Source organism: Roseivirga sp., assembly GCF_965216855.1.
GTDB lineage: Bacteria > Bacteroidota > Bacteroidia > Cytophagales > Cyclobacteriaceae > Roseivirga.
This window is the reverse complement of the sequence record NZ_OZ244204.1, coordinates 1,889,953-1,947,623: the sequence shown is the minus strand read 5'-3', so window position 1 is coordinate 1,947,623 and position 57,671 is coordinate 1,889,953. Positions and strand designations below refer to the sequence as shown.

Annotated in this window: 42 protein-coding genes, 1 tRNA gene and 1 riboswitch (1 of these 44 running past the window's edge); of the genes, 21 read left to right on the top strand and 22 right to left on the bottom strand. The window is 43.2% G+C overall.

Annotation, left to right across the window (positions count from 1 at the left end):
* The first annotated feature begins 22 nt into the window (after positions 1 to 22).
* Positions 23 to 523 (top strand): DinB family protein, encoded by a 501-nt coding sequence (locus ACOOEY_RS08720; RefSeq protein WP_420388284.1) that lies wholly within the window; start codon positions 23 to 25, stop codon positions 521 to 523.
* Between the two features lie 55 nt (positions 524 to 578).
* On the opposite strand, the gene ACOOEY_RS08715 is transcribed toward ACOOEY_RS08720, so the two are convergent.
* On the bottom strand, positions 579 to 1,769 hold the full coding sequence (locus ACOOEY_RS08715; RefSeq protein ID WP_420388283.1) for a histidinol-phosphatase: 1,191 nt from the start codon (positions 1,767 to 1,769) through the stop codon (positions 579 to 581).
* A 236-nt stretch (positions 1,770 to 2,005) separates the two neighbouring features.
* Here ACOOEY_RS08715 and ACOOEY_RS08710 point away from each other — a divergent pair, with 236 nt between their 5' ends.
* From ACOOEY_RS08710 to ACOOEY_RS08700, 3 genes are all read left to right on the top strand, one after another.
* Positions 2,006 to 4,030 (top strand): tetratricopeptide repeat protein, encoded by a 2,025-nt coding sequence (locus ACOOEY_RS08710; RefSeq protein WP_420388282.1) that lies wholly within the window; start codon positions 2,006 to 2,008, stop codon positions 4,028 to 4,030.
* A complete protein-coding gene (locus tag ACOOEY_RS08705; RefSeq protein ID WP_420388281.1) occupies positions 4,023 to 4,748 on the top strand; it encodes a LytR/AlgR family response regulator transcription factor in 726 nt (241 codons plus the stop codon). Before ACOOEY_RS08710 ends, ACOOEY_RS08705 begins: the two co-directional genes overlap by 8 nt.
* A gap of 117 nt (positions 4,749 to 4,865) precedes the next feature.
* Entirely contained in the window at positions 4,866 to 6,068 is a 1,203-nt protein-coding gene (locus ACOOEY_RS08700) for a hypothetical protein (RefSeq protein ID WP_420388280.1), read from the top strand.
* Between the two features lie 108 nt (positions 6,069 to 6,176).
* Here the strand turns inward: ACOOEY_RS08700 and ACOOEY_RS08695 are convergent, their stop codons facing one another.
* Positions 6,177 to 7,313, bottom strand: coding sequence for a formimidoylglutamase (locus tag ACOOEY_RS08695; RefSeq protein WP_420388279.1), 1,137 nt, complete (start codon positions 7,311 to 7,313; stop codon positions 6,177 to 6,179).
* A gap of 58 nt (positions 7,314 to 7,371) precedes the next feature.
* A complete protein-coding gene (locus ACOOEY_RS08690) occupies positions 7,372 to 8,706 on the bottom strand; it encodes a Gfo/Idh/MocA family protein (protein ID WP_420388278.1) in 1,335 nt (444 codons plus the stop codon).
* Between the two features lie 134 nt (positions 8,707 to 8,840).
* Between ACOOEY_RS08690 and ACOOEY_RS08685 the strand changes: the two genes are divergently transcribed.
* Positions 8,841 to 9,731 (top strand): DUF72 domain-containing protein, encoded by an 891-nt coding sequence (locus ACOOEY_RS08685; protein WP_420388277.1) that lies wholly within the window; start codon positions 8,841 to 8,843, stop codon positions 9,729 to 9,731.
* Between the two features lie 10 nt (positions 9,732 to 9,741).
* On the opposite strand, the gene acs is transcribed toward ACOOEY_RS08685, so the two are convergent.
* Together acs and ACOOEY_RS08675 are read right to left on the bottom strand one after the other, a co-directional pair.
* A complete protein-coding gene (gene acs / locus ACOOEY_RS08680; RefSeq protein WP_420388276.1) occupies positions 9,742 to 11,640 on the bottom strand; it encodes an acetate--CoA ligase in 1,899 nt (632 codons plus the stop codon).
* 178 nt (positions 11,641 to 11,818) lie between these two features.
* Complete coding sequence (locus tag ACOOEY_RS08675) at positions 11,819 to 14,176, bottom strand: ABC transporter permease (protein ID WP_420388275.1); 2,358 nt, start codon at positions 14,174 to 14,176, stop codon at positions 11,819 to 11,821.
* Between the two features lie 275 nt (positions 14,177 to 14,451).
* Between ACOOEY_RS08675 and ACOOEY_RS08670 the strand changes: the two genes are divergently transcribed.
* Positions 14,452 to 24,492 (top strand): PKD domain-containing protein, encoded by a 10,041-nt coding sequence (locus ACOOEY_RS08670; protein WP_420388274.1) that lies wholly within the window; start codon positions 14,452 to 14,454, stop codon positions 24,490 to 24,492.
* Positions 24,492 to 25,523: a type IX secretion system membrane protein PorP/SprF gene (locus ACOOEY_RS08665; protein ID WP_420388273.1), complete on the top strand. Its 1,032-nt coding sequence runs from the start codon at positions 24,492 to 24,494 to the stop codon at positions 25,521 to 25,523. Before ACOOEY_RS08670 ends, ACOOEY_RS08665 begins: the two co-directional genes overlap by 1 nt.
* Here the strand turns inward: ACOOEY_RS08665 and ACOOEY_RS08660 are convergent.
* The 3 genes from ACOOEY_RS08660 to era all read right to left on the bottom strand — a co-directional run bounded on the left by ACOOEY_RS08660 (position 25,520) and on the right by era (position 28,387).
* A complete protein-coding gene (locus tag ACOOEY_RS08660; protein ID WP_420388272.1) occupies positions 25,520 to 26,116 on the bottom strand; it encodes a transcription elongation protein SprT in 597 nt (198 codons plus the stop codon). The two genes, ACOOEY_RS08665 and ACOOEY_RS08660, sit on opposite strands and share 4 nt — an antisense overlap.
* 2 nt (positions 26,117 to 26,118) lie before the next feature.
* Complete coding sequence (gene der, locus ACOOEY_RS08655; protein WP_420388271.1) at positions 26,119 to 27,426, bottom strand: ribosome biogenesis GTPase Der; 1,308 nt, start codon at positions 27,424 to 27,426, stop codon at positions 26,119 to 26,121.
* A 73-nt stretch (positions 27,427 to 27,499) separates the two neighbouring features.
* Positions 27,500 to 28,387, bottom strand: a complete 888-nt coding sequence (gene era, locus ACOOEY_RS08650) for a GTPase Era (protein ID WP_420388270.1) — start codon at positions 28,385 to 28,387, stop codon at positions 27,500 to 27,502.
* A 92-nt stretch (positions 28,388 to 28,479) separates the two neighbouring features.
* Here era and ACOOEY_RS08645 point away from each other — a divergent pair.
* The 8 genes from ACOOEY_RS08645 to ACOOEY_RS08610 all read left to right on the top strand — a co-directional run bounded on the left by ACOOEY_RS08645 (position 28,480) and on the right by ACOOEY_RS08610 (position 38,000).
* Positions 28,480 to 28,552: transfer RNA gene (locus ACOOEY_RS08645), tRNA-Met, on the top strand.
* Between the two features lie 256 nt (positions 28,553 to 28,808).
* Positions 28,809 to 29,507, top strand: coding sequence for a hypothetical protein (locus ACOOEY_RS08640; RefSeq protein WP_420388269.1), 699 nt, complete (start codon positions 28,809 to 28,811; stop codon positions 29,505 to 29,507).
* Positions 29,508 to 29,593: 86 nt separating this feature from the next.
* A complete protein-coding gene (locus tag ACOOEY_RS08635; protein ID WP_420388268.1) occupies positions 29,594 to 30,436 on the top strand; it encodes a hypothetical protein in 843 nt (280 codons plus the stop codon).
* Positions 30,437 to 30,656: 220 nt separating this feature from the next.
* Complete coding sequence (locus ACOOEY_RS08630) at positions 30,657 to 31,250, top strand: Crp/Fnr family transcriptional regulator (protein WP_420388267.1); 594 nt, start codon at positions 30,657 to 30,659, stop codon at positions 31,248 to 31,250.
* Positions 31,251 to 31,301: 51 nt separating this feature from the next.
* On the top strand, positions 31,302 to 31,880 hold the full coding sequence (locus ACOOEY_RS08625) for an NAD(P)H-dependent oxidoreductase (RefSeq protein WP_420388266.1): 579 nt from the start codon (positions 31,302 to 31,304) through the stop codon (positions 31,878 to 31,880).
* A 235-nt stretch (positions 31,881 to 32,115) separates the two neighbouring features.
* A complete protein-coding gene (locus ACOOEY_RS08620; protein ID WP_420388265.1) occupies positions 32,116 to 34,488 on the top strand; it encodes an ABC transporter permease in 2,373 nt (790 codons plus the stop codon).
* Between the two features lie 143 nt (positions 34,489 to 34,631).
* Positions 34,632 to 36,110 carry an alpha-L-fucosidase gene (locus tag ACOOEY_RS08615; protein ID WP_420388264.1) on the top strand — a complete coding sequence of 493 codons (1,479 nt, stop codon included), beginning with the start codon at positions 34,632 to 34,634 and terminating at the stop codon, positions 36,108 to 36,110.
* Between the two features lie 357 nt (positions 36,111 to 36,467).
* Positions 36,468 to 38,000, top strand: coding sequence for a GH3 family domain-containing protein (locus ACOOEY_RS08610; RefSeq protein ID WP_420388263.1), 1,533 nt, complete (start codon positions 36,468 to 36,470; stop codon positions 37,998 to 38,000).
* Here the strand turns inward: ACOOEY_RS08610 and ACOOEY_RS08605 are convergent.
* Genes ACOOEY_RS08605 through ACOOEY_RS08595 form a run of 3 tightly spaced genes read right to left on the bottom strand, consistent with a single transcriptional unit; the run spans position 37,993 to position 40,468 of the window.
* Positions 37,993 to 38,580, bottom strand: a complete 588-nt coding sequence (locus ACOOEY_RS08605) for a hypothetical protein (RefSeq protein WP_420388262.1) — start codon at positions 38,578 to 38,580, stop codon at positions 37,993 to 37,995. The two genes, ACOOEY_RS08610 and ACOOEY_RS08605, sit on opposite strands and share 8 nt — an antisense overlap.
* Entirely contained in the window at positions 38,577 to 39,017 is a 441-nt protein-coding gene (locus tag ACOOEY_RS08600; protein ID WP_420388261.1) for a DUF4345 domain-containing protein, read from the bottom strand. Before ACOOEY_RS08600 ends, ACOOEY_RS08605 begins: the two co-directional genes overlap by 4 nt.
* On the bottom strand, positions 39,014 to 40,468 hold the full coding sequence (locus ACOOEY_RS08595; RefSeq protein WP_420388260.1) for an SDR family oxidoreductase: 1,455 nt from the start codon (positions 40,466 to 40,468) through the stop codon (positions 39,014 to 39,016). The genes ACOOEY_RS08600 and ACOOEY_RS08595 overlap by 4 nt, the downstream gene beginning before the upstream one ends.
* Positions 40,469 to 40,568: 100 nt before the next feature.
* Here ACOOEY_RS08595 and ACOOEY_RS08590 point away from each other — a divergent pair, with 100 nt between their 5' ends.
* Complete coding sequence (locus ACOOEY_RS08590) at positions 40,569 to 41,474, top strand: mechanosensitive ion channel family protein (RefSeq protein ID WP_420388259.1); 906 nt, start codon at positions 40,569 to 40,571, stop codon at positions 41,472 to 41,474.
* A gap of 53 nt (positions 41,475 to 41,527) precedes the next feature.
* Positions 41,528 to 41,875 carry a hypothetical protein gene (locus ACOOEY_RS08585; protein WP_420388258.1) on the top strand — a complete coding sequence of 116 codons (348 nt, stop codon included), beginning with the start codon at positions 41,528 to 41,530 and terminating at the stop codon, positions 41,873 to 41,875.
* Between the two features lie 69 nt (positions 41,876 to 41,944).
* On the opposite strand, the gene ACOOEY_RS08580 is transcribed toward ACOOEY_RS08585, so the two are convergent.
* Positions 41,945 to 42,106 carry a DUF1328 domain-containing protein gene (locus ACOOEY_RS08580; RefSeq protein ID WP_420388257.1) on the bottom strand — a complete coding sequence of 54 codons (162 nt, stop codon included), beginning with the start codon at positions 42,104 to 42,106 and terminating at the stop codon, positions 41,945 to 41,947.
* Positions 42,107 to 42,377: 271 nt separating this feature from the next.
* Between ACOOEY_RS08580 and ACOOEY_RS08575 the strand changes: the two genes are divergently transcribed.
* Entirely contained in the window at positions 42,378 to 43,202 is an 825-nt protein-coding gene (locus ACOOEY_RS08575) for a universal stress protein (RefSeq protein WP_420388256.1), read from the top strand.
* A 2-nt stretch (positions 43,203 to 43,204) separates the two neighbouring features.
* Here the strand turns inward: ACOOEY_RS08575 and ACOOEY_RS08570 are convergent, their stop codons facing one another.
* The 3 genes from ACOOEY_RS08570 to ACOOEY_RS08560 are packed head-to-tail and all read right to left on the bottom strand — an operon-like array spanning position 43,205 to position 45,848.
* Complete coding sequence (locus ACOOEY_RS08570; RefSeq protein WP_420388255.1) at positions 43,205 to 44,059, bottom strand: aldose 1-epimerase; 855 nt, start codon at positions 44,057 to 44,059, stop codon at positions 43,205 to 43,207.
* A gap of 56 nt (positions 44,060 to 44,115) precedes the next feature.
* Positions 44,116 to 44,889, bottom strand: a complete 774-nt coding sequence (locus tag ACOOEY_RS08565; protein WP_420388254.1) for an HAD-IIA family hydrolase — start codon at positions 44,887 to 44,889, stop codon at positions 44,116 to 44,118.
* 5 nt (positions 44,890 to 44,894) lie between these two features.
* Positions 44,895 to 45,848 carry a Gfo/Idh/MocA family protein gene (locus ACOOEY_RS08560; protein WP_420388253.1) on the bottom strand — a complete coding sequence of 318 codons (954 nt, stop codon included), beginning with the start codon at positions 45,846 to 45,848 and terminating at the stop codon, positions 44,895 to 44,897.
* 243 nt (positions 45,849 to 46,091) lie between these two features.
* Between ACOOEY_RS08560 and ACOOEY_RS08555 the strand changes: the two genes are divergently transcribed.
* The gene (locus ACOOEY_RS08555; RefSeq protein WP_420388252.1) at positions 46,092 to 49,160 is read left to right on the top strand and encodes a cadherin domain-containing protein; all 3,069 of its coding nucleotides are present in this window, start codon (positions 46,092 to 46,094) and stop codon (positions 49,158 to 49,160) included.
* Between the two features lie 126 nt (positions 49,161 to 49,286).
* Here ACOOEY_RS08555 and ACOOEY_RS08550 read toward each other — a convergent pair whose 3' ends face one another.
* The 5 genes from ACOOEY_RS08550 to accD form a co-directional block, all read right to left on the bottom strand.
* Positions 49,287 to 50,153: a sugar phosphate isomerase/epimerase family protein gene (locus ACOOEY_RS08550; protein ID WP_420388251.1), complete on the bottom strand. Its 867-nt coding sequence runs from the start codon at positions 50,151 to 50,153 to the stop codon at positions 49,287 to 49,289.
* A gap of 191 nt (positions 50,154 to 50,344) precedes the next feature.
* On the bottom strand, positions 50,345 to 51,649 hold the full coding sequence (nqrF, locus tag ACOOEY_RS08545) for an NADH:ubiquinone reductase (Na(+)-transporting) subunit F (RefSeq protein ID WP_420388250.1): 1,305 nt from the start codon (positions 51,647 to 51,649) through the stop codon (positions 50,345 to 50,347).
* Between the two features lie 126 nt (positions 51,650 to 51,775).
* A complete protein-coding gene (locus ACOOEY_RS08540; RefSeq protein WP_420388249.1) occupies positions 51,776 to 53,053 on the bottom strand; it encodes a homoserine dehydrogenase in 1,278 nt (425 codons plus the stop codon).
* Positions 53,050 to 54,117, bottom strand: coding sequence for a homoserine O-acetyltransferase family protein (locus tag ACOOEY_RS08535; protein WP_420388248.1), 1,068 nt, complete (start codon positions 54,115 to 54,117; stop codon positions 53,050 to 53,052). Before ACOOEY_RS08535 ends, ACOOEY_RS08540 begins: the two co-directional genes overlap by 4 nt.
* Before the next feature lie 149 nt (positions 54,118 to 54,266).
* A riboswitch (SAM riboswitch) is annotated at positions 54,267 to 54,391 on the bottom strand.
* A 188-nt stretch (positions 54,392 to 54,579) separates the two neighbouring features.
* Positions 54,580 to 55,422, bottom strand: coding sequence for an acetyl-CoA carboxylase, carboxyltransferase subunit beta (accD, locus tag ACOOEY_RS08530; protein ID WP_420388247.1), 843 nt, complete (start codon positions 55,420 to 55,422; stop codon positions 54,580 to 54,582).
* Positions 55,423 to 55,644: 222 nt separating this feature from the next.
* Here accD and ACOOEY_RS08525 point away from each other — a divergent pair, with 222 nt between their 5' ends.
* On the top strand, positions 55,645 to 56,232 hold the full coding sequence (locus ACOOEY_RS08525; RefSeq protein ID WP_420388246.1) for a TetR/AcrR family transcriptional regulator: 588 nt from the start codon (positions 55,645 to 55,647) through the stop codon (positions 56,230 to 56,232).
* Positions 56,233 to 56,235: 3 nt separating this feature from the next.
* Positions 56,236 to 57,312 carry a 3-oxoacyl-ACP synthase III family protein gene (locus tag ACOOEY_RS08520; protein ID WP_420388245.1) on the top strand — a complete coding sequence of 359 codons (1,077 nt, stop codon included), beginning with the start codon at positions 56,236 to 56,238 and terminating at the stop codon, positions 57,310 to 57,312.
* A gap of 55 nt (positions 57,313 to 57,367) precedes the next feature.
* Here the strand turns inward: ACOOEY_RS08520 and ACOOEY_RS08515 are convergent, their stop codons facing one another.
* Together ACOOEY_RS08515 and carB are read right to left on the bottom strand one after the other, a co-directional pair.
* A complete protein-coding gene (locus tag ACOOEY_RS08515; protein ID WP_420388244.1) occupies positions 57,368 to 57,637 on the bottom strand; it encodes a DUF4834 family protein in 270 nt (89 codons plus the stop codon).
* A protein-coding gene (carB, locus tag ACOOEY_RS08510) for a carbamoyl-phosphate synthase large subunit (RefSeq protein WP_420388243.1) crosses the window boundary here: on the bottom strand, positions 57,637 to 57,671 show its end. It continues 2,779 nt past the right edge of the window; 35 of the gene's 2,814 nt are visible here — the last part of the coding sequence; the start codon falls outside the window, past its right edge; its stop codon occupies positions 57,637 to 57,639. Before carB ends, ACOOEY_RS08515 begins: the two co-directional genes overlap by 1 nt.

The following is a 57,671-nucleotide window of genomic DNA, read 5'->3' as shown; positions in this document are numbered from 1 at the left end:
AAAACATCTTAAATCAATTCACATGGAAACCCCAACCACAACTCAACAAGAATTATTCATTTCAACCGAAGCCATGCTTGAGCACTGGCAAGGTCATCGAAATCTGACCAGAAGGGTTATCGAAGCCTTTCCTGAAGACAAACTTTTTAATCACTCTATTGGTGGCATGAGACCTTTTGCTCATATGGCCATGGAGCTCATTGATATCGCCCTGCCTGGAGTTAAAAGTCTGGTATCAGGTCAATGGGAAAATGTTTCGGAGTTTGATCATACCAAGGATATGCCTTCGACTAAGGCCGATCTACTGAAACTTTGGGATAAGACAACCGAAGTGATTAATGAGTATGGCCCGCAGATAACTTCGGAGAGATATCAAAGGGTTGAAGTGGCTTTTGGCCAATATGAAAATCATAACTATTCCACGCTGCTCTATTTTGTGGATAACGAGATTCACCACAGAGGCCAGGCCTATGTTTATCTAAGGTCTTTGGATATTCAGCCTCCGTTCTTCTGGGAAAGGTAAGTATTCAGGGCATTTCACCTGACTACATAAGTTAGTCAGGTGAGGTGCTTTTAACTTAATTAGGGATAACGGGCTGTGTCCAGGCCGTTTCAAAGTCTCCCTCTTCAAAAGGATTTTCCTTCAACCTGGAAGACACAATTTTCACGCGAACAAAGAGTACATCGTCTGGTACTTTAAATTCTATCTCATTGCCATTGTGGATGGCGATAACCTCTGAGTTACTCTTGCCTTTCTTCACTCCAATGATTTCAGACCGATAGGTCACACCTTCTTCACTGGCGATATCTATATCAATGACTCCGTTTTCAACTTCATAGGAACTAAGTGTAACTCCGGTGGAAGCATAGAACTGACCGGCTTCCATAGCCTCAATAAGTGTGGCGGCATCAAGTTGATCCGCATTGACCATTACCCATCCGCGGCCACTATTACTGAACTGTGGTCCGAACTGATGGTAGTAGTGGCTGTCATCAGTGGCAATGCCATACATCAATGGCTGGCCGCGTTCTATGTAGGCCATATTGATCTGATCCCACATTTGTTCTGTACTCATTCGGGCAGAATCGCCATAATTATGAACTGAAGGGTGCCCGTTAAATACCTCAAAGAATCTCTCGCCTCTCAGCGCTTTCATGTCTTCTACTGAAACTGCCCAGCCAAAATTGGGGTGATTGATGTGCGGCATGATTGGAACGCCTGTTGCCTCACGCTGCTCTAGTACAGCATTGATATTGTTTTGAAGCACATCAGAAACAGAATTGCCATGTCGGGGCTCAATTTTTTCCTGCACATTGGTGGCATTCATATGGAGAGGCTTGCCATCATAGCTGTCCGTAATTTCTTCTCCACGGATGATCAGGAATTCCTCATCAAGAAACAGGGGTAGATATTCATCTTCTGTTTTGAGCTTTACTCTGGTGCCACTTGAATCGCTGGTATATTCTACCCAATCTTCTCCATAGGCCTGCAGATAATCATTGAAGGCTTTCTCATAGATATGACTCTTAGGGATTTTCTTCCATTTTTCACCTTGTTGTAAAGTGTTATGGTCAGTCAAACTGAGGAAGTCATAATCATTGGACTTGTACCATTGCAGCACCATTTCAGGAAAGGCGTCTCCATCACTCCAGTAGGTATGCGTGTGTAAATTGCCTTTAAACCATTGTTGTTTCTCTTCATTCTGCTCACAGCTTGCCACTAATAGACAGGATACAAAAAGTAGGGAGAGGTAGACCGGCTTTTTCATAGTTCAATGGTTTGAGAGAAAGCAAGTTCTAAAAAATATTTGAAGAGAATAGGGTATTCAGTGTGAAGCGAGTATTAAGTACAAGTAAATAAATCTCATAGTCGGAAAAGATTTATAAAGCTTAAAAAAACCATTTATTTTAATGACCCAGCAGAAGGCTCTGACACAAACGGTGTAAGAGCCTTTTCGTTTTGCCCCATTTCATCATGGAAATGACTATTTTAGACTAACATTCTATGATGAAGACACTTTTTAAACTTGCCTTACTTTTTTGCATACTGTTGTCTTCACAGGTCCGCGCGCAGAACATTTCCCAACTGCGATCTACGGTTAACTCCGGTTCCAACGATACCCTCAGGCTCAATTCCGCCAAGCAACTTTTCGCTCAATATGTCTATTCCAAAGTGGATTCGGCTATATACTATGCTGAAAAAGTCGTGGAGCTGGGAGAAACCCTGTCCATGCCCAAGCAGGTAAGCAGTGGTATTCAATACCTGGGCATAGCCTATACTATCAAAGGAGATTTTGAAAAAGCTGGTGAATATATGAGGCAGAACCTCAGCTATTATGAAGGGTTGGGTGATTCCCTGAACATGGCTTATACCCTGAACAACATTGGTATGAATTATCTCTATGCCGAGGATTGGGTTACCTCCAGTGAGAATTTTCTTCAGGCAATCAGAATTAAGGAGGCCCTGATTAGAAGTGGTAATTCCACTTCGGCCGATGTAGATTTAGCTTCTACTTTGCTCAATGTTGCTATCACCTATGACAATCAGAGTGATACCACCAATGCAGAAAGGTACTTTACCCTGGCGCTAAATGAGGCCGAGGCTATTAGCGATACTATCAATGTGGCTAAAGCCAAAAACGGATTAGGCAATATTCTAATGGCCAAAAAGCGATACGAACAGGCCTTGCTCTATTTCAGAGCGATAGAGCCAACTTTCGCTGAAATGAACGACTTGTTCTCATTGGGTAAGATTTATAATAACCTGGCACTTGGTTATTCAGAATTACAGAATGCTTCACAGGTGATTGCCTATGCGCTAAAGTCGATAGAAACTAACCGGGAAATTGGAAATGAACTCTCAGAGGGACTAGGTTTTATGTATCTGGGCCTTGGATATGTAAAAGCTGGAAGATTCAATGAAGCGATTAGTACATCGCAGAAATCCTTGGAAATAGGTCAGAAACTGGATTCCAAAACGGTAATTTCCGGCAGCTATAAAAATCTCTATGAAGCCTATTCAGGCCTGGGTAATTATCGGAAGGCCTTTGAGTATTCTGTGCTCTATAATGAAGTTGATAAGGAGCTCTATTCAATCGAAAGAGCGGAGCAAATAGAGGAACTCAGTGCACGCTATGAAGCCGAGAAAAGGGAAACAGAGATAGATCAGTTGAACCAGGAAAAGGAGCTTCAATCCTTATTACTCTCGAAAGCTAACTCTGAAAGAAACCTCTTTCTTGCATTGCTCATCAGTGCTGTTCTTTTTATTCTGCTGGCCTTTTACTTCTACAGAAAAATCGCCCAGAGCAGGGCTCAACTCAGCGAAAAGAACATTGAGCTGGAAAACCTCAACAAGACCAAAGACAGATTCTTCGCTATTGTATCTCATGATTTAAGAGGGCATATCAGCGCATTTCAGGGAACAGGCAGGCTGTTGAAGCATTTTATGGCTAAAAAGGATGAAGCCAAGCTGGAGTCGGTGACCTCTGAGATCGACAACAATGCCAATAATCTCAGTCATTTACTGGATAACCTTCTTCAATGGTCCGTAGATCAGCTGCAGGGATATGATCCTAAACCTGAAGTCATTCAGGTAAAGCCCCTTATTACCGAACTGGCTGAGACCTTTGAACCTCTGGCCAGAGCTAAAGGACTGGAAATAAAGATTGATGTTGAGGAAAATACCAAAGTTAAGGCAGACAGAGGGAGCTTTTATGTAATTCTGCGCAACCTGATGGCCAATGCCATCAAGTTTACTGAATCTGGTTTGGTTTATGTTTTCGGTAAGAAAGAGGGCCATGAGGTAATTATTGGAGTGAATGACACGGGCATTGGAATTCCATCAGCTATGAAAGAAAAGCTATTCGAAATCAGTGAAGAAAAGATCAGGAGGGGGACAAAGAACGAAAAGGGAACCGGCCTGGGACTGAATCTGGCTTTTGAATTTACCAGGATGAATGGAGGGAGAATTGAGGTAGAGTCTGAGGAAGGCGTAGGAACCACCTTTTTAGTATATTTAATTCATGCCTGAGATTCGCGTTTTTGTGGTTGAGGATGAACTCATTCATGCCGAAAATACCAAGTTGAGTATTGAGGAGGCCGGCTTTGTTGTAGCGGGTGAATGCGATCATGGCGACATGGCACTGGAAGAAATACTCAAGTCTTCTCCCGATGTTGTATTGATGGACATTTCTCTACCCGGGAAAAACAATGGGATTACCATAGCTAAAAAACTCTCTGAGCAAAAAGGTCCACCAGTCATATTCACCACCTCTTTCAGGGATTCAGAAACCATGGCTGAGGCCGCTGAAGTTTCTCCGGTTTCCTATCTGGTGAAGCCTGTGCAAACGGATAACCTCAAAGCGGCAGTCACTCTTGCGTTAAGCAAAAGACCAAATGAAGCACCCAAATTTGCCGACAGGTCCAATGATGAATCCGTATTCATCAAATCAGGCAATAAGCTGCAAAAGATATTACTGAAGGATATTCTGTGGATAGAAGCTGCAGGTGACAATTACTGCAAAATAGTAACTCCCGGTCATCAGCTGGTTTCGCGTCACACAGTTAAAGCCATGGTTAACGAGCTGAATTCAGACCTGTTTATTCAAACGCACCGAGCTTATGTGGTCAATCGTTCAAAAATAGACAGCATTCACGAAAAGGAGCAATTAGTGATCATTAATGGTCACGAAATCCCTCTTGGAAGAAGCTACAAAGAAGAACTTTACAGCTCTTTGAAGAGGTATTAGTATCCTCACTTACATCCCCCGGCACATTCGCTTACAGAATTCAGCCATTCACTTACATTTCAAAAATGAGCCTGTCAATAAGCTTCAACTTGGATGCACATTTAAAACCATCCGAATATGAAAAAGCTATTGAATTTAATCATGATTGCAGCCCTGCTCATGTTTTGGGCCTGCAGTGAAAATGCAGATATGGATCCTCAACCAGAAGTTCCTATAAATGAGTTTCCCGAAAACTTCTATGATACTGCATCCCTAACTACAATTCTTAAGACCTTGGGCGACACTATACCGAGTTGGGAAGCACTTGCACGCTTTACTAATGAGGCTGAGTACCTTGAACTTCCGGCCTTTGAAAAACGAGCTCTGGCATGGTTTAACCCGGATGGGGAGGAGAATGAATTTAACAATCCTGAGTATGACTATATCACTAACCTCATCAATTATAACCAGTCATTGATCGATGATTTTGGGTCCAATGAATCAGCTGCTTTGTTTACAAGCGTGCCCCCATATGGCGGGCCTGATGGTGGGGAAATAATAGTCCCTTATCCTTTAGATCATCTGGATAAAAAGCTCAGAGCAACCACAGTGCTGTTTTTAAGAGAGAAAGAAATGGGTTTACCCACAGTCTTCGTCAACTTTTACCCTCCATTCATTGACATGCCTGTTTTTAACTCTAAAAGTGAATTTGAAACCTGGTTTGTAGAGAAATACTTGCCTGAAAAGGAAGCCGAAGCTAAGGCCGCAGAGATGATGAAAGCCGAAAAGTATATTCCATGGCCATTGGAATTTGAGCTCTTCATTACTCAGCTAGGGGGTATCTATGATGATGGTTTTCTTGCCAACGCCCCGGAAGAAGAAATTCTTGAGTTTGCCAATGATTTTAAGAATCGCGTGCTCAGCACAGTTAAAGCTCAATACAATGGAATTGTGGTGGCACACTTATACACCAATTATGAGATCGAAGAAAGAAGGTTTTGGAACAAAATGTCTTATGCCGGATTCGATGAGCTGGAGTTTGCCATCTTTCCTCCATTTGATGTTGCCACTACTAATACTTACATGGATTTTCAGTTAGAGAACTACCAAAAAATTATAGAAAACAGTGGCAATCTCCCATGGGTGGCCTCCGAAGTGAGCGTATTTGAGTGGTATGTTGAAGACGGCAAGTTAGAGGAATACGAAAGGGATATGTATCAAGCCGCATTTAACAAGCTATTAAATGCCTCGAATCCTCCGAGAGGAATTTCTGCGGCAGCCGGTTATATGAAAACGCAAGCAGCTAAAAATTACCTGAAAGAGTTTTTCGATGCTAACTGATCTTTGGTTGCATTGATAGTTGAGGTGTTTGGATTACTAGTAATCTAAACTAAGGCCTCTCCATGGATGGTGGAGGGGCCGACTTTTGCGTTTAGGGAGTTGCTAAAATTAAATCAGTTTGCCCTGGGCTTTGATCCATCGTTCAGGAAAGTCACCATGAGTGGCAGTGGTGTAATCTTCATAGGAGCAGGGTATGTAGGCCCTGTCCATCATCTTGTCGCCATAGTTTACCAGCATCCACCATTTTTCAGAGAGTTTGCTTTTATAGAAGGTCATGGTATCGTCAGTTCCTTCAAAGCTTACGGTGTATTTTGTGTATTGGTCTGAGTTAAATTGTCCTGTATCTTTTCTGTTGTAGTAGCCTTCAATGAAATACCAGACCATGGTGGCCACAACTCCAGCAGTTGAGAAGTGCTGGTCGTCTAAATCAGGGTTATATTCTGCTATACTGACCGAGCTCATTTTTTCATTCATGCCTGCATACCACATCACCTGACAGGCCTCTTCACCTGAAAGCCCGAAGGGTTGGGCATTGGCATTTCCTGTAGCATCAGCAGCCCGGATGGCGGTGATATCAAATGCCATCATGTTAGCCATTCTTACAACCGGTTCAGCATTCTGAAAATTTTCACGTAACTCTCCCAGGCGCAAAGATTCGAAGTAGAGCTTATCCAGAGCAGTCAGTGCACCTGATTCCACGAGATAGCCCTGGTGGCCGAGGTGGTTATAGCTGAACATGAAGTTGGGCTTATGCGTGATAAGCTTGGAGAGAAATGTTTCGTTTGAGTCACCCTGTACTTCAACATCCAGTTTGGCATCAACACTCAGGACAGAAATCAGATCCTTCTTCGATTCATAGGCCAGGTATTGGGCCAGGGCCAGGTCATGCGTTCCCCCGATAATAATCGGAGTTACTTTGGCGGCCATGAGATGTTCACAGACTTCCCTGAGTCTTTCCATCGTATCCTCGTAGGTGTCTCCATTGTGCAGATTACCTAAATCGGCAATTCTATAGGTTCGGTGCCCTTTTTTAAGTTTATAAAGCTTTTTTCTGATCTGGTCTGCTGCGCCATTTACCCCCAGATTTACTGAGGAACCTCTGTTGTCTGTTACTCCTACTATGGCCAGGTTGGTTTTGGTAATGTCGAGACTTTCGTCATTGAGTTGCTTAATGCTGTTGCCAAGTGCAGACTCATGAAGGCCATCGATTTTTTCAGCAGCTTTAAAGAAGAGTTTCAGGTTCATGGGCGTATTTGAAATCCAAAAATAAAGATATAGGATTTCAATGGACAATTATCAATGACTAAACTCTGGGTTTGGTCCACCCATTATGATAATTGGCCATAATGAGTTGATTAGCTTCACTGTCCGATCCAAAGTTTCTTTGTTCATTATTCCAATAGACCTTTCTTCCGGTTTTGAAGGCCACATTACCCATATGGGCATTAATGGCTGCCACACTTCCGGTAAAGGGGGTACAGTTGGCATGGGCAGGATCATTCTTTTGAATGGATTCAATGAAATTGCTCGTATGCAAATCGAGATAGCTGCCAGTAGTTTTTTGTGGAGGAATTTCGGCCATAAGGGTTTTCCTTTCACCATTGACCTGTTTATCTTCTACAATCACTTCGAAGCCCTGACGATTCAGTACCAGGGTTCCGTTATTGCCGATAAAAGCAATGCCTTCGGTGCGGCCATAGTTACCATTATCAATTCCGGTGGCATGTTCCCAAAGCATATTGAAGTTTTCATATTCAAAAACAGCCTGTAGGGTATCAGGGGTTTCAGAAGCATCGTTGGGGTAGGCTAGTTTTCCTCCCGAGGCCATCACCGACTTTGGTGCTCGGGCCTGCATGGCGTAAAGTGCAATGTCTATTTCGTGAACTCCCCAGTCTGTCATGAGTCCTCCGGCATAATCCCAGAACCAGCGAAAGTTGAAGTGAAACCGGTTAGGGTTGAAGGCTCTTTCCGGTGCCGGGCCGAGCCACATTTTGTAGTCAACTCCTTTAGGGGGCTGGCCATCAGGTTGAACAGGTACTGGTTTCATCCAACCCTGATAGGCCCATACTTTCACCAGGCGGATATTGCCCAGCTGTCCGCTTCGCACAATATCGATGGCCTGCGCATAGTGTGTACCACTGCGTTGCCACTGGCCTACCTGAACCACTTGCCGATTATACTTTCTGGCGGCAGCTTCCATGATGTAACATTCTTCTACCGAATTGGCCAGAGGTTTTTCGACATAGACATGTTTGCCTGCCTCCAACGCATCGACCATCATTTTGCAATGCCAGTGATCGGGAGTTCCGATAACCACGGCATCGATGTCTTTATTCTCCAGTAGTTTTCGGTAGTCCTTATAAAGGGTGGGGGTGTTCTCCCTGACTTTTTTGTAATCTTCTTTTCGTCTTGCCAGTACATTGTCATCTACATCGCATAGTCCAACGACCCGCACATTATTCATTTTCAAATGTGACATGATGTTGGACCATCCCATGCCATTGCAGCCAATGACTCCCATATTGACAATGTCGTTTTGTGAGCCCATTTCGGCAGCTGTTATAAAGGAAGGAAGTGTGCTTAAACCTAAAGCAAAGGCAGAGGATGACCTGATGAAATTTCTTCTTGATTGTTCCATGGCGCGTTTCAGAGTGGTTGAAAATGGTGAAGAAGTTAATCAAAAAGGTTTCAGTATAAAAGGATGTTGTCTGCGTTTTAAATGGCTCCTGAATCCCTTAACTTCAGTCGTCAGAATTTAAACTGGTTATTGTCATGAAGTTTGGAAGTGTCCCCGATCCGGAAAATGTTGATTTCACTTTGCCGGCAGATCATCCTGGTACGGCTACTGTTTTGGGTAAATCTCAATTTAAGGAGAGGCCAGCGGTGTATGTCGGTTGTGCCAAGTGGAATCGCTCTGACCTTAAGGGTTTTTATCCAAGAGGAACTAAAGATGAGTTGAGCTATTACGCAACACAGTTCAACAGTATTGAGCTAAATGCAACCTTCTACAATTTCTATAATCAGGAGCAGTTTAAGGCCTGGGCAGATAAAACCCCGGATGATTTCAGGTTCTTTCCCAAAATCAACCAGATGATCAGTCACCTGAAAAGATTGAATGATGTAGGCCAGTATACTGATGAATATTGTCACGCACTGGCTGGGTTGGAGGATAAGCTGGGTATGGTTTTTCTTCAATTACACAACAACTTTGCACCCAAGAACTGGGACAGGTTGGAAAAGTATCTGACTGAATTTCCCAAGGGAATCCCCCTTTCTGTAGAGGTAAGACATACCGACTGGCTTAATGATCCTGATGTATCAGATAAGTTCTATGAGCTTCTTGAAAAGAATAATGTATCGAATATCATTACCGATACTGCCGGGAGAAGAGATTTACTCCATATGCGACTGACTACTCCCGATGTGTTTATCAGGTATGTGGGAGCCAATCATGATAGTGACTACCAAAGGCTGGACGATTGGATTGAACGTTTGGGAAGTTGGATAGCTACCGGAGGGCTTAGAAACATCTATTTCTTCGTGCACCAGAACATTGAGAAAGCGTCACCCCTGCTTTCTGCTTATTTCATTGAAAAGCTGAATAAGGATCTGGGATTTAATCTGCACATCCCAAATTCCGGAGATCAAACTTCCCTGTTTTAGGAGGGACTGACTACAGTCCTGCTCCTTTGATAATCTCTTCTACCACTTCAGGATTGAGTAGTGTGGAGGTATCGCCCAGGTTTGAAAGATCTTTGCTGGCCACCTTACGCAGAATTCTGCGCATGATTTTTCCGGAACGGGTTTTAGGCAGTCCCGGAACAATTTGAACTACGTCCGGCTTGGCAATTGGACCGATGATCTTACGAACAGTATCTTTGATTTCTTCTTTCAGGTTTTCCTCTGTTCTTCCTGCCATGTCGCAGATCACATAGGCATAGATACCCTGGCCTTTGACATCGTGAGGATAGCCTACCACAGCCGACTCAATGACTTTCGGATGTTCATTGATTGCGTTTTCAACTTCAGCTGTTCCCATTCTGTGACCAGAGACATTGATGACATCATCAACACGCCCGAGAATTCTCAGGTATCCATCATGGTCGCGTTTGGCACCATCTCCCGTGAAATACATGCCTTTATAGGCTGAGAAATAAACATTCTTACACTTTTCATGATCACCATAGGTGGTACGAAGCATCGATGGCCATGGGAACTTAATACAAAGATTGCCTTCTACATTGTTTCCGGTAAGCTCTTTCCCATCGGCATCTACGATCACAGGTTGAATGCCGGGAAGGGGTAATGAAGCATGTGCCGGTTTATTGGGCGTAATGCCTGCCAATGCTGAAATCATTATGCCTCCTGTTTCGGTTTGCCACCAGGTATCTACCAGAGGACAGTTGCCTTTTCCAATATGGTCATGGTACCAGTGCCAGGCCTCCTCATTGATGGGTTCACCTACTGAACCAATAACTTTCAGGGAGTCTAGCTGATAAGGCTCTATTGGATCAAGTCCGTAAGCTTGTAGTGCTCTAATGGCCGTTGGGGCGGTGTAGAACTGATTGACCTGATACTTATCACATATTTCCCAGAAACGCCCTGCATGTGGGAAGGTAGGAACTCCTTCGAACATGAGGGTTGTAGCACCTGCCAGCAGGGGACCGTATACAATGTAACTATGGCCGGTTATCCAGCCGATATCGGCAGTACACCAGTAAACATCTCCTTGTGAGTATTGAAAAACATTGAGGAAGGAGTAATAGGAGTAAACCATATACCCCCCTGTGGTATGAACCACTCCTTTGGGCTTTCCTGTTGAGCCGGAAGTGTAAAGAATAAAGAGCATATCCTCAGAATCGACCTCCACTGCCTGAAATTCTTTCGACCTACCTTCAATGGCATCATGCCACCAGATATCCCTTCCGGTTTTCATGGTTACTTCCTGGCCGGTTCGCTTTAAGACGATCACTTTCTCTATAGTTGTGCATTTCTCCAGGGCTTCATCGACTACTGACTTTACCTCTATTTGCTTGGCTCCTCTAAAGTTGCCATCCGAAGTAAGCACCATTTTGGCTTCGCAGTCATTAATTCTATCCGCCAGGGATGATGATGAGAACCCTGCAAATACCACCGAGTGCACAGCTCCAATTCGGGCACAGGCCAGCATAGCTACTGCAGCTTCAGGCACCATTGGCATGTATATGACCACGCGGTCTCCCTTTTGAATACCTTCAGCCTGAAGTGCATTACAAAACTGATTGGTCATTTCATACAGCTCACGATAGGTGACTATTCTGTTGGCTTCATTCGGATCATTTGGCTCCCAGATAATAGCGGGAGTATCGCCTTTAGTATAGAGGTATCGCTCGAAAATATTATCAGTGATATTCAACTTACCGTTGATGAACCATTTCACATCCGGTCCATCAAAATCCCATTCCAGGGTTTTGTCCCAGGGTTTTCTCCAATGAAAGGATTCTGCAATTCTTGACCAGAAGGCTTCAGGTTGTAGTACACTCTTCTGATATTCATGGATATAACCTGAAAGGGTTTGAATTTTATGGCTCATAGGTGGTGAATTGAATTTCCAATTAGCGAAATAAGTTAAGGGATTCAGCTTTTAAGGCCAATTCAATTGTTAAAAATGGCAGGATAGTTCAGGTTTTTAGCGGATGTACTTTGATCCTAAAGCAAGAGACCCTCTCAGGACAATACCGGAGAGGGTCGAAATGCAAGGTGTAATTTTCTCATTCGTACCTCAGGCTCTTTACCGGGTTGGCATAGGCGGCCTTCAACGAATGGTAACTTACTGTAAGAATAGTAATGAGTAATGATGCGGCTCCGGCCAAAACAAAGACCATCACCCCAATATCAATGCGATATTCAAAATCATTGAGCCAGTCGTCCATAAAGAAGTAGGCCAGAGGGGCTGCAATGATGAATCCAAAACCCACCAGGATTAAGAAACTCTTAGACATATTAATCATCAGATTACCAATACCGGCACCCAGCACTTTTCTGATACCTATTTCTTTGATCCTTTGCTCAGCAGCAAAACTGGCCAGTCCGAATAAGCCTAATAATGAAATGAAGATGGCAATGCCTGAGAAGTAATTGGCGAGTAGGCCTATGGTGGTTTCACCACGATAAAGGTTGTCATAACTTTCATCAAGGAAGTTGTAGGTGAAAGGGTAGTTCGGATTCATCTCTGTTGTCAGATCTTCCAAATGGCCTAATGCTGCCTCAGTGTTACCGTTGATTTTAGCAATGAATACCTCTGCACTTTCGGGTCTTAGGGTCATTACCAATGGTTCAATATTCTGATGTAGCGAGCTAAAGTGGAAATCCTTCACAATACCAATCACCTTACCTGTTCTTCCCCAGAAAGTGACAGGGTAGTTCAGTGGATCTTCAACATTCATGGCCTGAGCGGTCTGCTCATTGATAATTACATTGACTGTATCACTGACCAACGAAGGGTCAAAGTCACGGCCTTCTAAAATCTCCATACCCATGGTTTCAATAAATCCATTACCTACCTGTAATACGTTGAAGAGCGTTTCACTCTCGTCAGATTTGCCTTCCCAACGGTAGCCGCCTGAAGTGGAAGTACTTATGCTGATAGGTGTACCACTGGCAATTGTGACATTACTAAAGACCGGGTTGTCGAGTACTCTGGACATAAACAGTTTGGCACTTTCTTCATTGGCCAGATCACCCTCAATTGGAATGGAAATGATGTTTTCCTTATTGTAACCCAGATTTTTATTCTTCACAAACTCCATTTGCTGATGGATCACCATGGTGGAAATAATGAGGAAAGTGGAAATGAGAAATTGGAAAACCACCAGGCCCTTTCTAATACCGTTTGACCAGCCTGAAGTTCTAAAACTACCTTTCAGAACACTTACTGGTTTAAAGGAGGATAAGAAGAAAGAAGGGTAGCTTCCGGCCAGCAGGCCAACAACCAGACCGATGCCGAGTAGTAGTCCTGATTGTTGGAAGTTTGTAAAGCTAAAAGCGAGTTGCTTATCGATGAGCAGATTGAGAGAGGGAATGAGTAGGCTAATCAACGATCCACTGAGAATGGCAGAGATAATGGCCATAATCAAAGACTCACCAATGAATTGGAAAATCAACTGACTTCTGGAGGAACCCACTACTTTCTTAACTCCAACTTCTTTGGCCCTTTTGGTAGAACGAGCCGTTGCCAGGTTCATAAAATTGATACAGGCAATGATCAATATAAAAATGAGTACCACGGTGAATAGTCTGACATAAACAATTCGTCCTCCTGACTGCTTGCCTTCCACCCAACTGCCTTTGAGGTACATGTCTTTAAATGGAAACAGGAATAGGTCGACTACTGACCCTTCATTTCTTTCTTTAATAAAGCCTCTTATTTTCTTATCGAACTGTTCGAACTGCACTCCTGATTGAAGTTTCACCAGTCCTCGAATACCATTATTTCCCCAGTCGTTTAGCCAGGTATTTCTCTCGAACCATGGTTCATAGGGCATTACAAAGTCGAATTTCATGGTTGAGTTGCCTGGTATATCCTCAAATACTCCGGCTACCTGGTATTCGCCCCAACCATTGACCTGAAGACTCTCCCCAACGGCCTTCTGATTACCGAAGATCTTTTCTTTCAGGCTTTTTGAAAGGTAAAGTTTGGTAGGGTCCGTCAGCGCATTTTTAGCTGAACCTTCAATGAAGGTAGTTTTGAAAATGTTGAAGAAGTCTTCACTGGCCACCCGACCGTTTTCTTTAAAACTTTGATCATTGTGGGTAAAGAGCCTCTCTTGTTCCCATGTAAACTGAGCAAAGTATTCTACTTCAGGCATTGCCTCTTTCATGGCATCCTTCAAGGGACCAGGATTCGCAGAGGTAGTAAAAATGGTTCCGGAATAATCCTGATTTTCCATCACCTGATATATTCTGTCGATATCGTCATGGAACTGGTCGTATGACTTTTCTCCCTGAATGTAAATGAGCAGTAGCATACTGGCTGTTATGCCAACGGTAAGTCCGAGAATATTAAGGAAAGCATAAGCGCGTTCTTTCCAGAATACCCGGAGAGCGGTTTTAATTATCGTTTTGAACATGGTTTGAGTTTTAGACCTAAAAATTCAATATGCTGAAGAGACGATAGCCTTCGGAATTCATTACACAGACCTCAAAAAGATGGTGAGGTTGCACCCAATGGATGTACCGATACGGCCCAAATTCAGTATTACCATTTTTAAACATCTAATTTTTTGCAGTTTGTCACGTGAATAAAATCCATTACATCAGCTTAGATCCAGACTGATAAAAAGACCGTATTTTTGAATCTTAACTCTTTGAGAGTTAATTCTTAACCAGAAACATCAGAACAGTAGTGAATCTTAGGCTGGCAGGATTTTTATTACTGGTGGTGACGAATTGTATATGGACTGATTTGGTTTCGGGAGAGAAGGATCCTGTACCGACAATTCACGCAATCTCAATTACCGCCAATGTCTCAGATGAGACTTGTCTTGGAGACAATGATGGCTCCATAGATATTACTGTGTCTGGTGGTGTGGCTCCTTATACCTTTAGTTGGAGTAATGGAGAAACCTCTGAAGACCTGAGTAATCTGGCGCCAGGCAGCTACACAATAACCGTAACAGATGATAATGGCGATACTCAAAGTGAGACTTATACAGTCAATGATGGCTTTGATCTATTCAGTGGAGCCAACAGTAACCCTAAACCTGTTACCTGTGTAAACGGAAGTGATGGTACATTGCAACTGGTTATTACAGCTGGTACAGGTCCATACACCTATGACTGGAGAGATGAGGATGGGAATCAGGTAGGGACTAATTCATTATTGAAAGATGTAACAGTAGGTCTTTATACAGTCACCATTACAGGATTTAGCAACGGAGGAGACGCCTGTACTGCTTCGGCTACTTACCTTATCACTGAACCAGCCCCCAAGTTTACCATAGATTCCAATATTACTAATGTTTCTTGTAATGGAGGCAGCGATGGAGCTATAGACCTGACCGTAACCAGTCCTGATAATGGAAATATTTCCTTTAACTGGTCTATTGGTGAGAGTAGTGAAGATATTTCCTCCTTACCTGCCGGGGATTATGAGGTTGAGATATCTCAGGGGAAGCATTGTGAGATACACACTTTTACTGTAGCTGAACCAGATGTGCTGACGCTAAGCACATCTCAAACGAATGTGTTTTGCGGGGGAGATGCTACAGGAAGTATTGACCTGTCAGTTGCGGGAGGGACGGCTCCTTATACCTATAGCTGGAATACAGGAGCAACCAGTCAGGATCTCGGTGGTCTGGCAGCGGGTGATTATGATGTGACAGTGACAGATGACAACGGTTGTACCGCCACAACATCTGTGACAATTACTCAGCCGGCTGTTCTGGCACTTTCTACTTCTCAAGTGAATGTTTTATGTAATGGAGATGCTACAGGAAGTATAGACCTGACTGTCTCAGGAGGAACTGGAAGCTATTCATTTGCCTGGAGCAATGGTCAAACTACAGAAGACCTGAGTGGTCTGCCAGCGGGCGATTATGACGTGATCGTAACAGATGATAACGGCTGTACTGAAACAGTTACGGTAACAATCACACAACCTGCTGTACTAGCGCTTAGTGTAATTCCTTCAGATGTTTTGTGTAATGGTGAGGCTACAGGGAGTGTTGACCTCACTGTGACTGGTGGTGCAGGTGGATATACCTACGATTGGGATAACGGAGCCAATACAGAAGACTTATCGGGAGTTGCTGCAGGAACTTATGAGGTAATAGTCACGGATGCCAATGGATGTACAGCGACAATTTCAACCACGGTGAATGAACCGGCAGCACTTTCCATTTCTGCTACCCAGGTGGATGTGCTTTGTAATGGAGACGCTACCGGAAGTATAGATTTGACTGTTAGCGGAGGTGCCGGAGGTAATACTTATTTGTGGAGTAATGGAGTCACCTCTCAAGATTTAAATAACCTGACAGCGGGATCTTATTCTGTTACTGTTACTGATGCCAACGGATGTACAGCCAGTACTTCGGTGACGATAAACGAACCATCGGCACTGACTGTATCAACCACTTCCACTAATGTTACATGCCAGGGAGATGGGGATGGAACCATTGATCTTACCGTTTCCGGAGGAACAGGAGCCTACACTTATTTCTGGAATTCAGGAGCTACCAGCCAGGACCTTTCTAACCTTGGCCCCGGCACTTATTCAGTGACTGTAACTGATGATAATGGCTGTACGGCAACTACCTCAGTAACCATTAATGAACCAGATGCTTTGAGTCTGTCAATAGCGTCAACGAATGTACTCTGTAATGGGGAGGCCAATGGCACTATTGATCTCACAGTGACAGGAGGAACAGGCCCTTTTACTTATTCCTGGAGTAATGGAGCAGGCACCGAAGACCTTACCGGGTTATCCGCCAACACTTATATAGTGAATGTTACTGATGCCAATGGATGTATAGCCAGTACCTCTGTAGTGATTAGTGAACCTGCTGTTTTGAGTTTAAGTACATCTAAGACGGATGTGTTGTGTAATGGAGCTGCAACGGGCGATATCGACCTTTCGGTGAGTGGAGGTTCGGTAGGCTATAGCTACTTATGGAGCAATGGGGCAACCACTCAGGATTTGAACAATGTTGTGGCCGGGACTTACTCCGTGACTGTTACAGATGCCAACGGTTGTACAGCCAGTACATCAGTCACTATAACAGAACCTACTGCTCTGACCTTGTCTTCTACTCAGACCAACGTAAGCTGTAAGGGAGATAATGACGGAAGTATAGACTTGTCAGTTACCGGAGGCACGGGGGCTTATAGTTTCAGCTGGAGTAATGGAGCTACATCCGAAGATATTTCAGCACTTGTTGCCGGAAGTTATACAGTTACCGTGACGGATGGTAATGGGTGTACTGCAACTACTACAATAAGCATTACGGAACCTGCAACATTGATTTCTGCCAGCTATACTCAGGTCAATGTGTTGTGTAATGGTGATGCTACAGGCAGTATTGATCTTACCGTGTCTAATGCAACAGCCCCAATTAGCTATGCCTGGAGCAATGGAGCCGTTACGGAAGATTTAACTAATATTTCAGCAGGCACCTATGATGTTACAATTACTGATGCCCTGGGTTGTATTACGGTTTCTAACATTGTCATTACAGAGCCTACGGCTTTAGCATTAGTAGCCACAAAAACAGATATCGATTGTAATGGAAATACTAACGGTAGCATTGATCTCTCAGTCAGTGGAGGGGTAGGTCCTTATACATATGCCTGGACGAATGGGGCCAGTTCAGAAGACATTTCCGGTCTGGCTGCAAATCTCTATTCTGTTACAGTGACCGATGCGAATGGTTGTACTGCCAGTACCTCAGTTACCATCAGTGAGCCAGCGGTTTTAGCACTAAACACCTCTAAAGTTGATGTCACCTGTAACGGTGGTTCTGACGGGTCTATTGACCTGAGTGTTTCTGGAGGTACTGCTCCTTATTCCTACGCTTGGGGTAATGGTGAAACAACTGAAGACCTTTCCAACATTGCTGCTGGAACTTATACCGTTGTAGTAACTGATTTCAGAGGATGTACTGATAATGTTTCTGTGACAATCAATGAACCCACTGCCATTACCATTACCGAATCGATAACAGATGCAGGTTGTGCTGGCGGATCGGCAGGTGTGATTGATATCAGCGTTTCGGGAGGAACCGGACCTTATACCTATTCCTGGAGTAATGGAGCTATTACTGAAGACCTTGTTGGACTCACCTATGGCAATTATTCGGTCACAGTAACAGATGCTACTGGCTGTGCGGTCAATAAGACAATAACGGTAAATGAGGATGCCTCTTTGGTACTGACTACCACAATAACCAATGTAGATTGTAATGGAAATAATACAGGTGAGATTGATTTGGAAGTGGCGGGAGGAACAGCTCCATATACTTATACCTGGGACGATACAGGAGCTAGCACAACTCAGGATTTAAACTTTCTTCAGGCAGGCACTTATTCGGTAATTGTAGAAGATGCGGCAGGTTGTACTTCAACCGCTTCAGTAGTCATAACAGAACCGAATGTACTGACACTTACCGCTACACCTGCACATATCCTCTGTAATGGTGATGCCACCGGTAGTATTAATCTGACCGTGGCTGGAGGGACAGGCCCATTTACCTATAACTGGTCAAATGGAGAAACTACTCAGGATATCAGTAACCTGGTAGCGGGGACTTACACAGTAACAGTTACTGATAATAATGTGTGTGTAGAGACACTGAGTGTTAATATTACTGAGCCAACGGCCATTGTACTGGGGACTACACAATCTAATATTTCCTGTAATGGAGCCAGTGATGGCAGCATTGACCTGACCGCCAGCGGGGGAGCTGGAGGCTTTACCTATGTATGGAGCAATGGAGCAACAACAGAAGATATTAGTGGACTAAGTGCCGGAAACTATGATGTGATCGTAACTGATGCTAATGGCTGTACAGAAACAACTTCAGTGACTATTACTGAGCCGGCTGTTCTGACATTATCCACCACTCAGGTCAATGTGTTGTGTAATGGAGATGCTACAGGAAGTGTTGATTTGACAGTATCAGGTGGTACCGGTACATATACCTATGCCTGGAGTAATGGAGATGCAATTGAAGATATAAGTGGACTCACTGCCGGTAATTACAGCGTAACAGTAACCGATGATAATGGTTGTACGGCTAGTACATCCGTGGTGATTACTCAGCCTACAGCCTTAAGTCTTTCTGTTTCGCCAACCGATGTGCTTTGTAATGGAGGTGCTACGGGGAATGTTAACTTGAGCGTTAGTGGAGGTGCCGGAGGCTATACCTATGCCTGGAGTAATGGAGAAACTACTGAAGACCTGGCGGGAGTGACTGCCGGTAATTACACGGTGACTGTTACAGATGCCAATGGATGTACTGCTTCAGTAACTGCCACCGTAAATGAACCCGCTCCGCTGACTTTGTCATCTAGCAAAGTGGATGTATTATGTAATGGAGATGCTACAGGGAGCATTGATCTGACAGTTTCGGGTGGTACGGTAGGATATACTTACAGCTGGAGTAATGGAGCAACCACTCAGGATATTAGCAACCTCGTAGCAGGAACATACACCGTTACAGTAACCGATGCTAATGGCTGTACGGCCAATACCTCAGTGACGATTAACGAACCAACTGCCTTGAATCTGACCACGAACGCTTCCAATGTGAGCTGTCAGGGGAATGGTGATGGAAGTATTGACTTGAATGTAACGGGAGGATCCGGAGCATACACCTATTTCTGGAATACAGGAGCAACCGGTCAAGACTTATCAGGATTGAGTCCCGGTACCTACAGTGTTACTGTAACGGATGCCAATGGTTGCACAGAAACTACCTCTGTAGTAATTACCCAGCCAGCTGCGCTGAGCCTGACGGTGGCCACATCCAATGTGCTATGTAACGGTGATGCCAGTGGAGCAATTGACCTTACCGTGGCAGGAGGAACGGGGCCATATACCTATTCATGGAGTAATGGAGAAACCACTCAGGACTTGACTGGACTGGTGGTGAATACCTACACTGTTACGGTTACCGATGCTAATGGCTGTACGGCTAATACCTCCGCCATGATCAGCCAACCAACAGCTTTGAGTCTTACTACCAGTAAAACAGATGTCTTATGTAATGGTGATGCCACCGGCAGCATCGATTTGTCCGTCAGTGGAGGTACAGTCGGTTATACCTATCTATGGAGCAACGGATCAACAGATCAGGATTTGAATAATGTGTTGGCTGGTACTTATTCCGTTACAGTTACTGATGCCAATGGATGTACCGAAACCACTTCAGTTACCATAAACGAACCTCCGGCCCTGGTCATCAATACCTCTCAAGTCGATGTGAATTGTAAGGGAGAGAGCAATGGTAGCATTGATTTGACGGTTACGGGAGGTAATGGGGCATATACTTACACCTGGAGTAATGGAGAAACTACTGAGGACCTTACCTCACTGGCCGCAGGAAATTATACCATCACAGTGACAGACGAAAATAATTGCTCGGCTACCGCAACAATAACCATTTCAGAACCACCAACACTGATGACGGCAAGCTATACCCAGGTTAATGTATTATGTAATGGTGATGCTTCCGGAAGTATTGACCTTTCAATTGCCAATGCTACTGCACCCGTAAGTTATGCCTGGAGCAATGGAGCGACTACTGAAGACTTAAATAATATTACTGCCGGAACCTATAGTGTTACGGTGACGGACGCATTGGGCTGTATAACCTTATCCAACATTATCATTAGTGAACCTACTGCACTTGACCTGACCAGTGTTAAAACAGATGTGGATTGTAATGGAAATGCCAATGGAAGTATTGATATCTCAGTTTCTGGCGGTATTGGCCCCTATACCTATTCATGGACTAACGGAGCTAGTTCCCAGGACCTTAACAATATTTCCAGTGGTTCATATAGTGTTACGGTAACGGATGCCAATGGCTGTACTATAGCAACCACAGTAGTCATTAATGAGCCTCCCGCCCTTACGTTAAGCACCACCAAGGTAGATGTAAGTTGTAGTGGAGGGAGTGATGGATTAGTAGATCTTACTGTATCGGGAGGTACAGCCCCATATACCTATGCATGGAACAGTGGTCATACCATTCAGGACTTAAATGATATCAGTGCAGGTACTTATCAGGTTACGGTAACCGATGCCAACGGTTGTTCACAGAGTAGCTCAGTTACTGTCACTGAGCCTGGTACAGAGCTTTCTGCCAGTGTATCAGTCACCAATATTGCTTGTAAAGGACAGAGTACAGGAGCCATTGACCTTACTGTTACCGGAGGGACAGCACCCTATACATATTTGTGGAGCTTTGGAGCAACCACAGAAGATGTTTCTTCTTTACCAGCAGGTTCTTACGATGTTGTCATTACAGATGACAATAACTGCCTTACCATTACCGGGATTACCATTTCAGAGCCGGCTGCTGCTCTGACGATTAATGCCTCCACGCTGGATGTGAGCTGTAGCGGAGGAAATGATGGTGCTATCGATTTGACTGTTTCAGGAGGAACTGCACCGTATACCTATAGCTGGAGTAATGGTTCAAGCGCTCAAGATTTGAGTAATCTCACGGCAGGTACTTATATGTTAACACTGACAGATGCTAATGGATGTTCTCTCAATTCATCCTATACAATTACTGAGCCTGTAGATTTAAGCATTACCCTTTCCAAGACTGATGTAACCTGCTTTGGTTATGACAATGGTGCTATTGATGCTACGGTAACAGGAGGTACAGGTCCCTACACTTACACCTGGTCCAACGGAGAAGCAAGTGAAGACATTGCCAGCTTAGTGGCTGGAAATTATAAGTTAACTGTGACTGATGCTCAGGGATGTACTGCATCAGAGTCTGTTCAAATCATTGAACCAACACAAATCACTTTAACTACCGCTGTAACAGATGCAGGATGTAATGGAGGAACCAATGGTGCTATTGATCTGACTGTCAGTGGCGGCACAGGGCCTTATACTTATAACTGGAGTACGGGAGCGAATAGTGAAGATATTAGCGGACTGTCCTTCGGTGCTTATGATGTGATGGTAACTGATGCTAATGGTTGTTCAGAAACCCTGACCGTCAACGTGAATGAAGACGCTTCATTTAATCTCGCACTGAACCCAACACCAGTTAGCTGTAATACAGGGAATGATGGTGCTGTAGACTTACAAATTACCGGAGGTCAGGCACCTTTCAATATCAGCTGGAGTAATGGCGCTGTATCCGAGGATATCTCAGGTCTGACAGCAGGAACCTACTCTGTTACTGTAATAGATGCCAATGGCTGTACATCTATCACTCAGGTTGAAGTTACCGAGCCGGAAGAAATCACAGTACAGTCTTCTTCAACAGACATTCTATGTAATGGTTCGACAGATGGAGAAATCACCTTAGCACTTGAGGGAGGAACGGCTCCGTACAATATTACTGTAAGCGTATTGGCTGGTGTGGGTATTCAGGCAACGGTTACAGATTCCAATGGTTGTAGCCCGGTCGTATTTGGCATTGAGTCGACAGCCACAGGGTTTCCTGCCACGGCTTCCGCCAGCATTCAAGGAAGCAATTTAGTGGTAGGCAACCTTGGGGCAGGTGATTACGATATTACACGTCCGGATCTGGGAGGAGCGGTGGTAGTTACGGAAACCATAACTGAACCGGCAAGCATCAATATTACAGCTAATGCCACTGATGTGAGTTGTAATGGAGGAACCAATGGCGCTATTGACCTTTCTGTTACCGGAGGCACTGGAACCTACACCTACCTTTGGTCAAATGGCAAGACGACAGCCGATGTGGTCAACCTCGCTAGTGGTACATACACTGTAACTGTAACAGATATTAACGGCTGTACCGCTTCGGCTTCTTATACAATAGATGAGCCTGCTCCAATCAGTATTTCAGCAGGAATACAGGATGTGCTGTGCTATGGTGGAAGAAATGGTAGTATAAACTTATCCGTGTCTGGAGGAACAGGAGGCTATACCTACAGTTGGTCGAATGGTTCCACTTCAAATTTACTCAGTGGAATTTCAGCTGGAAGCTATTCCGTTTTGGTAACCGATGCTAATGGTTGTACTGCCGAGGAAACCTTTGTGGTCAGTCAACCTACACAAATCGTGATAGATGTAATGAGTACCAACCTGACATGTTTCGAAGCCGGAGATGGTGCTATTGATGTGAGTGTTTCCGGTGGAGGAGGGGGGTATACCTATGCCTGGTCGAATGGAGAAGTGTCTGAAGATTTAAATGGATTAGCTGCAGGTACTTACACCCTTCTGGTGACGGATGCCAATGGTTGTACTGCCCAGAAGTCAGTTTTAATCACTGAACCAGCTGTGCTGGCCATTGCAGGATCGATTAACCAGATTGGCTGTTTTGGAGCCAATAACGGAGATATAGATATTACCCTGAGTGGAGGAACAGGTCCTTATACCTTTAGCTGGAGTAATGGTGCCAATACCGAAGATGTGTCTGGTCTGAGTCCGGGAGACTACACTGTCATGGTGACTGATGCCAATGGCTGTACTATTTCCGAAACTTACCAGATTACTCAGCCAACCGAAATATCTGTCTCAGTAGCACAACAGAATATTCTTTGTAGCGGAGCTGGTACAGGAACGATCAACCTGACCGTATCTGGTGGTGCAGGTAGTTATCAGATCGATTGGCTTGATGGTGCACAGGGACCTGATCGGGATAACCTGACTGCCGGAAGCTATGAGGCGACTGTACTTGACGCCAATGGATGCGCGGTCCAGGTGGCTGTGACCATTACTGAGCCGGATCCGATTGTACTGAGTCCTGCCATCACACATGTAGGATGTAATGGCGAAGCTTCCGGAGCAATTACCCTCAATGTTTCAGGAGGAGTTGGTCCATATACATATAGCTGGAGAAATGGAGGAACCACGGCAAACCTCGATCAGTTGCTGGCCGGAATATATGAGGTGACTGTCACCGATGCCAATAACTGTATAGCCACTGCAATAGTTGAAGTAGAGCAACCAGCTGAGTTGACCGGTACTATCGTTCAGACCTTAAATGTTAACTGTGATCTTCGAATTACATCAGAAACCATTTTGGCAGACATTCAGGGAGGAACCGCACCTTATACCTTTAGCTGGGATAATGAGGCTTTTGTGTCTTCAGAGAACAATACAGTGTATCAGGATGGTACGCATGAAGTTGTGATCCGAGACGCCAATCAATGTGAAATTCGTTTGGAATATACAGTGGAATTACCGGAATTAGGCCAGTCTGATTTAATCATCACAGGCCTGAAAGACCCTCAGGATGAATACATCTATAATACTCCAATAGTTTTTGAAGTTGAAAAAACTGATAATATTGTGAGTTGGGAATGGAACCTGGGAGATGGTAACACTTCAACAGAAGAATCATTCGAGTACATCTATGCCGAAGTAGGTCAATATACAGTTACACTTACCACGACCGATGATTTAGGTTGTGTTCAGGAGCATCAAATAAACATCATAGTAGATCTTGGCTATGAGATTGTCATGCCAACTGCCTTTACTCCGAATTCAGACGGTCTGAACGATCGCTTATATCCGGAATACTATGGCATCAGAGACATTAAATTAATTATATACAATACCTGGGGGGAAGTGATTTTTGTTTCAGAAGATATTGAAAGTGGTGGATGGAATGGCCTGGTAAAAGATGAGGAAGCACCGGCAGGTGGCTATGCTTATAAACTCTATGCTAAATCAATTTCTGGTGTATCAGTTGAAAGAGCAGGCTCATTCTTATTGGTGAAGAAATAATGGGGAAAAGGGTATTACTATTGAGTTTCTTGTGGTTCAGCCTACTGACCGGACTTCGGGCTCAGGATGCTCAGCTTACCCAATTCTATAATGCTCCCTTATACATTAATCCGGCATTTACCGGTTCTATTGAGCTTTCCAGGGTCGGGTTTAATCAAAGAATTCAATGGCCAACACTGGCGCAGACTGTTGAGACCAGTAGTGCCTATTATGACAATCACTTTGCGAATACACCCCATGGAATTGGTTTGATAGCCGTTAGAACCAGAGAATCAGTAGCCAAGCTTCGATATACCTACCTGGGTGCTCAGTACTCTTCACGGCTTGAACTAAACGACTCCTGGGTATTCCAGCTGGGTACAGAAGTCAGGTGGTTTCAAAAAGATGCTGACTTTGAAGAGCTCCTTTTTTCAGATCAGATTGATTTGGCGGCCGGAACCATTGCTCCCACTTCGGCAGAATTTATTCAGGGCCAGTATCAGAAAAGTGGCTTTGACCTGGCAGTAGGTGGAGTTCTTTTCTCCAATTCGTTATGGATTGGCCTTTCGGTTTTTCACTTGCTTGAACCAGACGACTCTTTCGCAGGGGAGGAATCCAATATTCCCCGCTTCTTCTCTCTGCATGCAGGGCAGAAGTTTTACCTTAAAAAGGGGAGAAGGCGCAATACCCTCAGCTACAGCTTTCAGGAGAGAAGTATATCATTTGCCGCAAACTACAAATCTCAGGGACCATTTTCTCAACTCGATGTTGGGATGCAAACCTATCTGGAGCCATTCTATGCAGGAGTCTGGTATAGAGGTATTCCCATTCAGTCTGTCGGTTCTATCAATAAGAGTGAGTCAGTGATTATTCTGGCTGGAGTACAGCTTAGAGAAGGGGTAAACATTGGATATAGCTATGACATTACTGTATCTGAATTGAGAGGCGCTTCTGGTGGCTCACATGAGATTTCCATCAGTCTGTTATTTGGAGATATCAGAAGACTGCGCAAGCATGTGAAACTCCCTTGTTTCTATGTCCCTTATGGCTAGCCCCTGGTTCTGATTTCAACAATTAGCGGAACCAGATAACGTTTCTGGTTTTGCAAATCAAGACAGAGGGCGCGAGTTCTTTTCACTTCAAGCTTTCTGAACCATCTCCTCTTAAACTCAAACTCCTCGTTTATTGGTAACTGGGCCAGCGTAGGCTTCTTTTCCTCGCTATCAAACTGCCGCAGTGCGCTTATAAGATTAGGGTCTGCCGCTGCACTGGCCTTCGGGTTTTTCATGTGCCTGGCAAGGGGCCGGAGTACTTCTTCAGGAAAGACTTCCGGATGGAGTATAGGAAGCATTAGCCTTTGAAACTCCCGCTTCCAGTGAATACCATGAGGTTTCTGCCTTCGGTTCTGCTCATGAACCCTTCTGTGCGCTACTTCATGGATATAAGTGATTAAAAACTGATAAGGGTTCAGGTCTTCATTTACCGTAATGGCATGTGATCTTACCCTTGGATCAAATCGGTAATCTCCAAGTTTGCTGCTGCGTTGACCAGATATCCTAAAGGTAAAAGGAGCTTCCAAATAGACTTGAAGACAGTAGTCTAAAGCTGAATCCGGAACCCTGCCTTTGATTTGATCCTCAATCACCCTTACTTCTTCCTGAATACCAGTTTAACGGGAGCCCCTTCAAAGTCGAAATGTTCTCTGAGCTTATTCTCCAGGTACTTCTCATAAGGAGCCTTAATGTATTGTGGCAGGTTACAGAAGAAAGCGATGGTTGGAGTTGAAGTAGGTAGCTGAGTAATGTATTTAATTTTTACATACTTGCCCTTGATCGCTGGTGGCGGATACCTTTCAATTTCCGGCAACATGGCATCATTCAGCTGTGACGTGGTGACCTTTCTGTGTCTGTTTTCATAGACCTTCACTGCCAGTTCTATGGCCTGGAAAATCCTTTTTTTATCAGTTACCGAAGTAAAGATTTTCGGGATCCAGGTATTTTGACCAAGTTTTTCATCGATTTCCGCGATGAACTTGTTCATGGTATTCGTCTCTTTCTCGATCAGATCCCACTTATTGATCATCAGCATTATACCCTTCTTGTACTTCATGGCCAGGCTGATGATGTTGACATCCTGAGCCTCTAGTCCTCTGGTAGCATCTACCATAACCACGCAGACATCAGAATCCTGTAGCGCCTGCAGCGCTCTCATGACTGAGTAAAATTCTATGTCTTCGTGTACCTTCGATTTCTTTCGAATGCCGGCAGTATCAGTCAAGATAAAGTCCTTACCAAAAAGTTTGTAGCGGGTATTGATTGAATCTCTGGTGGTACCCGCCACATCGGTCACAATCGTTCTTTCCTTACCCAGCAGCGCATTAACGAATGAAGACTTACCCGCATTCGGTCTACCCAGAATAGCGATTCTTGGAATATCAGCCTCAGGATCAGAAATACCATCATCTTCGAAGTGTTTCACGACTTCATCCAGTAACTCACCCGTACCCGAGCCATTAGCAGCAGAGATAGGGAATACATCGCCAATTCCCAGGGCATAAAACTCATGGGACTGGTAAGACCATTCAGCTGTATCTGCTTTATTGGCTACGATATAGATTGGCTTATCAAGACCTCTTACCACTTTAGCAAAGTCCTTGTCCAAATCAGTTAGTCCGTCATGACAGTCGGCCATAAACAGAATTACGGAAGCCTCACTCATGGCTTCAACAACCTGGTCTCTGATAGCTCCTTCAAAGACATCATCCGATCCGGTAACATATCCACCGGTGTCAATAACCGTGAAATGTTTACCTACCCACTGTCCGTAGCCATAATGCCTGTCGCGGGTTACCCCACTCTCATTGTCCATGATAGCCTGACGTTTCTCCACCAGTCGGTTGAAGAAGGTTGATTTGCCGACATTAGGTCGACCTACTATAGCGATAATATTTGCCATTTTCTATGTTGGATTTTTGATTGATGATTTTTGAATCCTCTCAATCCCAAATCAAAAATCGTAATTTTTAAATCTAGTTTGAATATCCAAAGCCCTTCAGCTTCTGTTCCTTTTTCCTCCAGTCCTGCTCCACTTTGACAAAGGTCTCTAAATGCACCTGCTTTCCGAAAAACTTTTCTAATTCTTCTCGTGCCTGAATGCCCACCTTCTTAATGGCCTCTCCTTTATGACCAATGACTATACCCTTTTGGCTTTTGCGTTCCACATAGATGTCAGACATAATCCGGATGATCTTTTCATCTTCCTTAAAGGTATGTGTCACCACTTCGCAGCTGTATGGAATTTCCTTTTTATAGTTCAGGAATATTTTCTCTCTGATAATTTCATTGACAAAGAACCTTTCCGGTTTATCTGTTAGCTCATCTTTTGGAAAGTAGGCCGGATGCTCAGGCAATAGCTCAATGATTTTCGCAAATAACTCTTCTATGTTGGTGCCATTTAGCGCAGATACTGTCATTTCAGCATCGAAATCATAGCGTTCTTTCCAATAAGCCATTTTATCCTCGGCCTGTGAACCCTTTGCCAGATCGACCTTATTCATGATCAGGATTTTGGGAATCTCCAGGTCTTTCAAAAAGTCTAATTGCCTTTCTCCATCGTATTTCTCGTACAGGTCGGTGACAAAAAGCAATACATCTGCATCTTCAAAAGAACTGTTGACAAAGCTCATCATAGTCTCATGAAGTTTGTATTCCGGCTTAAGAATTCCGGGGGTGTCAGAATAAATTACCTGAAAATCTTCTCCACTCAAAATTCCCATAATCCTATGGCGGGTCGTTTGCGCTTTGGAGGTAATTATGCTAAGTCGCTCACCCACAAGGGCATTCATTAAAGTCGACTTGCCAACATTGGGTTTACCAATGATACTGATGAATCCGGCTTTATGTGGTTTGGTAGACATTCTTAAAATTAAGTCGCAAAGGTACTTGTTTAGAATGGAATTGTCACCTACATTTGTAGCCCACTTCAGAAATCGTCTGAGGTTGTACACATCGCGGGATGGAGCAGTTGGTAGCTCGTTGGGCTCATAACCCAAAGGTCGCAGGTTCGAGTCCTGCTCCCGCTACTAAAAAGGACACTAAGAAATTGGTGTCCTTTTTTTATGCTCAAAATAGGCCTCTAACGTACCAAAAGCCTCGCCCCAAACTCAAAAGAAGTTCGATAATTCAGATACGGATTCAGAAAATTGACGATACACAGACCCAGAATTGCTATTGTGACTTCCAAATTATTCACTAGGTCTAAATAGGAGGTTTTTTTTCGGTTCGAGTTCGCTTCCTTTATTAAAGAATTTCTGAATTTGTGTGCAATAGGAGTTAAACATGAAAGTAGATTTGACAGAAATCACAGAGGAAGTATTCCGAATGCAGACCAATACCATCTGTATGAAGTTTAGGGAGGCATGTACAATCTATTCTGAAAAACAGCCAGATTCACAACAAACGATTAAGATTCTTAAGCACACAGATGCCCTTCTGTATAAATTCACCTTGGCTACAATCAATCTGGAATTTCTCTGGAAGATTTCTGAATTCAAGAAGGAAGCTTTGATAAAAGATGATCAACAAGTTGGTTATGAGTGGAATAATTCAAAATCCATAATTGACTCGATATTCTTTGAAAGCACCATAATTCAGATAAGAGCCTTCATTGACTTTGCACAAAAACTCAGTTGCGTCCGAATTGGCTATTACAAACCTATTAATGGTACCAATCATTTCTATAAGATTTTGAAAAGCTCAGAAAGTTATTTGGCATCTCAGATAGAGAAAGTCTTTAAAGAAGTAGATGAATCATGGGGGCAAGTCATTCGATCACTCAGAGATAAGGTATTGCACTATGATTTGATCAAAACTAGTCACTCATTTAGGCCGAGTATTCAAGAGAAGAATTATGAAGAATTTGCTCAAGGCTTAACCAACGAGATGTTTGAATTTCTTATGACACTCAGTGAAGTAATATTTGGCATTGAATGGATATCAGGAACTTTTGATCAGTTCAAAGTTCATTATAGCAGATAGTCCCATAGCGCCAGCCTTAATTAAATATTGTAAAAATTATATAGATTCATTTTGTAGTCAACTAAGATCATACACATGAAAGGGTAATGAGTGAGTTTTGGAATTATTTGCAGAATGCAACAGGGATTGACAGAGCTGTTTTGGCTCCAATTCTGATTACAATATTAGTTTTTTTCTGTGGTGAGCTTTTTAAGTTTTTGGGCCGAGCGATTCGAAAATGGAAGAGAAGGAGTAACTACAGAAAGATTTTCATGGAACTATCGAGTTCTATATCAAGCGATATTCTCAAACAATCAAATGGTTTTAAACAACTATATGAAACCTTGAACATTGAGAATCAAGAAGGCTTTGTAATGTCACATGCTACGATAGCTCATCTAGACAATTTTCTATCAATTCCATTCTCCGATTTTTACGATGCGTTCTTTGTTGGTCGGTTAAAGAAGTCCCTAGAATTATCTCAATTCAATAAAGTTTATAAGCATATAAGATCAATTTCAGAAATTCAGAATGATCTATCTAGCAAAATAGATCTGACCCAAGAAAGTTACTTGAAGTACAAAGCCAAATGGGATGAAAACGTAAGCAATTTCACATTCTTTTTAGAGAAGGTCATACACAATCCCGATATGCAAAATGTGCATCCAGATCAATGTGTTAGGTTGGACAAAATTTATAAGAATTATCAGGGAACCTCAGATCGGTTTAACCCCAATGTCATAGTAGAAACCCTTGTAAAACCTATTCAAAACTACCTCAAACAAAATGGCCCGACACCATTTAGTTTGGATATGCTAAGACTAGCAAACGATACCATTTACTCTAGGGACAATCTTAATGCAGTTTTAGAAGCTCATGCTCATGAATTTGGCGTTTATAAAGATGTGTATGATGCTGCATATCGCTTCTTGTCATCACTTCAAACATGATTTTGATTTTAAGCTGATCCCTGAAGTCTCAACCAAGGAAGGTGAAACTCCAAAATTTAAAACGTAAATAGTTCGATGTAACGCTAGCTCCCGCTACTTAGAAAAGCCAGTCATTTGACTGGCTTTTTTTGTTTCACTTTAGCCTCTTCTTTAGAAGCCATACTCTCCTTAATGGAGCCTTTCGGAATTGTTAAGAGGTAATTTCAGTTAAGTGGCTATTATGGGAGATAGCACTAACAAAAGAGCACAGCTGGTTTCATTTCTTGAACAAATTCAAATTCTTGATCAAAAAGAGATTGAGCAGTTTGTTGAATTGACCCGAATTAAAACTCTGAACAAAGGAGACTATTTTGTAAGGGAGGGAGATATATGCAGAGAGATCGCCTTTGTTAATAGTGGTATGCTGAGATCTTACTATTATTCCTCGACCGAAGAGGATATCACCTACTGTCTGACCTTTAAAAATGCTATGGCATCCGCATACTCCTCGTTTATTACAGGAAAGCAAACTCCTGAAAATATTCAGGCCTTAACGGATGTGGAGCTCCTGACCATATCAAAGAACCAAATCTTAGAGTTGGAAAAGCAAAGCCATAATTGGACAACCCTTTTTAAGCATTTCGCGGAGCAGGAGTACCTTAAGATGGAGAAGAGAATTTTTCTGCTACAAAAGGAAACGGCAGAGAAAAGGTATTCAGACTTGTTGGCGCACGAACCTGAGCTACTCCAGGCTATACCTCTCAATTATCTTTCGTCCTATCTGGGTATCACTCAACGCCATCTGAGCCGTATCCGCAAGTCACTGGTTTATTAGACAAATGTCCTTTCCGGGGCTTCTTCGTTCCTCTTCATTTGCAGAAAAAAGATGAAGAAGATTTTAGTTATCAATGGGCACCCGGATAAGGAAAGTTTTAACCATGCTTTGTCAAGGGCATATATCAAGGGTGCTCTCAAGGCGGGTGTTGATCCTGATGTGATCAATATAGCCGATCTCAGTTTTGACCCTGTCCTGAAATATGGCTATCGGAAGGTCATGGATTTAGAGCCTGATTTGGAAGAGGCTATTGGCAAGATCAAGAAGGCAGATCATATCGTCTGGTTTTTTCCCATGTGGTGGTATGGCTCTCCGGCATTGATGAAAGGCTTTATCGATAGAACATTCTTACCGGGTGTTGCTTATAAGTTTGAGGAAGGAAAAACATTTCCGAACAAGCTTTTTAAAGGTAAAACGGCCAGGGCTGTTATCACTGCGGATACTCCGAAATGGTATGATTTCCTGGTGATGGGTAAACCGGCTATTAAACAGTTCAAGAAAGGGACGATGGAGTTTTGTGGAATCAAACCGGTTAAAATAACCTACTTCGCCCCAGTCAATCATTCTAAAATGGAGCAAAGAGAGAAGTGGATCAAGCAAGTCACTGCGCTTGGTGAAAACCTTGGTTAATTCCAGACTTGTGTTCCGCTTTTTATTTAACCAGGAGATGCGGCTGGATTAATGAGTAGTTGCCTAATCCTTGGCTGGAAATACTGCTTTCAGTTAATTGACAGGTATAAAATACCTTTGTGATCAATAGAGAATATGGATTTTGGAGGCTTGCTTAATGCAATTGAAGGCTTGTGAATGTAATCACTTACGCTATTTCCTTATATTAGCAGTTACTCAAAAATCATTAAAGGTCATGTTCAAAAATTATCTAAAGGTCACTCTCAGAAATTTGAGGAGACAAGGGGGCTATACTGCTCTCAATATCATTGGTCTTACAGTTGGTATAGCATCAAGCTTGTTTATCCTGCTTTATGTATTCTACGAAACCAGTTTCGATAACTACCACGAAAAGGGAGATAGGATTTATCGAATTTCATCTAATATTTCAGAACCCGATAATTCCTTCAGGTGGGCAGTTACTCAGTTGCCTTTGGGACATATGCTCAAGCAGGAGTATGCTGAAGTAGAGCAGTATGTCCGTTATATCCCGAATGGCAGAACTCGTCTGGAGAAGGATCAGATCAACTACTTCGAAGAAAATGTCTACTACGCTGACTCCACTGTTTTCGATGTATTTGACTATGAATTCACTGCAGGAGATAAGGAAACAGCACTTGATAAGCCCAATGCTGTAATTCTCAATGAATCTGTAGCTCAAAAAATATTCAAAGGAACCAATCCAATTGGGGAGACCTTAAAAACGGATGGAGACAGAACGCTTGAGGTAACCGGGGTATTTAAGGATATGCCAGACAACTCACACATCATGGTTGATGTTATGATCTCTGCTCAGACGGTCATTCCTGCCGGTGTAGGGAACTGGGGCGGCTTCAATATATATACCTATGTGGTGCTTCAGCCTAATGTTACTCCAGCCGATTTCCAGCCCAAGCTTGACGAAATCTTGGTCAAACATGTGGATGTCATCTTCGAAAGAATGGGCATTAAGGTGCAGTATGAAATGCTACCCTTGCAGGATATTCACCTGACCTCTGATTTTGAGGGTGAACCCGTACCAGTGGGAAGTATGGAGTATGTTTATATTTTCAGTGGGGTTGGACTTTTCCTCATCATTATTGCCTGTATTAACTATATGAACCTGGCCACAGCAAGATCGGCCAGAAGAGCTATGGAAGTGGGAATCAGAAAGGTAATGGGTGCCAATCGTGGAGGCCTTGTCGGACAGTTCCTTTCCGAATCCGTGGTAATTACCTTCATTTCCATGGTCCTGAGTGTGATTATTGTCATCCTGATTGTCCCTGCAATGAATGACATGCTGGGGACTAACCTTAGCGCTGAGAATTTATTAGATACCAACATTATACTTTCATTGCTGCTGATTCTGGTTGTTACAGGAGTTTTAGGTGGAGCATATCCTGCTTTCTTCCTTTCTTCTTTTAAACCGGTTGACGTCATGAAAGGAGGAGGCAGTAAGACAGGAGGGAAACTGCTGAGAGTATCTTTGGTAACCGTTCAATTTGCCATTTCCATCTTCATGCTCATAGGCACCCTGGTTATTCATAACCAGATGGAGTATGTTAGAAATAAGGATTTAGGCTTTGATAAGGAACAGGTCTTACAAATTAGTCTGAATAATCCTCAGTCAAGGAATCAGTGGCCCGTACTTCAAAACCGACTATTACAAAGCCCTAATATTTCTGCGGTCGCTACGGGTAGTACTACTCCGGGCACAGGTACCGGCAAGCAAATCTATAGTATTGAAAATGCTGAAGGAGTAATGGAAGAAAAGGGCCTGGATAACTATCGGGTAGATTATGATTTCTTTCCGGCCCTGGGCATTGAGTTTGCTGCCGGAAGAAACTTTTCAAGGGAATATCCATCTGATTCTTCCAGGGCAGTTATTGTCAATCAGGCCATGGTGGAAAGGATGGGCTGGGAGAATCCACTAGGCAGAAGAGTTCAGGTGACTAATGATAGCATTCCTTCTTTGGTGATAGGTGTTGTCCAGAATTTCCATCAACAATCATTATATGATCCTATTCAGCCACTGATGTTTTTGCCTGCCCGAAACAATGGTTCGGCTATGGTTAAACTTCAGGGAAATATGACTGAAGCCATTGCCAGCGTTAGGTCGGTTTGGGAAGAAGTCTTCCCTACTTTACCCTTCGAATTTACCTTCCTCGATGAGAATTTTATGGAACAATATGAGACTGATCAATTGAGAGGTAAGTTATTTCTTGGCTTCTCCATGATGACGGTTCTAATTGCTTGTCTGGGCTTGCTGGGCTTGGCTTCTTACACTGCTGAACAACGGGCCAAAGAAATGAGCATTCGTAAGGTGCTCGGAGCCAGAACTCAGGGCATAATTGGGTTGCTGGTTCGTGACTTTGTGAAACTGGTATTGATCGCAGCAGTGCCCGCAAGTGTGGCGGCCTGGTATTTTGGCGATGGTTGGTTAAAAAGCTTTGAATTCCACTATGAGATTGGAGCTTCGGTTTTCATTATAGTCATAGTGGCTACGGTATTAATTACCATGTTGACCACAGGATACCACGCCCTGAGGTCTGCTACAGCTAACCCTGCGGAAAGACTTAAGTACGAATAGGAAAAGGCGATTATCTGATGGAAAAGGCTCATGGTTCAATCATGGGCCTTTTTTAATATGTCATATTCAACCTCAATTTGTGGCAAAGTCTAAGTAAACCCCTATTTTCAGTTTTTTGAATCGTTGAACAAAACCCAATCATCATGAGATTTGTGCTTTCCTTAATCCTTGGTATCGGCTTGGTTTTCACTGTAAATGCCCAGGCGGTTTATGAAGATGAACGTTATGTGCCTGAGACCGATCCTTTGGTATTAAAGAAGCTCGAAGAATGGCAAGGGCTTAAGTTCGGCCTGCTCATGCATTGGGGAGCCTATAGTCAGTGGGGTATTGTGGAATCATGGTCGCTATGTCCGGAGGAATATGGTTGGTGCGAGAGAACAAAGGGATCAAACCCACAAGACTATAATACTTATAGACAGGAGTATGAGAACCTGGCCCTGACTTTTAATCCGGTAAACTTTGATCCTGAGAAATGGGCAAAAGCGGCCAAAGAAGCGGGAATGCGCTATATGGTTTTTACCACCAAGCACCATGACGGCTTTACCATGTTCGATTCCCAATACACAGATTATAAGGTCACCGGTAGCAAGGGCATTTTTAAGAATCATCCCAGAGCGAATGTGACCAGGGAGATTTTTAATGCCTTTCGCAATGAAGGCATCTGGGCAGGAGCTTACTTCTCTAAACCCGATTGGCATTCTGAGTACTACTGGGATCCTTATTACCCCCCAAGAGACAGAAATGTCAATTATGAGCCGGAAGCTAATCCTGAAAAGTGGCAGCAATTTGTAGACTATACCCATAATCAGATAATGGAACTGATGACAGATTATGGCAAGGTGGATATTCTTTGGTTAGATGGAGGCTGGGTGGCCAAAACACCGAAAGGAGAAATTACCGAATGGTATGAAGGTGCCCTGGGAGAGCAAAATGCCAATGGCTACCTGAAGCACCGCATCGTCAATCAGGATATTAAAATGGATGAACTTGTTGAAAAGGCCCGGGAGCAGCAACCAGGTCTTATTGTTGTAGACCGGGCAGTTCATGGCAAGAATCAAAACTACTTAACGCCTGAAAACCGGGTACCGGAAAAACCACTCCCCTTTCCCTGGGAGTCGCCAATGATTTCAGGAGGCGGATGGTCACATACTTTCAATGCCAAATACATGAGCGGACATAAGGCCATTCATTTACTGGTAGATATTGTATCTAAGGGAGGTAATCTCTTGCTTAATATAGCCCCGGGGCCTGATGGTACCTGGCAGCAGGGAGCTTATGACTTGCTGGATGAATACGCTCAATGGATGAAGGTAAATAGTGAAGCCATTTATGAGACTCATGCTTTAGCTCCTTATAAGGAAGGTAAGATTGCCTTAACTCAAAAGCCTGATGGCACTACTTATTTCTTCTACATGGCAAATGAAGAGGAGAAGGCCATGCCTTCACAAATAGTGTTCAAAAGCTTGCAGCCTTCAGACAAGGCTGAGGTAAGTCTGTTGGGTGGTGGTAAGCTGAAATGGAAGAAAGAAGGTGAAGGTTTTGTTGTGACTATTCCATCCAAATGGCAGAAAAATCCTCCAGCCAACTATGTATGGGTGATTAAAGTGAGTGAGATTAATTGATTAGTTCTCTTTCACATTTGAATCATCTCTGCGAAGAGTGAAGCCAGAAATAGGGCTGCAAAAATAAAGAAGAAAAAGCGTGACCATTTTTTGAGTTCACCCGCCATTCTATTGAAGGCATGGGTTGCGGTTAATACAGAGATAAGTAGAAAAATGACTGTCCAGGCTAACATATTGAACTTGGCTTAGTTGAATTGGTATACCTCTCTTCAATAAGCAGACCACTTTGAGAAACGGGTAAAATCCGGAGATTCACCCTCTTCTTGGTTAAGCCTTCGGTAGAACTGAGAAAATCTTTGTCATTACAGGAAACAGCTTGGTCAGGACTTTGAATGGGAGAGAGATAAACATTGGAATATGCCCCTACTTGGAAAGATCATTAAGAAAGCAATAGATATCGGTGGCCAGTTTGCCGAAAGTGATAAATCACCTGCAGCGCTTCAGCATGAGGTATTACGAGAGCTACTGGAAAAAGCCCGCTCCACCGCTTTTGGGAAACACTACCACTTCGATAAGATCTTGTCAGAGAATGAGTTGAAAAAGGCCTTCAGTAAGGAAGTTCCAGCGTTTGACTACCATGTCATGCACGATAAATGGTGGAGTAGAACATTGGAGGGAGAAGAAGATGTTTCCTGGCCCGGAAAGCCGGAATATTTTGCATTGAGCTCCGGTACTACGGGAAGTGAGAGCAAGCGTATTCCTGTAAGTTCAGCCATGATTGAGTCGATTAGAGAGACTGGCCTCAAACAGATATTGAGCCTTTCGGAGCATGATCTGCCGGACCAGTTTTTCGAGAAACAGATTCTCATGTTGGGTAGCAGTACTGACCTTGAAGAGGTAAATGGGCACTATGAAGGAGAGATTAGCGGCATCAGTGCCAGTAACATCCCCTTCTGGTTTCAGGGGTATTATAAGCCAGGGGAAGAAATCGCCAGCATCGATGATTGGGACGAAAGAGTACTGGCTATAGCCAAAAAGGCTCCTGATTGGGATATCGGGGCTATTTCAGGCATCCCGTCATGGATTGAGCTCATGCTTCAAAAGGTAGTCGATTATCATCAGACCGATACCATTCACGATATCTGGCCCAACCTGATGGTATACAACTCGGGAGGAGTCGCCTTTGACCCATATCGCGCAAGCTTCGATAAACTGACTTCAAAGCCATTGCTTTATCTCGATACCTACCTGGCTTCTGAGGGCTTTGTGGCTTATCAATCCAGGCCTAATGAAAACATGGCCATGCAACTGTCATTACAGTCCGGAATTTACTTTGAGTTTATTCCTTTTAAAGAGGAGTATTTCAATGAAGACGGAAGTCCGATACCCGATGCTCCGGCCCTGACTTTAGAGGAGGTGCAGCCCGATGAGGAATATGCTCTGCTCATTTCTACAGTGAGTGGAGCCTGGCGATATAGCATTGGAGATACCATCAGGTTCATAGATGTGGAAAGAGCCGAAATCAAGATTACAGGTAGAACCAAGCACTTCCTCAATGTAGTTGGCTCTCAACTTTCGGTTGCTAAAATGAATGAGGCTATTCAGGAACTGGAAGGCAAATTCGGTATACAGGTACCTGAGTTTACGGTTGGCGCAGTCAAGCGGGAAGGAGAGTTCATTCATCAATGGTTCTTAGGCCTGTCGGATGATTCGCAAGCCGAAGAGCTTAAAGTGAAAGAGAGTCTTGACGATATTCTTAAAGCCAGAAATAAGAACTATAAAGTGGCCAGGTCTAAATCACTCAAAGGTATTGAAGTAAACCTGATCAAGGCGAGCGACTTCCATGACTGGAATGCCCGCAATAAGAAGAAGGGTGGCCAGGTTAAAACTCCCAGAATGATGAAGGAGGAATCTCTGCAAGAATTTGAGAGCTATTTAAAGTCTAAATAGCAGGTTCTGCTAACTTGGTCGGATTGGTATCCACCATTTTTAATATTTCTTCAGGAGCCAGGTACAAACGTTTCATTTTCTGCTTGTAGCTGTTGGGTATCTCGGCATGGTTCAAAATGTAGTTCTTGGTCTTGACTATCTTGTCACCGAGGCCGTGTTGTACTGCATATTCATCGGCTTTTCTTTCAGCCCCCTTAACAAAATGCTTCGAAAAGAGATAATTCACTCCAAACCGGATCATTCCCCAAACAGACCTGTCTTTATAATCCATTAAATGACCCAATTCGTGACCAAGCCAGCCAATTAAAACATCTTCCGGTAAATCTTCCACCTTGAGACTATCGGATCCGAGTTTGATGGTCCTGCTGATATTAACATAGTAAGCCCTTTCCTCCAATATTCTGAACATGGTCTTGAATATCGGCTGGGCACTCATGATGATATGGTCCTTAGGCTTGACGAACCTGAAGGTAATGGGGGTGTTTTTAAGTTCAGGATAATAAGAAAGGGTTTCCAGTACCGGAAAATAAATCTCTTCCGGTATGGATTTCTTATACCCAAACGTTTCTATCTTCTTCATATACTTGCCTCCTGCTTATAATCTAACCGCGATTCGCTGCTTTCTGAAGACCTGTCGATCATGGCTCTGATGAGTAAAAAGCTTACCAGAAAAAGAATCACCTCAACGGCTGTCCATCGAATCACAAATGCATTAGCCACCCCTTCCGCAATAAAGCTGTAAACTCTTCCTATCAGAAAACCAATGGTATAAAGGCTGATAAAACCTAATGCGGTTTTTTGCATTCTAAAAGCCGCATAAAACAGAAATAATGAAAAAACCAGATTCAGGCCGCCATAATATGAGCGTATTGAGTTAAAAGCGCTGTCCGATACGGCTTGAATACTGAGATATTCCATGACTTGCTCTGGAGCCAGGAAAGAGCCCAAAGAAACGGCCAGGAAAATTAAGCTGACCAATAGAATAAATCCTGTCGTAAGTATTTTCAGAAAGTTCATTGAATCACTGTTTTAAGTTCAACATTCGTTTTTTGGGTAATGCCTCTGATCATGCCTTTAAAAACAAAGCCATGAAACGGCAGTACAGAAAACCAGTATAGCCTTCCCCACAAGCCTTTAGGTCTGAATGTGGCAGTCTGATGAAGCACCTGGTTTTTATCAATCTTAAATTCCAGCCAGGCATCACCCGGTAATTTCATCTCGGCAAAAAGCAATAGTCTCTTCTTTGACCTGTCGGCAATAATTACTCTCCAGAAGTCCAAAGAGTCACCAGAATTGATTTCTGTAGGATGTGTTCGACCACGCCTCAGGCCTACTCCGCCAACGATTTTGTCCAGGTAGCCACGGATTTTCCACAACCAATTACCATAGTACCAACCTCGGTCTCCTCCAATGGACCAGATCTTGTCGAGGACATGTTTTTCATCAACTACTGATACTTGCTGATGATCTTTAAAACAACCGAAAGAAGGTACTTCTACCAGGTCTTCAAAACGCTTATTAATGGTCTCACTAGACATAGCATCTTTCCAACTGGATATTAATTGATTTTGCTTAATCCGGGAAAAGGCCCTTTTTACCGCATCCGGATAGCTAATCAAGTCTATGTTTAAATGTTCGAGTAGCTCATTCTCTCTGGCTATCACTTCAGTCTTCATGCTGTCAACCAGGTTAGAGGCCAGGTTATACGAGGTAGAAGTAACGAAGTAGAGCCAGTAGGAGCTCAATCTCGGACTTAGCACCGGAACAGATAGAATCCATCGTTTGAGCCCTCTCACCTCTGCGAACCGGAGTAGCATCTCTTTGTACGACATGGTATCCGGTCCGGCAATGTCGAAGGTTTTATTGTAGAGGTATTCATCAGCTAATGATCGGTCCAGAATTTCGAGGATATTTTTTACAGCGATAGGTTGTGACTTGGTTCTCAACCATTTCGGGGCAATCATGACTGGTAGTTTCTCTACCAGGTCTCTGATGATCTCGAATGATCCGCTTCCTGAACCTACAATAATCCCGGCCCTTAGGCTTGTGAAATTATAGTTGCCTTTGCTGAGAATTTTTTCTGTCTGTAGTCTGCTTTCCAAATGGGGCGAAAGTTCTTTATCATTAGCAATACCTCCTAGGTAGATGACATGCTTCAGGTTTCTTTTGTCACTGATTCGCTTGAAATTCAAAGCCATTTGAGTCTCCTTTTCCGCGAAGTTTCCTCCAGACATAGACATGGCATGCATGAGGTAATAGGCTGCATCAATATCTTCCGGAATATGGTTGAGCGTTTCTTCTTTCAGGAAGTCTACCTCTATGACGGAAACCTGTTGATGATCACTGAGAGAATGATTAAAGCGGGTAGCATCTCTTACACAGCAAACGACCTCAAGATTCCTTTCCACAAGAAGGTAAAGGAGTCTCTTCCCAATGTAGCCGTTCGCCCCTGTCAGTAAGACTTTCACACTATGTTAAACAATGTTGACCGGTCTGAATGTTTATATAAAAATGAATTTGTTTCCATCGGAAACAGTCACCCGACTCAAAGTGTAGAATCAAAATTTTATGAATTTTAATATTTCAAAAGCTTTTCAAATTGTTGAAGATAAGCTGGAAGGTTGGTTACAAACCTTAACCGAAATGCTGCCCAATTTTGTGGTTGCCATTCTGGTTCTTATCATTTTTTACTTTATCTCAAGGATAGTTCGCCTGGCTTCTAAAAAACTGATGTCAAGGTTTATTGAACAACCCGCAATTATTGGGTTGCTTTCAACCATCATTTCTATTGTGATCATTGGCTCGGGCCTGGTCATAGCATTGAATCTACTACATCTCAGTAAGGCCGTTACCTCGCTGTTGGCTGGTGCCGGTATTGCCGGTCTGGCTATTGGTTTTGCCTTTCAGGACATTTCAGCCAATTTCATTTCCGGGATCATTATGGCCTTCAGAAAGCCACTCAATGTGGGTGATATTATTGAGACTAATGGCGTTACCGGCTTTGTCAAAGATATTCAGCTAAGGGCGACAATACTGGAAACCTTTCAGGGCTTACATGTCATTATTCCTAATCGCTTAATTTTTCAGAATGCCATCACCAACTACACTAAGACGCACCAAAGAAGGGTAGACCTGTATGTTGGAGTTTCTTATGCAGAAGATTTAGAAAAGGTGAAGCAGGTTACCGAAGAAGCAGTAATGAAGAATCAATACCTGACAGATGACAAAAATGTTAACCTCGTGTTTGAGGGTTTTGGCGATTCATCTATCAATTACAGAGTAATGTTCTGGGTGAATTACTCTCCTACTCAGCCCAACTATCTGGAGGCACGTAGTGAAGCCATTATGGCCATCAATAAAGCCTACAAAGAAAAAGGTATTACCATTCCATTCCCTATTCGTACACTGGACTTTGGTATTAAGGGAGGAGAGAAGTTAGAAGGTCATTTGAAGACGCTTCAACCCAACTCATGAGGTGAAATGGTATGGCCTTTGAATTATTAATGGTGAACAAAACATTGAACATCATGAAAAAATTAAGCTTAACTCTAATTGCCATTATCTTTTCATTTGGTATTGTTGCCTGCAATGATGGAGATAGCTGGGTAACGGAAAAGAAAGAGCTATCGGACAAGATTGATCAATCTTTGGGTGATATAGAAAATGCCATTGACGAGATTGATAATGATCTCAAGGATGCCTCTGAAGATGTGGCCGAAAACCTGAGAGAAAAGAAAGAGGATTTACTCGATCAGAAGTCAGCTTTGGAAGAAGCAAAAGAAGACATTGCTGACGCAACCGAAGAGACCTGGGAAGACACAAAAACCTGGGTAGAAGAAGCATATTCTGATGTAGAAAGCTTCATTAACGGATAGGAAAGACGTTTTTAGATAAAGCACAAAAAAAGCCGGGACATTGCCCGGCTTTTTTTGTGCTTTATAATTTTAATATCCGACCAGTTGTAATACCAGTGAGATAGCAAATAAAACAACGAAAATAAAGAAGAGAAACTTGGCGACCTTGGTAGATGCAGAAGCTACTCCCCTGAAGCCGAAAAGTCCGGCTACTATTGCGATTACAAAAAATATAATTGCCCAGGTTAACATATTTCAAAGTTTTAGTTGAACATGATTTGTGCACTTTGCACATCCTTATAAATCAAAAATGTTTCCGATTTTGGGCATGTCCTTCAGACAGTTCAGAGAAGCCTCCATTGTCCAAATACTTTTCAGATTGAGAATTCTATTGTCAGAATAGTAAACCACCGGCATTTGCAAAGCTCAACTTTGATGCATATCATAATAAATGCTGACTTAGGTCAACAATTTTTTAAGAATAAGAAACGAGATTCAATAAGTCATAAAAACAGGAGGAGCTATGAAAAAGATTATTGTCCCGATAGATTTTTCCAAGTGTTCTAAAAACGCTTTAGGAAATGCGATTAAGATTGCTGAACGTATGAAGCTGGAGTTAATACTCTATCATGCGGTTGTTTTGCCGGTAGGTTTTGCTGAAGGGGCTCCTGTTGGCGGAATGGATTATGGCTTCGAAGAGTTAGAGAAGGAAGCCAGAAAGGATTTGGACTCTTTGATTAAGGAGTTTCCCTTGCTTGAAAAAATAAAACATCAAACTTTCGTTCAGTATGGACCTCTGCATGAAGGTATCAACGACCTCAATGAAGATGGAAAGGTAGCACTTGTGGTCATGGGAACACATGGCGCTTCAGGATTTGCCAAGTCACTCATTGGCAGCAATGCATACAATGTAATGAAGCATATTGCCTGTCCTGTTATTGCCTTGCCTGAAGATGCGGATATCACTAAAATGACCCATATTGGTATTGCTGGCGATTTCATTTCAGTTCCTAATCCTGACCTGATTCAAATCATCATTGAACTGGCTAAGGCTTTCTATGCTCAGATCCATGTAGTTCATATAGACAAAGGAGAAGTGGATGTAAAAGGTCAGATTGATGTGGCAAGAAGAATGGAGAAATACCTGAAGCATACCAATCATACTTTCCATTTCAGGAAGTTTGAAGATGTGGAAGAGGGCTTACAGGAAACTGCAAAGGAACTCCATATTCAACTTCTGGCAATGATTGCCAAGCATCATGGGTTCTTCGATAAGCTGAGACATACCAGTCATACCAAGCAGATGATTCTTGATATACCAATGCCATTAATGGTATTGCATGAATAGGTTTAATATAGTTTCAACCCCATATTAAAAGCCCACATCTCCTGTGGGCTTAATATTTTGAGCCCTTCCCCTGTATGAAAGGCATCAATGCCACAGGTCATGGGTTCAATGGCAATACTTCGTTCATCATATTTGAAAATCTGGATAAAGGGGCAATTCATGTTTTGCCATATCTCGAGAGAGCCGAAATCAGGATAGGTAAGAAATACGCTGTTCCTTTCTTCTACTCTTTCCAGACTAAAGCAAGTGTCGAGCTGACGGCCTTGAATCGAAGTAAACTCCTGAAAGTCTTTGTATAAATTCCTTTCCCCGGTAGGAATCATATTTTCGTCAACCTCTACTTTGCTGACTTTAGGGATTTTGAGCCTGCATGCCTCTTCAGTTTGGGTCAGATCGAAATATGGGTGCCAGCCAAAGCCGCAGGGCATGTTTCTGGTATCCTCGTTAATTACTTTGACATCTATGGTCAGTTCATTTTTATTGAGCTGATAGGTGATTTCCAGCCTGTAGGCAAAGGGGAATGCTTTTTCTTCACCAGAGCTCTCATAGCTTACCCTGAGTGAATTTTCGCTCTTTTCCTGAACGCTGAAAGGCTGGTTATATACCAATCCATGCAGGGCGTTCGGGCGGCCAAAGTCATTGTGATCGAACTGGTACTCATTTCCTTCAAAAGTAAAATGACCATCGGCCAAACGATTCGGAAATGGAAATAACAGCGAGCCCTCAAATGAGTTGTAGCCCCGGTTATTAATAGGAGCGAAAGTTGTTTCTCCTTTGGTGCAGGAAAAATAGGTCACAGCAGCACCATTTTGAGTGTCAATACGAACAGATGTTCCTCTAAAAGTTAATTCTTGCATTTAATCATTACTACTTAGCTGATCTGATAGACTGTGTGTGTCTGTTCATCCATCGACTACCACCAAGGCAGTGGTATTGTCAGATCCGCAATAGAGTTAATGACCATATCGGGTTTAAATGGATAGTTGTTCAAATCTTCTTTCTTAGACATGCCTGAAAGGGTAAGAATGGTATTGTAGCCCACCTGAACACCTCCCTGAATATCGGTGGCGAGTGTGTCGCCAATAACGGTTACTTCATCGGTGGCCAGGCCAATATGCTTTCTGGCCTGTCGCATCATCACAGGGCTTGGCTTACCAACAGAGAAGGCCTGTTTGCCTGTGGCCGCTTCAATCATGGCCACAATTCCTGCAATGCCGAGGTTATTCCATCCGGCTTTTCGGGGCGAAGGGTCAAGGTTGGTAGCAATGAGTTTGGAGCCGGCCAGAATAAAATCAATTGCCTTTCTCACCATTTCGAGGGTGAAGTTGATGCCTTCTCCCACCACAACAAAATCCGGATCATTTTGTACCAGGGTAAAGCCATGTTCATGAAGGCTGGAAATCAGCCCCCCTTCTCCCAGTACGTAGGCAGTTCCTTTAGGAAACTGCTGTCCCATAAAGTGGGCTGTAGCCATGGCAGAGGTATAGACATTTTCAGGCTCCACATGAATGCCCATTTTCGCCAGTTTTCTGACTGCATCCAAAGGAGTCCTTTGGCTATTGTTGGTCATAAATGTAAATGGAATGCCTTCTTTCTGAAGTGTTTTGATGAAAGTGTCGGCACCGGGAATCATCTTGTTTTCTACATAGATAACTCCATCCTGATCGATTAGAAAACCTTTGGGCATAGTGGTTATTTCAAGACGGTTGACAATATTTGTTCAACAAGCCTGGCACTTGCCAAACTCTCTTCTAAGGTAAAAAGGTTTGATTCTTTTTCCCCATGATTAATGCATTCTCTCGCTTCTATAATCTCATGGGCATAGCCTGTGCTGATGAAAGGAAGCTCTACTTTTTCTACTTCTTCTCCTTTGATGACTTCAAACTCCTGACACTTCCAGAACAGTGGCATTCTAATGAAACCTTCTTCACCGTATATGCAGGCTTCCTTATTTGAGTTAAATACGATACTGGCAGAAAGTTGTGCCGTACAGTTGTTTTCATAGGATAACTGCATAATCATGGTTTCATCAAAGCCCGTTTCACCTACTTGTGCATGGGCATCAAAGGACTCAGGCTGCCAACCAAAAAGGTCGGCTGCTATTGTCAGCGGATAAACACCCACATCGAATAGAGCTCCTCCGGCCAAATCCGGATTCAGTAATCTTCCATCACGGGTGAGCTTGTCTATTGATCTGAAGCCAAAGCTGGCAGTTATATGTTTGATTTTTCCTATCTCTCCTGATTTGGCCCTTTTTAGGGCTTCTCTATAGGCAGGTAAAAAGCGCATCCACATAGCCTCCATGAGAAACTTACCAGTTTCCTTAGCCACATGCTGCATTGCTTCAATCTCCCGGCTGTTAATACCCATTGGCTTTTCACAAACCACATGTTTGCCGGCCTTTAAGGCTGCAATGGTATGTTCTTTATGAAAGTTATGCGTGGTACTGATATAGACTATCTCTACCTGTTCATCAGATAGCAGTGCATCGTAATTGTCATAGACTTTGACATTAGGAAATTCCTTTTGTAGACTTTCAGCATTCGATCTTGAAGCAAATGCATAGGCCATTTCACCATCAACAGCCTGAAGGCTCTCCAAAAACTTACGAGCAATTCTACCGAAACCTATAAATCCCCAGTTCATATTTCTAAGATCATCATTAATGATTAAAAGGCGAGGAAAAATGCCGATTAAATCAAAATAAGATAGTTTTCAGATATTTTCTGTATGTAAAAACAATAGGGCACCAATCAGAAAAAGTGATGTAAAGTAGGGTATATATCTTTTTGATCGTATGAATGATGTACGATTACTAAGGCCTATCGAGTACAGCGCTCAGGGTTAGCGCAAGATTTACTAAATTTTATTAACCAAAACGACACAACCATGAAAGCATCTCACTTTTCATGCCTGATACTGCTATGCCTTTTTGTGCTTCCTTTTCAGGTGAAAACTCAAACTGTTCCAGCCTGGGCACAGGATCTGGATTTTGAGTATCTGACTCCCAGAACACTCTATGCCGGTCTGGATGGTAACCCCAAACTCAGGGTTAGAATTACCAACAATGGCAGCACAGCTGTTAATTACTTTGGATTTGATTTTCGACCAGACAATGAGAGCCAGAACTTTCCCGGTTGTGCTACTCACCCCAATGGTGGTTTTATCAATTTGGAGCCTGGCGAGTCTACGGTAGTGGCCGTTTGGTCCAACTGTTACTTTGGCGATGGCCTGGTTTTACCTGAGGGTACCTCCGAACATGTGGCTGAGTTCAGGTTCAGTAAAGACAATGATGAATTTCATATCATAGAGAATTTCACCATTGTCAATGATCGTGAAAGAACTTCTCCTGAATTGGAGAATGGCGAAAACATGACCATTGCCGGTACCATAAGAGTAGCTGGAGGCTATGCTCCTCAGATTAACCTCAAAGTGAGAACTGAACAGAGTCAGGAGTTTAATGTACAGGTTCAGGCATCAGGGCCGAGTGAGTATGCTTTTAGCTTCCCTGCTGCAGATCGGGACGACTGGTATCTGGTCGTAGCCGGAGGCATTCAGGATCAGCCTGAGATCAACTTTCCCAACAAAACAGTAAAAGTGTCTTCGTTTGATGATTCAGAAGCTTTGACTATTGACTGGGCACCATTAGACTATGAGTATCAGGTTCAATTTGAACTCGATCAGGCGATAGTAACTCCCACAGGCTTTTGGAGAGGGGCTGTTTCTGAGTCTGAACAAACAGTAACATTTATTCCTGGTCAGGAAAACTGGTTTGGAAACAATGATACTGAGAAGAATGTGCATAGGGTTCAATCAACTATTTACAAATACAATTTTGCGGGAGAAAAACTTTGGGAATATCAGCCTGGCTATGAATGTTGGGGTGGGGATATGAGTCCCGATGGTTCGAGAGTAGTTTATCAGTTGGTGCCCAATGGTGGAACTTATGGAGTAGGAGTATTGGATGGTGCGGATGGTTCGCTCATTTGGAAAAAGGAGTTTACCCAGTTTGGACCTGTTGCCAGATCAATAGAGGGCCTTGAAGCTGTATTAAGCAATGATGCTTCCTTGGTAGCAGTGGGTACCGTTCCAACCGGTGTGGTGACGCTCTTCAATACTGAAACCGGTGACATGATCATGCAGGTGCCGAATGCGCCCGACAATGGTGATAACTGGGGGCAGATTCGTAAGATGGCTTTTGATTCCAATGATGAATACCTCTATGTGGGATCAGGAGATAATTATTTGAGAAAGGTCCGTGTTTCAGATGGTCAACTGATGTGGAGGGCATTTATTGGCGGTTGGCCTTTTGTGAACGGTTTGCAGTTCTCATCCAATGAATCATTTATTATAACGGGGACGAAGTCATTTGATCAGGCTCGTGTCAATACGGCAACCGGGGAGACGGTTTGGATTAATGATTCGGGCAGTCTGGAAGCAGCTTTATCAGCCAATGATGAATTGGTGATCAACTTCGGTGGACATATTATGGATGCAGCTACTGGCGAGTATGTAGGATTCATCCGCCAGGGAGCTGAAAGTCACTTCATTGCGAATGATGAACTCATTGTTAAAATGGACAGGGATATAAAGCCATTCTATACCAACGGGAAGGCACTTGGTGCCTCCCCTGCCAGCGGTGGAGGCCAGGGAGGTGGAGAGCAATCACAATGGTCATACGTTAGTGAAGATGGCTCATTGGCCATTATTGCCTACAGGGATATGGTAACAGATCCCGGTAATCAAATAGGTATCGCCTTTTATAGTGGTTCAGTAGAAAGGCTAAGCCTTGACCCGAATGATGATCCGACAGATGTAAGCTTAAGTGCCAGTAATCTGGATGAGAATAATGCTGAAGGAGTCGAAGTAGGTGAGTTGACAGCAACTGATCCGGATACCAATGACTCACATACTTTTGAGCTGGTCTCTGGAGTTGAAGATAATGACAAGTTTGCCATAGATGGAAATAAACTTCTGGCAGTAGAAACACTCAATTTTGAAGAAAAGTCCTCTTACTCAGTGAAGGTAATGGCCAGGGATGTGAACAATGCTTTTGTAGAAAAGACCTTCGAAATTACGGTGAATGACGTAAATGATGATCCCTCAACAATTGACCTTGATCATGCTGAAGTGACAGAAAATGCAGATTCAGGGCAAACAGTGGGAGCACTAACTGCTACTGATGAGGATGCTAATGATACGCATACCTTTAGCTTAGTGGCTGGTGATGGCGATACAGATAATGCTTCATTTACCATTACTGATGGAGTGATTAAAGCCGCTGAGTCTTTCAACTTTGAAGAGAAAAATGAATACTCCATTCTTGTCAGGGCAGATGATGGACAGGGTGGAATACTGGATCAGCAAGTCACCATCAATGTGACCAATGCCAATGATGATCCTACTGACATTGGTTTAAGTGAAACAGTGGTTAGCCATGGTGCTGAGGCGGGTGCAGAAGTTGGTGCTTTTAGTACTACAGATGAAGATGCTGATGATACTTATACTTACACATTGGTGAGCGGTACGGGAAGCGATGATAATGCAAGCTTCACGATCAGCGAAGATCAACTATTGGCTAATACCAGTTTCGATTTCAATATTCAATCTGAATATACGATTAGGGTAAGAAGTACAGATACAGGTGGAGCATTTACTGAAAAGGCATTTACATTGACAGTGGAGATAGTTGCTGGTCTGGAGCAAAGTGCCAGTGTGGTGAATAATGTTTATCCTATACCTGCTACTGAAGTATTGCATATCGAAATGGCTTCCGAGTCTTTCCCTTTTAATCTGAGCATGTATGACCTCTCAGGGAATATGCTAAAGACTCAGGATTCAATTTTCTCCAGATCTATTGAATTGAATGTTTCACAGATGAAGGAAGGGATTTATTTACTGACTGTTCAGGATGGTGAAGGACGATTAACCAGAAAGAAAGTGATGGTAGTAAAGTAGAAGTTAGAGGTGTATTGGGAGTAATCCACTGCTTCGTCATGCTGAGCTTGACTCAGCATCTCTGCTAAGACATGTCAAGACCCTGAAACAAGTTCAGGGTGACGTTAACCCCAATACACCTTTATACTACCCTAGCAGATCAGCCATATAGGCAGCATTAGCTTCTGTGCTTTTTAATGGAGTAGTACCATCGTAACGTTCTTGCTCGACAATGAAATACTCCATTCCGGCAGTTTTGGCTTCAGGGACAATAGATGGATAGTCAATAATCCCTGTACCTAATGTACAAGTTGCTTCAGCTTCTTCGGTATTACCCAATCGGTCTTTTACGTGGCCTAACTTAAACCTACCCGGGTACTTATTGAACCAGGCCTTGGGGTCTTGTCCACCGGTTACTACCCAGTACATATCCATTTCGAAGTCTACTAAATCAGGATCGGTTTCATTCATAAAGATGTCCTGCGGCATCTCACCTTCCATTTCAGTGAAGCTATAGGCGTGATTGTGGTAGGCAAAGCGAATTCCATTAGCCCTGCAGATTTCTCCTTTAGCATTGAAGTCTGCAGCAGCCTGTCTATAGCCGTCCAGGGTTTGCTGGCTTCTCCATGGGCAGATCAGGTATTTCATGCCTATCTCAGCAGCTTCGGCAGCTTTTCGCTCAAAGTCATTGTCAATATCGCAGTGGCTGGCAACTATGTTCATGCCCAGCTCATCCATATAAGCTTTGAATTCTTTATTGGTCATTCCCCAGAACATGCCCTGAGGTCCTTCATAGCTTTCAATCTGCTTATAACCGAAGGAGGCTACCTGAGCCAGAACACCTTTCGGGTCTTTGGGGAAGTCATCTCTTAAGGTATAGAGTTGCAAACCAAAGGCGGATGTGTCTACTGCTTCTTCTGTTTTAATGCCTGAGGTACAAGCGTAAGGCGCAAGGGCTAGTCCTGCAGCAAAGCCTCCGGCTGTTTTTAAAAAACTTCTGCGTTTCTGTTTCATGTCTAACAAGGTTGAATGTTGAATATACAGATTCTTTGGCTTTTTGGTCTTTCTCCTGAGTCTAACCTAATGATATGCCTGGATTACTAGGTGTTGGATACAACTGAAGATGAAAGGGCATATTGCTTGAGTAGATACAAATAAAAAAGCCACCCGTTTCCGAGTGGCTTTCAATATTATCATGGGTTTAATTAACCTCCGAAGTCGTCAAATGAAACGTTTTCGTCAGGTACACCCCAATCGTCACACATTTTAAGAACTGCTGCGTTCATCATTGGAGGGCCGCAGAAGTAGAATTCAATCTCTTCAGGAGCATCGTGTTTGCTCAGATACTGATCGATCACAGCCTGGTGAACGAAACCTAAGAAACCATCACCTTCTTTGTCATTGACGTCTTCTTTAGTCTTCCAGTTATCTTCCGGAAGTGGTTCAGAAAGAACAATGAAGAATTGGAAGTTAGGGAACTCTTTTTCGATCTTTTTGAAATCTTCCAGATAGAAGAGCTCTCTTTTAGATCTACCACCGTACCAGTAAGTCACTTTTCTACCTGTTTTCAAAGTGTGGAAAAGGTGGAAAAGGTGAGATCTCATTGGAGCCATTCCTGCACCACCACCGATGTAAAGCATTTCAGCATCGGTAGGTTTGATGAAGAATTCACCATAAGGACCTGAGATAGTTACTTTATCACCTGGCTTTCTTGTAAATACATAAGAAGAACAAATTCCAGGATTTACATCCATCCACTTGTTATTCGCTCTATCCCAAGGTGGAGTAGCAATACGAATGTTCAGCATGATGATGTTTCCTTCAGCAGGGTGGTTAGCCATTGAGTAGGCACGGAAGATTTCTTCCTTGTTCACCATTTTCAAATCCCAAAGGTTGAACTTATCCCAGTCACCTTTGAATTTGTCCGGACCTGCAGGGTCTTCCGGATGAGGTTTAATGTCTATATCTTTGAAGTCACAAACGACAGGTGGTACATCTACCTGAATATAACCTCCGGCTTCGAACTCAAGTGTTTCACCTTCCGGCAATTTCACTACGAATTCTTTAATGAAAGAAGCTACGTTGTAGTTAGAAACTACTTCGCATTCCCACTTCTTAATACCAAAGATTTCTTCAGGGATTTCGATGCGCATGTCTTGCTTCACCTTTACCTGGCAAGAAAGTCTTACACCTTCTTTTTGCTCAGATCTGCTGAGGTGACCAACTTCTGTTGGAAGTACATCTCCTCCTCCTTCTTTCACTGTACATTTACACATGGCACATGTACCTCCACCTCCACAAGCTGACGGGAGGAATATTTTTTGTCCTGATAGTGTGCTCAAAAGGGTGGAACCTGCAGAGGTAACCACGGGATTTTTCTCGTCACCATTGATGACAATTTTAACATCGCCCGATTGTACCAGCTTAGATTGTGCATAAAGCAGAATAAAAACTAACAGCAGGATTACAGCCGAGAAAGCAACTATGGAAGTAATAATGATAGATGACATCTACTAATAGATTTTAAATCAACATTTTGTGTTACGGCCAGGCAGGCCGTTAGGGCTACAAATATATTGACTAAAAGATTAAATCAGTAAGAGAACCTGAAAAAAGATAGGAGCGGTAAAAAGGGCTTAAATTGTTATTCTTTCCCTGATTTTCTGGCCTTTCTTCAGTTCGTCTATTTCATCTTTCAGATCATTCACACATAAGTTCCCTAAACCTGTTTGGCTATCTTCTGCCGTCAGAACCACATTGATATTCTTATTGTTTCGCCAATCGTCTTTTTGGAGCTTGCCCAGACAGATATTACCAATGACATAACAGTGGTCAAAACTGAAGTATTTCTCCTGAATGCTCTCAAAATCCTGAAGGTCTACCTGTTCCGGGGAATTATAGCTCACATAAACCTTTACAGGTGACTGATTACTGAAAGGCAGTTTACCCAGGTTATAGTGTTTTTTGTACTCATACTTATAGTCATAGCTCAGGGCTGAAATGTCTGACAGTACAGCTGCTCCGGTAGGTAAGCTACCGGCTCCTTTACCAATAAATAGCTGTTCATCGCAGAACTCTCCGTCCAGAGTGACCGCATTGAATTCATTCCGAATGTCGGCCAGTTTATGGTGAGGCTTCACAAATTGTGGGATGACAAAGCCAAAGACTTTTTCACCGATTCGTCTGGCCTGCGACACTAGTTTAATCGTGTATCCATTGGATCTGGCATACTCCAGATCAGCGGTTTTGAGCCTGTCAATACCAAGATTGGTTATTTCCGATGGGGGAACATGTATGCCGAATGCGTGAGTAAGTAGAATGCTCAACTTGAATTTCGGATCGTAACCTTGCACATCGAGAGTTGGATCACTTTCAGCAAAACCTAAGTCCTGAGCTTCCTTTAATACAGAGGGGTAGTCCAGCCGATCCTCAAAGATTTTGGTGAGTATATAATTGGTGGACCCATTGAATATACCTTTGACCTCATTCAAAGGCTCATGGCCAAAGTATTCTTCCAGTGTTCTGATGATGGGGATACTTCCACATACAGCGCCTTCATAAAGTACTGCCTTACCGGTTTGCTGCTGAAGTTCTACCAGATACTCCAGGTTCTCGGCTACCATTTTCTTGTTGGCAGTGACTACCGATTTACCTGATTGCAGGGCCGATACGACAATGTCCAGCGCAGCTTCGGCATCGTCAATCAATTCTACTACAATGTCGATGTTGGGATCATTGATGATCTCTTCTTTTTGTGTGGTGAATAGGTCAGCTGATAGTTTCCTTTTCTTTTCCGGGTTCTTGATACAGATTTTAGCAATCTGGCCGGCAAAGTTTTTAGAGTTGTTGAGTGTTTCATAAAGGCCTTGTCCTACACAGCCAAAACCAAAAAGTCCGATGTTGATGTTTTTCATTTTTTCTCGTTTAAGAAATTTTCCAGAATATTTGAGATGCTTTCGGCTTCTACCAGGAAGCCGTCATGACCATAGTTTGAGTCTATAAAAGTGAGTTGGCTTTGCTTGATGCCATGTGCCAGAATTTGCTGATCGTTTCGGGTAAACAGGAGGTCTGAGTTAACCCCAATGACAAGCGTATTGGCCTTAACCTGCTTAAGGGCTTCCTGCACCCCGCCTCTTTTTCGTCCCACATCCTGAGTATCCATGCATTTCGATAGAGCATAGTAAGAGTGGGCATTGAAGCGTTTTTGCAGTTTCAGTCCCTGATAGCGTTGATAGCTTTCGGCATTGAACCCATCAATTTTTTCGCTTCCTTCTCTCTGACTGGCATTGTAAACAGAGTCAGTTCTATAGGAAATCATAGCCATGGCGCGGGCAGCTTCAAGCCCTTTCCATCCACCTTTAGGAGAGCTGGAAAAGAAACTTGGGTCAGCTTCAATGGCCATGCGTTGTGCTGTGCGAATACCAATGCCCCAGGGAGAGCTTTTGGCGCCTGTAGCTACCAGGCAGATGTTTTTAAAGAGGAGGGGTTGTTCAATAGCCCACTCCAGTACCTGCTGACCTCCCATGGAACCTCCCAGGCCAAGATAAATCTCCTTAATACCCAGGTGAGCTCTGAGGACCTCATGTGCCTTAACCATATCGCGGATGGTCAGCAATGGGAATTGTCTTAGATAGCGCTCACCGGAATGAGGGTTGAAATCTTTTGGCCCTGTGCTCCCATAGCATGAACCGAGAATGTTGGCGCATACAATGAAGTGTTCTTCCGGATTGATCAGATCGTTCTGACCTACCAGACCTGGCCACCATTCAGTTGGATTGGCATTGGCGGTCAGGGCATGACACACCCATACCACGTTTGAACCGTCATCATTAAGTTGACCGAAGGTGTGATAGGCAATAACAGGGTCGGTTAGGAAACTTCCATTTTCGAGACTGAAGTCGCCTTTGACTTTTAAATATTGTAAGGATTGCTGAGCTGAATCAGAGGATTCAGCCAGGTACTGACTTTTAGTAAACATGTTCTAAAGGATTATTTGTGAAAAAGAATTGAGCGGAGAATTACGCTCTACACATTCGCTTAGAAATGTTGGATAATAGCAGTTGCTGTTGGGTTGATTTTACCCAACCCTGTACGGGTTTCGTAATTGGATTTGTAAACATGATAACCAATTTATATTCTCCCGAATGCCACCTGGCACCCATTTTGGGATCAGGATTTAGCACCTTTGCCGAAGTATCGGCATGGTTGCTAGCGCTTCAAAGAGCCTGTCTCTCCACGCTTCTTTATAAATCGATTCTTTCCCTTGAGTCGGGATTGAATGACTTGATGATGCAAACGTAGTAGCTGCTTACGATTTTTCAAAAAGGAAGGCCAATTATTTTGATTTTGCCCCAGGCTAGTGGCTCAGAGTCTATAAAAGAAAAGCCCTCTGGCAAATAGCTATTGCTCAGAGGGCTTTATATACTTTAAGCAGGTAATTCTAATTCTTCAGCATCCTCAATAGCGTGGTGAGTTGCTTTTTCAGGTCCCTTCTGTCGACAATGAAGTCAAGGAAGCCATGATCTAATACGAACTCGGCACTTTGGAAACCCTTAGGAAGATCTTTCCCTACAGTGTCTCTGATTACCCTTGGCCCGGCAAAACCAATCAATGCACCCGGCTCGGCAATATTAAAATCACCCAGCATGGCATATGATGCAGTTACACCTCCAGTAGTAGGGTCTGTGAGTAAGGAGATATAAGGAATACCTGCTTCTGCCAACAAAGCCAACTTGGCCGATGTTTTAGCCATCTGCATGAGGGAATAACCAGCTTCCATCATTCTGGCACCTCCTGATTTGGAGATCATCAGGAAAGGTGTTTTTGTCTTCAGCGCGTGGTCGATTCCTCTGGCGATTTTTTCACCAACCACAGAACCCATTGACCCTCCAATGAAAGCGAAATCCATGCAGGAGACTACAATGTCTTCGCCATTCATCTTACCATAGGCAGTACGAACGGCATCCTTAAGTCTGGTTTTTTCCTGAGTAGCAACAATCCTTTTCGGATAAGGTTTGCTATCAACAAATTTCAGTGGATCTCCAGAAGTCATGTCTGCATCCAGCTCAGTAAACTTGTTGTTGTCGAACAGTATTTCGAAATATTCTCTAGAGCCTATTCTTACATGAAAGCCATCTTCAGGGCTCACATAGGCATTGTTTTTCAATTCTCTGGTGTGAACAATGGTTCCACCGGGGGTTTTAAACCACAAGCCATCAGGCGCATCTTTCTTCTCTTCAGTCGGAGTGGTAATTCCCTTTACTTTTCTTTGAAACCAAGACATATCTATTGGTTTAAGTTGAGTTTTCTCAAGTGAGTTGGCAAAAATACATCAAAAGTCTTCAGCCACCAAAGTTCTGGAGACTGCTTAGTCTCTTTTCGATGAATGATGTGAGTAAGAACCAGTTAGAGGGAATCGGTACCGAAAACTAATTTGATTAAACTTTGCTTTCCTGTCTTTTAGTCTTTTCCTTTGCGCGGAATGAACGTTCATTCCGCTAGGAAGATGATCGATAACAAAATAACAGACAAGAGGATTCTGATTCTGGAGACAACACTAAATCTGATTACCGCACATGGTTTTCATGCCACTCCCATGTCTCAGATTGCCCAGCAGGCAGGCATAGGTGCCGGCACCATCTATCGCTATTTCGAAAATAAGGAGCACCTGATCAATGAGCTTTTCACGGAGATTAAAAAACGCGTGATTAAAGCCATGCTTAAAGACTACAGAGAGGAGGGTACTTATAAGGAGCGCTTCAAACACCTGTGGAGGAACCTGATTCAATATTGTATAGATCACCCAAAGGAATTTCAGTTTGTAGAGCAATACAGATATGCTCCTTATGTGAGTAATATGACCAGGGAGGAGACATTTATTATCCTAGCTCCCATTATGCAGTTCTTTCTGGAGTCTAAAAAGGCCCGGGCGATGAAGGATCTGCCACTATATACTATTATCGCCCTTTTGTATGGGCCAATTGTTTCATTGGCGAAACTGCATATCGATCATAATCAACAATTGACAGACGAACGCATCGACCAGGCTTCAGAGGCTTGCTGGGATGCCGTTTCTTATAAAACAGAAAACTAAATTATGTCTAAAGTTATCATCAACGGAGTTGGAAGTTGTATTCCTGAAACGGTAGTTAGAAATGAAGACTTCCTTCAACACGAATTTTATCAGGAGAATGGTGAGGCATTTCCCTATGAGAATGATGTGATCATCAAAAAATTCGAAAAGATCACAGGCATAAAGGAAAGAAGGTACGCCCTTCAAGGACAGTCTTGCTCTGATTTGGCTTCTATAGCAGCCAAAAATGCTCTGGCAAATAGCACGGTTGATAAGGAAGAGCTGGACTACATAATTGTAGCGCATAACTTTGGAGATTTAGATAAAGATGCCAACCGAATTGATATGATGCCCAGCCTGGCAGCCAAAGTGAAACACAATCTGGCCATCGCTAATCCGGGTACCTCATGCTATGACATTATTTTCGGTTGCCCGGGATGGGTTCAGGGGTCTATTCAGGCCACCCAGATGATTCGTTGTGGAGATGCCAAAGCGGTTATGGTCATTGGTGCTGAGACACTCAGCAAAATTGTAGATGATCACGATCGTGACGCTATGATTTTTGCTGATGGTGCCGGGGCCGTTATTTTTCAGGCTGCGGACGAAAGTATTTCAGGTGGATTCTTGAGTCAGGCATCCAGAACCGATGCTTCTGTAGAATTGGAGTATCTCGCGATGGGACCGTCTTATAAGCCTGAATTGAAAGACAACGGCAATAAGTTCATCAAAATGAAAGGGCGAAAGATTTATGAGTACGCTTTGGTGAATGTAGCAGAGGCCATCAAAACGGCTATTGAAAGAGCTAACCTGGACCTCAATGATATCGATAAGGTATTGATTCACCAGGCCAATGAAAAGATGGATGAGGCTATCCTTCTGAAACTCTACAAGCTTTACGGGTATGAGCCAGATGTGAACCAGTTAATGCCGATGACTATCCAGAAGCTGGGAAATAGTTCGGTGGCTACTATTCCTACGATGCTTGATTTGATCCTCAAAGGTGAGCTGAAGGGGCATGAGATTAAATCCGGAGATCATTTGGTGTTTGCTTCGGTGGGGGCCGGAATGCACATCAATGCGATGGTATATCAGATGCCTTAAAAAACAAAAGCCGATCTGATTTCAGATCGGCTCCTTATATACTTGATTTCTAATCTTAATCTACTTCTTCGTAATCGACATAGTCTCCACCTTTAAAGTTTTCGGAAGACTTCTTCTTACCTGAGTTTTTCTTGGGGGCATAATCAATGTTCACACTACCATCTGAGCTACTTCTCTGTCTTTGCTGCTGATATTGTCTTCCGTTGTTGAAGTTCCTTTGTTGTTGTGCCTGACCAAACAGACCAATTGAAAGGAAGCGTACAACACCTCGGAAAATCCAGCTAAAAACTACGATGAATAATATGATCTTTAATAACCAACCCATTATCTACTTAAATACTGATTACGTTTTGAATAAA

Coding starts and splice junctions, on each gene's coding strand:
- ACOOEY_RS08570 (WP_420388255.1), bottom strand. CDS start 44,059: ATGCAAGAATTAACTTTTAGAGGAACATCTGTTCGTATTGACACTCAA.
- ACOOEY_RS08605 (WP_420388262.1), bottom strand. CDS start 38,580: ATGAAGAAGATAGAAACGTTTGGGTATAAGAAATCCATACCGGAAGAG.
- ACOOEY_RS08695 (WP_420388279.1), bottom strand. CDS start 7,313: ATGAACCTGAAACTCTTCTTTAAAGCTGCTGAAAAAATCGATGGCCTT.
- ACOOEY_RS08615 (WP_420388264.1), top strand. CDS start 34,632: ATGAGATTTGTGCTTTCCTTAATCCTTGGTATCGGCTTGGTTTTCACT.
- ACOOEY_RS08715 (WP_420388283.1), bottom strand. CDS start 1,769: ATGAAAAAGCCGGTCTACCTCTCCCTACTTTTTGTATCCTGTCTATTA.
- ACOOEY_RS08535 (WP_420388248.1), bottom strand. CDS start 54,117: ATGTTTACTAAAAGTCAGTACCTGGCTGAATCCTCTGATTCAGCTCAG.
- acs (WP_420388276.1), bottom strand. CDS start 11,640: ATGAGCCATAAAATTCAAACCCTTTCAGGTTATATCCATGAATATCAG.
- ACOOEY_RS08580 (WP_420388257.1), bottom strand. CDS start 42,106: ATGTTAACCTGGGCAATTATATTTTTTGTAATCGCAATAGTAGCCGGA.
- ACOOEY_RS08720 (WP_420388284.1), top strand. CDS start 23: ATGGAAACCCCAACCACAACTCAACAAGAATTATTCATTTCAACCGAA.
- ACOOEY_RS08515 (WP_420388244.1), bottom strand. CDS start 57,637: ATGGGTTGGTTATTAAAGATCATATTATTCATCGTAGTTTTTAGCTGG.
- ACOOEY_RS08685 (WP_420388277.1), top strand. CDS start 8,841: ATGAAGTTTGGAAGTGTCCCCGATCCGGAAAATGTTGATTTCACTTTG.
- ACOOEY_RS08690 (WP_420388278.1), bottom strand. CDS start 8,706: ATGGAACAATCAAGAAGAAATTTCATCAGGTCATCCTCTGCCTTTGCT.
- ACOOEY_RS08590 (WP_420388259.1), top strand. CDS start 40,569: ATGAATTTTAATATTTCAAAAGCTTTTCAAATTGTTGAAGATAAGCTG.
- ACOOEY_RS08710 (WP_420388282.1), top strand. CDS start 2,006: ATGATGAAGACACTTTTTAAACTTGCCTTACTTTTTTGCATACTGTTG.
- ACOOEY_RS08565 (WP_420388254.1), bottom strand. CDS start 44,889: ATGCCCAAAGGTTTTCTAATCGATCAGGATGGAGTTATCTATGTAGAA.
- nqrF (WP_420388250.1), bottom strand. CDS start 51,649: ATGTCATCTATCATTATTACTTCCATAGTTGCTTTCTCGGCTGTAATC.
- ACOOEY_RS08520 (WP_420388245.1), top strand. CDS start 56,236: ATGTCTAAAGTTATCATCAACGGAGTTGGAAGTTGTATTCCTGAAACG.
- ACOOEY_RS08635 (WP_420388268.1), top strand. CDS start 29,594: ATGAGTGAGTTTTGGAATTATTTGCAGAATGCAACAGGGATTGACAGA.
- ACOOEY_RS08700 (WP_420388280.1), top strand. CDS start 4,866: ATGAAAAAGCTATTGAATTTAATCATGATTGCAGCCCTGCTCATGTTT.
- ACOOEY_RS08540 (WP_420388249.1), bottom strand. CDS start 53,053: ATGAAAAACATCAACATCGGACTTTTTGGTTTTGGCTGTGTAGGACAA.
- ACOOEY_RS08630 (WP_420388267.1), top strand. CDS start 30,657: ATGGGAGATAGCACTAACAAAAGAGCACAGCTGGTTTCATTTCTTGAA.
- ACOOEY_RS08585 (WP_420388258.1), top strand. CDS start 41,528: ATGAAAAAATTAAGCTTAACTCTAATTGCCATTATCTTTTCATTTGGT.
- ACOOEY_RS08705 (WP_420388281.1), top strand. CDS start 4,023: ATGCCTGAGATTCGCGTTTTTGTGGTTGAGGATGAACTCATTCATGCC.
- ACOOEY_RS08640 (WP_420388269.1), top strand. CDS start 28,809: ATGAAAGTAGATTTGACAGAAATCACAGAGGAAGTATTCCGAATGCAG.
- ACOOEY_RS08575 (WP_420388256.1), top strand. CDS start 42,378: ATGAAAAAGATTATTGTCCCGATAGATTTTTCCAAGTGTTCTAAAAAC.
- ACOOEY_RS08625 (WP_420388266.1), top strand. CDS start 31,302: ATGAAGAAGATTTTAGTTATCAATGGGCACCCGGATAAGGAAAGTTTT.
- ACOOEY_RS08550 (WP_420388251.1), bottom strand. CDS start 50,153: ATGAAACAGAAACGCAGAAGTTTTTTAAAAACAGCCGGAGGCTTTGCT.
- ACOOEY_RS08600 (WP_420388261.1), bottom strand. CDS start 39,017: ATGAACTTTCTGAAAATACTTACGACAGGATTTATTCTATTGGTCAGC.
- accD (WP_420388247.1), bottom strand. CDS start 55,422: ATGTCTTGGTTTCAAAGAAAAGTAAAGGGAATTACCACTCCGACTGAA.
- ACOOEY_RS08525 (WP_420388246.1), top strand. CDS start 55,645: ATGATCGATAACAAAATAACAGACAAGAGGATTCTGATTCTGGAGACA.
- ACOOEY_RS08665 (WP_420388273.1), top strand. CDS start 24,492: ATGGGGAAAAGGGTATTACTATTGAGTTTCTTGTGGTTCAGCCTACTG.
- ACOOEY_RS08555 (WP_420388252.1), top strand. CDS start 46,092: ATGAAAGCATCTCACTTTTCATGCCTGATACTGCTATGCCTTTTTGTG.
- era (WP_420388270.1), bottom strand. CDS start 28,387: ATGTCTACCAAACCACATAAAGCCGGATTCATCAGTATCATTGGTAAA.
- ACOOEY_RS08675 (WP_420388275.1), bottom strand. CDS start 14,176: ATGTTCAAAACGATAATTAAAACCGCTCTCCGGGTATTCTGGAAAGAA.
- ACOOEY_RS08560 (WP_420388253.1), bottom strand. CDS start 45,848: ATGAACTGGGGATTTATAGGTTTCGGTAGAATTGCTCGTAAGTTTTTG.
- ACOOEY_RS08620 (WP_420388265.1), top strand. CDS start 32,116: ATGTTCAAAAATTATCTAAAGGTCACTCTCAGAAATTTGAGGAGACAA.
- ACOOEY_RS08610 (WP_420388263.1), top strand. CDS start 36,468: ATGCCCCTACTTGGAAAGATCATTAAGAAAGCAATAGATATCGGTGGC.
- der (WP_420388271.1), bottom strand. CDS start 27,426: ATGGCAAATATTATCGCTATAGTAGGTCGACCTAATGTCGGCAAATCA.